We start from the raw sequence: 57,671 nt of genomic DNA on the forward strand, positions 1-57,671 counted from the left end.
GCGACGATAGCCGCAGGTGACATCAGTCAATCGATTGCGCGATTTTAGATTTTAGATTTTAGATTAAAGAATTGAAGGATTGACTTGCGCGAGATAAATTCGGGGGCTCCTTTATCGGATACAGGTTTTTTATTTCTGGACGGAGGAATCACGTGGCGGGTATCCTGAATGCTTTCGGTTATGCCGAATTACTGGTTTAACTTTCTATATTGTGGCAGTTATGGTCGATCGCGACGATAGCCGCAGGTGACATCAGTCAATCGATTGCGCGATTTTAGATTTTAGATTTTAGATTAAAGAATTGAAGAATTGACTTGCGCGAGATAAATTCGGGGGCTTCTCGATCAGATACAGGTTTTTTATTTATGGACGGAGGAATCACGTGGCGGGTATCCTGAATGCTTGATTGTCAGCAATCTCTACAATGCCCGCCCATGTATGCAAAACCGCTACCGAGTATCCACTCTCCGGCAACAAACACCCGCCCAATTGGGATCGCGAAGCTGTAATCCGCTACAATCTGTGTTTGGTAAAGAATTTTTACAAGTTCACAGCCCATTACAGCCTTTGCGGCTTGTACTACCCAACCTGCCTGAAAATATGGATTTTGCTACTCTTGCTGCCCAGCTAAATGCTGGAACTATCTTGCCAGAGGGAATTGTCATCATCACCCTCTTGGTGGTTCTCGTCGGCGATTTAATCGTAGGCCGCAGTTCATCTGGTTGGACTCCCTACGTTGCCGTTGCGGGTTTGCTAGCCGCCGTCGCTGCCTTGTGTTTGCAGTGGGATAACGTTGATACCATCTCGTTTCTAGGCGGTTTTAACAGCGATGCCTTGAGTTTAGTGTTTCGCGGAATTATCGCTTTGACTGCGGCTGTCACTATTTTGATATCCGTTCGCTATGTACTGCAAACTGGTACTGCTTTAGCGGAATTCATCGGCATTTTACTCACCGCTACTTTGGGGGGAATGTTCCTCAGCGGCGCTGATGAATTGGTGATGATTTTTATTTCGTTGGAAACTCTGAGTATCTCGTCTTATTTGCTGACGGGTTACACAAAACGCGACCCGCGTTCCAATGAAGCTGCTTTGAAATATTTGTTAATTGGGGCTTCTTCTTCGGCGGTGTTTCTCTACGGGATTTCGCTGCTGTACGGATTGTCGGGCGGCGAAACTCAGTTAAGTGCGATCGCTGCTAACCTTTCTACTGTGAATGAAGGTCAATCTCTCGGTTTGGTGATTGCTTTAGTTTTTGCGATCGCCGGCATCGCCTTCAAAATCTCTGCGGTTCCCTTCCACCAATGGACTCCAGACGTTTACGAAGGTTCTCCTACACCCGTTGTTGCCTTTCTTTCTGTCGGTTCCAAAGCAGCCGGTTTTGCCCTAGCAATCCGCTTGTTAACAACTGCTTTCCCCGCACTTATCGAACAGTGGCACTTCGTGTTCACGGCCTTAGCCATTCTCAGCATGGTGTTAGGAAATGTGGTTGCCCTCGCCCAGACTAGCATGAAGCGGCTTTTGGCTTATTCGTCGATCGCCCAAGCCGGTTTTGTGATGCTGGGTTTGATTGCAGGAACAGAAGCCGGTTACTCCAGCATGATATTTTATCTGTTGGTTTACCTGTTTATGAACTTGGGCGCTTTCGCTTGCATAATCCTGTTCTCGCTGCGGACTGGAACCGACCAAATTAGCGAATACTCAGGTTTGTACCAAAAAGACCCGCTGTTAACTTTAGCCTTAAGTATTTGCCTGCTTTCTCTCGGTGGAATTCCGCCCCTGGCTGGATTTTTCGGCAAAATCTATCTGTTCTGGGCCGGCTGGCAAGCAGGACTTTACGGTTTAGTTATTCTGGGATTAATTACCAGCGTAGTTTCGATTTACTACTACATCCGCGTGGTCAAGATGATGGTAGTAAAAGAACCTCAAGAAATGTCAGACGCGGTGAAAAATTATCCCGAAGTTCGCTGGAACCTTCAGGGAATGCGGCCTTTGCAAGTCAGCGTTGTACTCACTTTGGTGGCGACAACATTGGCGGGAATTTTGTCGAATCCTTTGTTTAATTTGGCCAATGATGCTATTACCAAAACTCCCATGTTGCAGTCGGCATTGAGTCAGGTGCAACCTGTTGTGGCTGCGAAAATTGACTCGAATTTGGTGTCTAGCCGGGATTAATTTTTCCTGTTTTTGAAATAGTGGAAAACGCCTGACTCTTTGCAGTTGGGCGTTTCTTTTTTGTTGTGATATACTGTTAATTATGATTTTTAACCGCAGATGTAGGCAGATTAACGCAGATTAACGCAGATAAAAGTTAGTACAGAGGCAACAATGTTAGTACAAAGTAAGGCAAAGTTTTATACTCCAGATGAGTACCGGGAGTTAGAGGAAACTGCTGAGTTTAGAAATGAATACCGCGATGGAGAAATTGTACAAATGAGTGGTGGTAGTATTAATCACAGCCGGATTATCCGAAATTTGAGTAGAGTCTTGGGAAATTTGCTTGAGGGGCAGCCCTATGAGCTTTTTCACAACGATTTGCGGTGGTGGATTCCTCGGTATCGACGGGGAACTTACCCGGATGTGATGGTGATTGAAGGGGAGCCAGTTTTTACCGAGGGACGCAGTGATGAGATCCTCAATCCGATGCTCATCGTGGAAGTGCTTTCTAAGTCTACCAAGGATTTCGATCGAGAGGATAAGTTTCGGTTTTATCGATCTATCCCTGAATTCTGTGAATATGTGTTAGTCAATCAATCTGAGTTTTTAGTCGCACAATATATTAAAACCGAACCAAATGAATGGTTATTTCGGGAATATGAGGGAGAGACAGCAACAGTTTCTTTTGCTTCCTTGGGAGTGCAAATGTCGATGAGCGAGATTTATGCAAAAGTGGTATTTGAAAGCCCGGAAACGGAAGTGCAGCAGTAAACTTCATGCTATGGGGTGAAGCAATGTCTAGCTTGGTAACAGTAAAACAATAATAACTTGGTGGGTGGTGAGGACTTTAGTCTTCTAATTTTTATGAGGGAAGATATGGATAACTACCGAATTGTCGAAACTTTGACCGAAAGCCAGGTTTCCGACTTGATGGATTTGTACAAAAACGAGTTTTGGAGCGACAAGCGGACGCGGGAGGATGTTGTGAAAATGCTGGCGGCAACTGATGTTACCATTGGTTTTGTCGATGAGACCGATCGACTAATTGGCATTACCCGCGTCATTACCGATTTTGTCTACAGAGCCATGATTTTTGATGTCATCATCAAGCCGACACACAGAAAAATGGGACTGGGCGCGAAGTTAATGGATGCAGTTTTAAGTCATCCCAAATTGCAATCTGTCGAGCATTTTTATCTTAATTGTTTGCCGAACATGATGCCGTTTTACGAGCGTTGGGGTTTCTCGGATGATGTGGGCGAACTTAAGTTTTTGCGGCGAACAACTGGCTGAACTTAGCCCCTTGAAAGCTCCAATTTTTCTCGAATTACGTCTTCTTTGAAACCTACTAAAACAGCCGTTCCATCTTTAACGAAAAGAGGACGTTTCAGCAGCATCGCATCCTTAGCAAAAGCATCTACCCACTGTTCGCTAGTCCAATTTTTCTTGTCATCGCCCAAAGCGCGGTAAGATTGACCGGAAGTATTTCGCATGGGTTCAAAACCTAAAGCAGCTACCCAGCTTTGAATTGTTTCGCGAGTCGGCGGCTGTTCTTTTGTGTTAATGAACTCGTAATTAACATCGCTATCTTTGAGCCACTGGAAAGCTTTTTTGCAGGTTCCGCAGTTGGGGATTCCGTAAACTTGAATTGACATAATAATGACTACTAACTAATGACTAATGACTAATGACTACTGACTAATCTAGCTTGTTGAACCCATTTTTGCACGCGATCGACTGAAGGAGTCAAGTCATTGCGCTGCATTGTCGCTACGTGCAGCCTTAAAACTTGTTGGTGCAATCTCTCCACGGGCATTTGAGCCAATTGAGCCGGAGAAGCAACGCCGGCGTGCAGTAACAGCCCGCAATACTGACACCCTACACTTGGAATTCCAGCCAAATTTGCCATCGCTACCCATTTATTAACATATTGAATGTTAATCTGTAATTGATTGGCTAGCAACACTTTCGCCGCTTGCGTTTTCGTAAGGCGAATTAGTTGTCCGGTTGTGGTGATACTGCACTCTTCCAGTTGAGATTGGTTTTCCTTGCTCAATCCCGGTAAATGTGCGATCGGCCAGTCGCGTACTTGCACAGAAGTTTGAGGAGCTTTATGAGAAATTTTCATGTTTTTTCAGTGAATTTTACTTATACTTTAAAGTCTAAATTATAAAACAGTCAATAGAGGATATCGCTCACGTCACCCTATCAACAAAAACCAGACCAAGGAATTTGACTCATTGCGGGTGTTGTGATAATTATGCTAATTTCCTACAAAGTAGCACTTTCAGCCGGTTTTCCTGCCTGTGGCTCAGGCTTACTGCTTAACCACATCATCCGGGCGATGACGACAAAGACTATAAAAAAGACAGCCTATAAATGCTAGCAAAAAATAAGTGACAGATGAGAATTTTCTCAAAAATGGCTGCCAAATTGACCGTCAGAATTTTAGGGCTTTAATGCTGAGAATGCAAAAACTTGTGGCTGACTGCAAACCCAACTCAAAATTATAGGTTTTTACCCATGACAATTACACAAGGTGATGATTTGTTAACTAATATTCTACACCAACGGCGGCAAAAACTGGCCAGTTTAATTAATTTTCCGGTAATTTTATGGTCGGGGCGCAGCATTCCTCGCAATTATCCGGCACTTACTTATCCCTTTCGTGCCAGCAGTCACTTTTTATATTTTGCTGGTTTGCCCTTAGAAAATGCTGCCATTCGCTTAGAATCGGGCAAATTAGAATTGTTCTTAGATGACGCACCTGCTAGCAGCACTCTTTGGCACGGAGAAATGCCGAAAAGAGCAGAAATTGCCGCACTAATTGGGGCTGATGCTGCTTTCCCAATGGCCGAATTGAAATCGCGATCTACAAATGCAGCAACGATCGCAATTCAGGATTCTTGGACTCAGTTGCAACAGCGTGAAATTCTCGATCGCCCTCTCGCACCGCCCAAATCGCCAACCGGAATTGACCTAGAATTAACCAAGGCAATTATATCTCTGCGCCTGAGCCACGATGCAGCCAGTTTGGCAGAATTGCGTCAAGCTGCCGCTGTCACCGTAGAAGCTCACAAAGCGGGGATGGCGGCAACCCGAAATGCTCAAATTGAAGCGGGGGTGCGCGCTGCAATGGAAAGTGTCATCATCTCCAAAAACATGACCTATGCCTATCCCAGTATCGTGACTGTGCATGGAGAAGTGCTGCACAGCGAACATTATCACAATCCCCTACAAACCGGAGATTTGTTGTTAGCAGATGTCGGTGCGGAAACATCAACGGGATGGGCGGCTGATGTGACTCGCACTTGGCCGGTTTCTGGCAAGTTTTCTCCGACTCAAAGAGCGATTTATGATGTGGTTTTGGCAGCGCACGATGCTTGTATTGATAAAATTAGTCCGGGGGTGGAATATCAAGACATTCATCTGTTAGCTGCTCGGATTATGGCGGAAGGATTAGTTGATTTAGGTATTTTGCGGGGTAATGTTGAAGATTTGGTAGACATGGATGCTCATGCGCTATTTTTTGTGCACGGTATCGGACATTTAATCGGTTTGGATGTTCACGATATGGAAGATTTAGGCGATTTGGCTGGCTATGAAGAAGGAAGAACCAGAAGCAGTCGGTTTGGGTTGGGGTTTTTGCGGTTGAATCGAGTTTTGCGTCCGGGAATGCTAGTATCGATCGAACCGGGATTTTATCAAGTTCCGGCAATCTTAAATCACCCAGAAAATCGCGCTAAATATGAAGATTTTGTGAACTGGGAGGAGTTGGAAAAATTTGCCGATGTGCGCGGAATACGCATAGAAGATGATATACTTGTCCTCGATGAGGGTAGAGAAGTATTGACAGGGAAATTGCCCACAACAGCTCCAGAGATTGAGGAGTTAGTTGCGGTAAATACGTAAGTTGAGCCGAGTTAGATCGCACATACGCAGTTCCATCAGGTGTGAAAAAAGATAAAGATGAATAAAGGTTGGCAAATAAGTCTTTCGATATTAGCTAAAAAAGTGGTCTCGCAAGTCAGAAAATTCGCTGCACTAATACTTCCACGCATTGTTCGTAAACCTAGATCCTCGCGGCCTCCGATGCAAGCTGCATCTTTGCCCAGCAACGAAGAAGAGAGGCTAGAAGCACTTCACCGCTACAACATTCTCGACACAGAAGCCGAAGCAGCTTTTGATGATCTAACAGCTTTAGCATCTTATATTTGCGGCACTCCGATTGCTTTAGTTAGCTTAATAGATTCTAACAGACAGTGGTTTAAATCCAAAGTTGGTCTGGAAGCGCCAGAAACTCCGAGAGAGTTAGCTTTTTGCGCCCACGCTATTTTAAATCCCAACGAATTGCTAGTTGTACCCAATGCTCTAGATGACGATCGCTTTGTCGGCAATCCGCTAGTAACTTCCGATCCAAATATTCGGTTTTATGCTGGAGCCCCGCTAGTAACTCCTGATGGTTATCCGATCGGCACTTTGTGCGCGATAGATACAGTTCCTCGTAATCTCACCCCAGAACAGCTAGAAGCGCTGCGGACTTTAGGACGGCAAATTATTCACCAGATGGAGTTGCGAATAAATCTGACTAAATTAAAGCGCGCACAGATCAAGAACAAACAAGTAGAAGAAAAACTCCGTTCTACAGACGAGCAAATTGTCAATTTTTTAGAAGGAATGAGCGATGCTTTTTTTGCTTTCGACACCCATTGGCGATTTACTTACGTCAATTACAAAGGCTCGCAATTTTTGAAGCGCTCGCAGGAAGAACTTTATGGTAAAAATTTTTGGGAAGAGTTTCCAGAATTCGTGAATTCTGATTTTTATAAAGAGTATCATGAAGCTGTCGCCAAACAAATTGGGGTGGCTTTTGAAAAATATTATCGTCCCTTAAAACTGTGGCTGGAAGTCCGAGTTTTTCCTTCTCACGACGGCATTTCTGTGTTTTTTCATGACATAACTAAGCGCAGGCAGATGGAGTCTGCACTCATGAAAGAACAGAAAAAAACAGAAAGTTTACTGCTAAATATTTTGCCAGAACCGATTGTCACTCGGTTGAAGCACGAACCGGGGGTAATTGCAGACAAGTTTGAAAAAGCAACAATTCTTTTTGCTGACTTGGTGAATTTCACCCAAATTTCTACTACCATGTCTGCCACTAAATTAGTGTACTTGCTGAATGAAATTTTCTCAGCTTTTGACGGACTGAGTGAGAAGCACGGCTTAGAAAAAATTAAGACGATCGGGGATGCTTACATGGTAGCAGCAGGTATTCCCATTGAACGTCCAGACCACGCAGAGGCGATCGCCGAAATGGCGCTGGATATGCTAGTAGCAATTGAGAAATTAAATGTGAAGCTAGACGCGAAATTTGACCTCCGCATCGGGATTAATAGCGGCCCGGTGGTAGCGGGGGTAATCGGCACTAAAAAATTCATTTACGATTTGTGGGGAAATGCGGTAAATACAGCCAGCCGCATGGAATCTCACGGCATAACAGGCCGCATTCAAGTCAGCCACTATACTTATGACTTACTGCAGGATAAATATGAATTTGAAGATCGTGGCGAGATCGAGATTAAAGGTAAAGGGCAAATGCAAACTTATTTGCTGACGGGTAGAAAAACAGTAAGCGATCTCAAAATTGTAGAGTAAATAAAGCTAAGAGTTGAAAGTACCTGATTGTTGAGGAAACTCTGCAGGCTGCGATCGATCGCCTCTTCGGGGCGATCGCCCGCTCGGCAGAACGGCTGCAGCAGAGCAGCCAAATAAGATTATGCTATAGACAGAGATATCCGAGCAATCCTAGGCGCGGTACTCGACGTTATAAAAATACTAAGTTGAAGTCGTCGGAGCCTTTAATAATGGTTCAATTTCATATTCAAACCGATAGCGATATTCCAGCATCCACCCAACTATTCAATCAAATCAGGTTTGCGATCGCCTCGCGACAATTTCCGCCCGGACACCGCTTGCCCAGCACCAGACAGCTAGCCATGCAGACGGGTTTGCACCGCAACACCATCAGCAAAGTATACCGCCAGCTCGAAAATACCGGACTCGTAGAAGCCCAAGCAGGATCGGGCATTTACGTCCGCGCTCAAGGTAACGAAGTTGTAGGCAACAAACTCAAATCTCCGATCCTCGAAGAATATCCCCTGGCCAATAAAATAGTACAAGGAAGTATCGATCAACTGCTGGAACAGGGCTGTACGCTCAACCAAGCGAGGGAATTATTTTTGACCGAAATTGACTGGCGGCTCAGGTGCAGCGCCCGCGTGGTCGTCACAGCCCCCACAGAAGACATCGGCGTGGGTGAACTGATGGCGAAAGAGCTCGAACAAGCTCTCCGCATTCCCATACAGTTAGTGCCGATGGAACAGCTAGGTACTTTTTTGGATCAAATCTCTTCGGGAACTGTGATCACGAGTCGATATTTTATCGGAGAAGCAGAATCAATTTCGGCACCGCGTTCAGTGCGAGTTATTCCCGTAGACATCTATGACTACAGCCAGGAAATCCAGCTAGTCGGGGGTTTGCCTAAAGACAGTTATTTGGGTCTCGTTAGCCTGAGTCCGGGAATGCTACGATCGACCGAAGTCATCATCCACAGCATCCGGGGAGAGGATTTGCTGGTGATGACGGCCTTGGTGTCAGACGAGTACAAGATTAACTCGATCGTGCGATCGGCCAGAACAATTTTTTGCGACCAACCGAGTTTTGCTACAGTAAAAGCTGCCATCAATGCGGCTAGAGAAGATATTATTCGTCCCCCGCAACTGATATGCTCCGAAAATTACATCGGATCTAAGTCGATTAATTTGCTCAAGCGCGAGTTGGGCTTGGGATGATACCATTTTCGATTTTCGATTTTCGATTTTCGATTAAAAAATTGGGAATGACTGCATAATGGTTGGGATATTCTTTAGAGTTGCATCCTTTTGGGAACTGGTATAATTCCCAATTCCTAATGGGCGTAAGCTGCCCACGGCGCACCCTAAATAATTAGGTTATTCGTCCAGGACTGAACTTGTAACTTTCAACTTCCAGTACCCGATACCGGATACCCAATTCCCAACTACCAATTACCAATTACCAATTACCAATTATCCATGACAATTGAAATCCAACCTTCAATTAATGTTAAAACGGCGATCGAAAGCCGGCGGGCCGCGCGCAGCTTCCAACCCGATCCGATTCCCCCAGCAATATTGGCAGAGATTTTGCGATTGGGAGTGCGATCGCCCTCTGGTTACAACTTGCAGCCTTGGCGGTTTATCGTACTTCAAAACGCAGCCAGCAAAGAAAAATTAAAAACTTGCGCCTTCGATCAGCGCCAAGTGGTAGAAGCCCCAGTAGTATTAATCTGTTGTGGCGATCGGCGCGTCGGCAGCCCCGAAAACACCGAAGCCGTCATCGAATTGGGCAAAACCACAGGCGCAATGAATGACAATTTAGCCGGTTATATGCGACAAGCAATCCCGCAATTGTTCGATAACCGTCCCTGCTTCGACTCCCTAGAAGCTTGGACAAACAGACATACAATGCTCGCAGTAGCCCACTTAATGATTGCAGCTAAAAGTTTTGGGGTAGACAGTTGTCCGATGGAAGGTTTTGTCAGCGCTAAGGTGAAAGAAGCCTTTCAAATCCCCGAAGAAGTAGATGTTTGCTGTTTGCTGCCGCTTGGTTATGCAGCCGCACCTTTCAAACAATATGGCGGACGTTTTGATGTGACTCAAGTTTATTACAGCGAAAGTTATGGACAGGCTTTGCAAGCTGAGATTTGAGAGTTAAGATTTTGTGGCGACTTGAATTTTCAGAGTTAAGATTTGGAATGAATCGGGGTGAAAGTTCAAACAAATCCAAAATCCCGACTGTTCTGCAATCTAAAATCTAAAATTCAAAATCTAAAATCGAAACTTGTGAGATAAGACAGAGGAGAAAATATGACAGCAGCAACGATCCAAAGCAACGCCCAACTTCTAGAAGTAAAATTGCAGCAACACTTGCAAGCAGCCGGATTTAAAAACTTACCGCTTTATATTAGTTGCGATTTTCGAGATGAATCTTTAACGGTTGTGGGAGAACACCCGCGTAGTTTAGTTCTCAAAGCCAAACCGACTTTTGCGGTGCTAGAAGCAGCAATTCTCGAAATAAAACCAGAATCTATTCAACAGATTGGACTTTGCCTAAAAATTACCGGGCAAAAACAGCCTTATGCTTTCCATTCTTTTACCATGCACAACCCTGTTTTGTCAAAACCAAAAACAGTGCTGTTGTTCAAAAAAACCGAGAATCCCCCTGCTGAAGAAACGGGGATAGTCTTAACAGAAAATGTGGTACAGACGGCGGATGTAGAGGAGGAGATACCGTTAGAAACGGATGAGAAAGATGCGTGGGATGAAGAATATTTCCCCAATTTTTCTGAGAGTTCCAGCAATTCCGATCCGATCGCCTTCAGCGTGCAAGCAATCCCGGCAGATATTGCAGACAATCCCTTCAATCCGCTGGATATGGAAGCGGTAACAGTTGCCCAAAAACCCAAGCAGTCACCGTTTGCGATGCTGGCTGCAGTAGGAATCATCAGTGTCGCGGCGCTAGTTTTGGCAGGCGGTTATTATATGCTGAGCCGCCCCTGCGTCATCGGAGAATGTAGTGCTTTAGCTAATGCCAAACAGTTGAGCGAGAATTCGACGAAGACGCTGAAAACCTCAAAAGTTGCCAACAGCCCCCAAGAAGCGCAGAAACAGTTAAAACAGGCGATCGCCCTTTTGGAACCGATTCCCTCCTGGTCAATTCATCGCGGTGAAGCTCAAAGCGCCTTGGAAAGCTATCGTTCGCAAAATCAGAATTTAAACTCTGCGATCGATGCAGCGCGCCTCGCACAGTCAGCAGCCCAGAAAACCCAAAATCCGCCTTATTCTGCCGAGAAGGGGCAGGAAGCGCAAGCTCTGTGGCAAAGTGCGATCGCCGAACTCGGAGAAATCCCCGCAGACAGTCCAGTTTATCCGTTTGCTCAGAAAAAAAAGCAGGAGTACCGGAAGAATGTAGCAACTGGAAATCGGCAGTTAAGCACAGAGAAAACAGCGGAAAAAACGCTGCTCGCCGCCAAAAGTAGAGCCCAAATAGCAGAAGCTCGCGAAGCAGTAGCTCAGACAGCCGAGACTTGGGCTCAAGTGCAATCAGGTTGGGAAGAATCCCTCGACATCCTATCAGAAATTCCCACGAACACGACATCTTACCAACAAGCTAAACTGCTAGTTCCCAAATACGAAACCAAACTTTCCGAAGCTCGCGAGCGCAAAAATGTCGAAGGAATTTCGGAAAATGCCTATACTCAAGCTGTGACTTTAGCAGCGGAAGCTCAAATTTTTGAGGGCAAAAACGCCTGGTTTAAAGCATCAGAATCCTGGCGAAGAGCTTTGAGTTACGCGGAGCAAGTGCCGGCGGCAACTGCCTATTCTCAGAAAGCCCAACCGCTGATCGCTTCCTACACAGCTTCATTGCAGCAAGCAGAAGTAAAGTTGCAGGAAGAAAGGAACCTGCAAAAAGCCCGCACGGATTTAGATAGAACTTGCAAAGGCAACCCCAAGATTTGCGACTATACTGTTAGCAAAGATTTGATTGCGGTGCAGATGACTCCAGGTTACGTGCAGAAACTGCAACAAACTTTCATTCAAGCAAACAACAACAATGCTGTGAAGTCTCGCCAAGCTGTAGAAAACCACGTTCAAACGTTGCAAAAAGCTTTGGAGGCGATCGCCGAAAACGCCAAAATCCCTATGCAGGTGTACGATGGCGAAGGCAAGCGGATTGGGAGTCACGAACCGAAGTAGTTGTTACGGCATTTAATTTTAGTTTTTGGGGCGGGCTAGAAGCAACGCCCCACTGATTGTTTCAAGAAACATGATTGTTACAATTAAATGCGCGCTAACAACTTAGAACATCCGAACACACGCTACAATTTCGGCAATCAAAAAGTATAAAAGGATGTTAGCAATCAAATGCTAGAAAAGGTCAAACTTCATAACTTCAAAAGTCATAAAGATACAGAACTTAGTTTAGATAGTTCAGGCCTACACGCACTGGTAGGACAAAACAGTTCGGGTAAAACATCAGTGTTGCAAGCATTGCATTATCTCAGTCGGCTTGCTAATTCATCATTTGACAATATTTTTAAGCATGAAATAGCGCCTCAATTTATTACAACAATGGGGCAAAATAATATGTCTGTTACTGCAAGTGGTTTTTGGAAAGACCCAGAGCGAAATGATTGGGAAGCTTCCTATGAATGGAGACAAACCGTTACTCAGAAGTGGGTTTTTAGAGCATTATGGAAGGCCGATAAAAACCCAGAATATAGGAAAGTAATCTCTGAAACTTCCTTAATGACTACGGAAGAGCCAATTCAGCAATCTTTGAGAAACGCAGTTCACCTGAAACTCGTAGCCAGTAATCTTGCTAAAGCAGCTTACAGTGATGCAATTACACCGCGAGTTGAGTTCGATGGTTCCGGGTTAGCACCTACCTTAGACTATCTTCGTGACGAAGCTCCAGATAAATTTCAATCTTTACAGGAAATGTTGAAACGGATTGTACCAGGTGTACGCGAGGTAGGGGTAAGGCGAGCTAAAGTTATGGTCAATCGTCAACGCTTAATCGAAGTCGGTGGAAAGTCTATCTCCTACGAAGAAAGTCAGGAAATTGCAGGGCAAGAAGTTGTCCTAGACATGAATACTGGTAAGCGTATTCCAGCCCATGCCATTAGCGAAGGAACAATGCTCACTCTAGGATTATTGACTGTTTTGATGAATACTAATCAACCTAATTTAGTATTACTAGATGATGTTGAACAGGGACTCCATTCAACAGCTCAACGAGAATTAATCGCTGTTTTCAAGGAAATTATTCAAGAAAACAGCAACCTGCAAATTATTTTTTCGACCCATTCTCCTTACATTGTCGATGAACTTATTCCTTCTCAAGTCCACGTATTAAGTAACAACAATTCAGGTGTGACTCGTTGCAAACGATTGGATGAACATCCTGATGTAGAATGGGCAAAACAAACTTTAACCACTGGCGAATTTTGGGATTCGGTGGGGGAAGATTGGGTGGTTGCAGGAGAAAGAAATGATTGAGTTTGTCGTGATTGTAGAAAGTAGCGCAGATGCACGAACCGCTACTAAATTAGCCGATCGCGTTTTAGTAGAAAACATTGATTGGTTAGAACCTGAGATGCTGCAACATCTATTTCACTGGAGTGGTTTAGAAGAAAATACAGAGCATTCTTGCTGGAAAAATATTAATCATATCATTGAGCGTGAAAAAGAATCAGGATTTCAGCCACCCAGATTTTTACGTCGTGATAAGCCTCGCCAGAAAACATTACAACCTGATGGAGCAAATACTATCAAAATTATTAATTTAGTCAGTTATCTTCAAAAAACACGAAACATTAAAGCACTTCTCTTGATTCGAGATTTAGATAATCAACCTGAACGAAGACAAGGAATTGAGCAAGCACGTTCTGAACACATCAATCGACAACCTAAATTAGAAATTATTATTGGTACAGCCGACAGAATGCGGGAAGCCTGGGTCTTAAATGGGTTTATTCCATCTAATCAAGAGGAAAAACAAATTCTTCAAGAGATAACGACCGAATTGACGTTTAATCCTTGCGAGGAGTCACACAGACTACGCTCTAACTCATTGACAGAACCCGATCGCATTAGAAATCCTAAAGTTGTTGTCGAAAAGCTAACAGGTGGCAGAATGGAGCGCGAACAACAGTGCTGGGAAGACACGCCTCTGGAATTTCTACGAAAAAAAGGTGTTCATACAGGCTTAACAGCCTATATTGATGAAATCGAGGAACGATTAATTCCCATCATTTTATCTGACTAAAAAAGTAATTCACGATTTACGCATCACCTCTATATTGCCGGTTTGCACTGCGCGCCTTACCGCTATCAGTAGCGAGTAAAATCACTTATTGCATAAGTCCTGTTCATTCAAAACTAATCGGTATCCCCAGCAATTTCATCCGCAGTCAATCCAGCTTGAAAAACTTGTTTAGCCGTCAAATTCAACTCTGGAAAAGTTGGCGACTCAATCCTATCATTTCCCCGAAACAAACTCACCTCATACTCGCCATCAACCAACTGATAAACCGAAATAGTCGGTTGCTTGGGATTCCCGATAAACCTACGGCCGCCCAAACCGAGATAATCCACAATCCAGTATTCAGGAATCCCGATTAGTTCGTATTCGCCTACTTTTTTGATGTAGTCATCTTGCCAATTCGTGCTAACTACTTCAATAACCAGCGGAATTGATGCGCCTTGAGTCACGGTTGAGAATTTTTTCCACATAGGTTCTGACGCTAAGTTGGGGCGATTTAATATCGGAATATCGGGCGAATAAGCTGATTCGTTTTCCAGTGGCTTAACTAATGCTTGTTTGGGGATGAAGTACGGAAGTTTTACCTTTCTAAACTCAGCAGTTAACTCTGAGGCTAAAAAACCGATAACTTCTTCATGGTCTCCTAATGGCTGTGACATTTCAACAATCTCTCCATTGTGCAGTTCATAACGTGCATTTTCGGGCTTCCATTCCGCAAATTCTTCAAAAGTTAGCGTTTTAGTTGCTATTTGAATCATGGCTAATTCTCCTTAGTGATGACTGGGGCGGGCTAGAAGCCCACCCCACAAGATAACTCACTCTTTGTGGAACAGGCATCTTGCCTGTTCCCCCCACCTCACAATAAAATTTAAGTCTTGTGGAACAGGCATCTTGCCTGTTCTTAAAAATAGTGCCAAATGCAAGTTTCTACCTACATTATCTTACCACTTATCAATTATCAATGCCCAATGCCAAAGGCCCAATGCCCAATGCCCAATCACCAATTCCCAATTACCATTTGATCAATTGTGCATCTTGATTAAAAAACTTCCGAGACAATCCCTCAGTCAACAGCAGAGTGGCGATTACAGTTGCCAGCGCTAACACAAACATAATCAAAATCTGGTAAGATGCTGCATCGAGAGGACTGACACCGCTCAGCATTTGACCTGTCATCATTCCGGGTAAAGTTACGATTCCTACCACCGTCATTGTATTTAAGAGCGGGATTAATCCAGCTTTGATCGCATCTTTGCGGTACTGTTTTACTGCTTGCTGCGGCGTAGAACCTAAACTTAAATGGGTTTCTATTTCTAACTGGCTGCTATTAACTGTACTGACAAGTCTTTCGCCCGCGATCGCCCCGGAGTTCATGGCATTGCCCAAAATCATACCCGCTAAGGGAATCAGGTATTGCGGTTCGTACCAAGGGTCAGGTTGCAAAATTAGCAAGTTTGTATAGGCGAGAGTCAAGGCCGTACTTATCAAAATTGAACCCCAAACTAAAGGCAGTAAGTTCTTGATTTTTTTGCTGATGCGGTTGCTGGCAACCATGCTAGCTGTTGTCAGCATGATTGCTAAAACTGCTAAAACCAGCCAAGGATTTTTCCCCTCCGGGTCAAATATAACTTCGAGCACGTACCCGACTAAGATTAGCTGGATCAGGGTGCGCCCTGCTGCGATCGCGATCGCCCCCTCCAATCCCAATTGCTGCCACGCCGAAAGCCCGATCGCGATCGCCACCATCCCCAAAGCCCAACCCAAATCAGTAAAATCTAGCAGAATTAACACCGGCCCACCCTTTCGATAATGTGATTGTTTGCCTGTCCAAATATAAGATATTTGAATAAAGGTTTCTGAGAAACAGTTTTGCTGCAAGAATTTGCTTTGATAATGCTTGAAATTTGTGGTGTCAAAAGTGAATAATGTTCCCCCCCTCGACTTAACCCGCCAATACGCGCTCCTTGGCGACGAAATAACCGCTGCGGTGCAAAAAGTGCTTGCCTCTGGCGGCTACGTAGGCGGCCCGGCCGTCAAGAGTTTTGAACGAGAGTTCGCCGACTACATCGGCGTTTCCGAGTGCGTTGGCTGCAACTCCGGCACCGATGCCCTGATTTTGGCTTTGCGAGCTCTCAAAATTGGCCCCGGCGATGAAGTGATTACCACTCCTTTTACCTTTTTTGCTTCGGCTGAGACAATTAGCGCCGTCGGTGCGACTCCAGTATTTGTCGATATTGACAGCGATACTTTTAATCTGGATGTCGAGCTCCTCGAAGCGGCAATTACCGACAAAACCAAGGCAATTATGCCAGTGCACATCTTCGGCCAACCGGTAGACATGACTCGGCTGATGGAAATTGCGACTCGGCACAATTTAGCCGTAATTGAAGATTGCGCCCAATCTGTCGGGGCCGAGTGGCAATCTCGAAAAGTCGGCAGCATCGGTCATGTCGGCTGCTTCAGTTTTTATCCGACCAAAAACTTAGGCGCTTGCGGTGATGGTGGCGCGGTGACGACAAACGATCCAGCCCTCGCAGCTTCGATGCGAGTGCTCAAAGAACACGGACAGTCTTCTAGGTATTTCTACGAAGAAATCGGCTACAACAGCCGTTTAGATGCCCTGCAAGCGGTGATTCTCAGCATTAAATTGCGATATCTCGACAGTTGGAACACTCAGCGACAGGAGAAAGCGGCACTTTACAGCGAATTTCTCTCCCGCGTGCCCGGAGTTGCCATCCCCAAAGAATTGCCCGAAGCAAAAGGAGTTTGGAATCAATACACGATCCGGCTGACAAGTCCAGAAGACGCCCAAAATCCCTCTGGCAATTTTCGAGATTGGATGCGGGCTCAGTTGCAGGAAGCTGGCATCGGTTCGATGGTTTACTATCCGTTACCTTTGCACCTGCAACCTGTTTACAAATCTTTGGGTTATCAAGCAGGTCAGTTGTCAAAGGCTGAGCAAGTTTGTCGCGAAGTCTTGTCTTTGCCGATGTTCCCGGAACTGTCGAGGGATCAACAAGAGCGGACGATTTATGGGCTGAAAGATTGCTTGGCAAAGGCCGATCGCATCCGGTAGCTTTGGCGCGATGGCATCAGCGAGGGAAATGCAGGAGGAGAAAAGAATTGCAGGGTTGCAGTGGTGTGAGAATGTGCAGCGTTCAGGGAGAACGGTTAAGTATTTTGACCGATCACTTGTACTTTTATGTACTATATTTAATGAAAAGAAACAAATTTAGGCTAGCAATCCGCCTCGAACGGGTGCATTTTCCGCTCGCCTAAAACTTGCAGTGCGATCGGTCAATGATGAAGAAGGAAGAAGGAAGAGGAAAAAGGGAAGAACGAAGAAGGAAGAACGAAGAACGAAGAATAAATAATATTTGAACTTTCGACTTCCAATCCCCGATGCCCAATGCCTGATGCCTAATGCCCGATGCCCGATGGCCGATGCCCAATTCTCAATTTAACCTGTAATTTTCAGAAGATAAGAGGAAAATAAACGAGTGCCTCAGTATCAATTCACTCAGGCTAGACGCTACGATCCACAAGCGATCGCTCAGTATTACCGCAAACGTCCTTGGAAAGCAATTTGGCGCGCAATTACCGTTATTTGGTCTTTTGCAGGCTTCGTTCTGGGGATGCTGTGGGACAGTTGGCAGCATGAAGTCGCAGCACACCAGCCGGAACGGGCCACCCACCTACGACAAATACTCACTCGCTTGGGCCCCACTTTCATTAAAGTCGGCCAAGCACTTTCTACCAGACCGGATTTGATCCGCAAAGACTTTCTCGAAGAATTGATCAAACTTCAGGATCAATTGCCGCCGTTTGACTCGGTGCGCGCTTTCGAGATTATTGAAGCGGAACTCGATCGCAAAATTAGCGAAACCTACAGCGAAATCTCCCCCGAACCTGTCGCCGCGGCAAGTCTCGGTCAAGTCTACCGAGCTCGCCTCCTCACCGGGGAAGCAGTAGCAGTCAAGGTTCAGCGACCGAATTTGCTGCCCGTATTGAGCCTTGACCTTTACTTAATGCGCTGGGCCGCTGGATGGTTGGGCCCGTTGCTGCCGCTGAATCTCGGTCACGACCTTTGTTTGATCGTCGATGAATTCGGTATCAAATTGTTCGAGGAAATTGATTATATCAATGAAGGCCGCAACGCCGAGAAATTTGCGACAAATTTTGCCGACGACCCGACAGTAAAAGTTCCGAGCATTTACTGGCGCTATACTTCAAATTGCGTTCTGACTCTTGAATGGATTGACGGCATCAAGCTGACAGATATGGAAAGTGTTAAAGCCGCAGGTTTGGATACCGATAGTTTAATTGAAGTCGGAGTCCGCAGCGGTTTGCGGCAGTTGCTGGAACACGGATTTTTTCACGCTGACCCCCATCCGGGAAATCTGTTTGCCTTAGCGGACGGCCGCATGGCTTACATTGATTTTGGGATGATGGATCAGATGGAAGAAACAACTAAAGAAACTTTGGTTGATTCTGTCGTTCATTTGATCAACAAAGATTACTTACAATTAGCGAAGGATTTTGTCAAACTTGGCTTTTTGACTCCAGATACAGATATTATGCCGATCGTCCCGGCGTTGGAATCTGTACTGGGTGATATCGTCGGCGAAAAGGTGTCAGATTTTAACTTCAAGACGATTACAGACCAGTTTTCGGAGTTGATGTACGATTATCCTTTCCGGGTGCCGGCGAAATTTGCCTTAATTATTCGCTCTCTGGTGACAGAAGAAGGTTTGGCCCTGACGCTGAATCCGAATTTCAAGATAGTCGAGGTGGCGTATCCTTATGTAGCGCGACGTTTGTTGAACGGAGAATCTCCGGCTCTGCGGCGGCGTCTGATTGAGGTATTATTCAAAGATGGCAAATTCCAGTGGAACAGGTTAGAGGACATGATCGCGATCGCCCGATCGGATCGCAGTTTCGACTTGCTCCCCACCGCCCAACTAGGCTTGCAATTTTTGCTGTCCGAGGAAGGCTCGTTTTTGAGACGCCAGCTAATGTTAGCTTTGATTGAGGACGATCGAATCCACACCGAAGAAGTTCGCAGCCTGTGGAACTTAGTCAAGGAAGATTTGCAGCCCAGTCGCCTGTTCAACGTTGCTCTAGGCGCTTTGACGGAGTTTTCCACAGCAGGAGCAGCCGCGCTAACTCGATTTTAGTCATTAGTCATTGGTCATTAGTCATTAGTCATTGGTTATTTATTGGTTGTTAGTTGTTGGTTCTAATAACTAACAACCAATACCCAATGCCCAATGCCCAATGCCCAATGCCCCATGCCCAATTCCCCATTTCCTATTACCCAAATTAAGGAATTATTCGTGTATTATTTTCCAGAACCTCCCTATTTTTTAATGTCGGCTGGATTACTAGCAGGTATGGCTTCCGGCGTAGCATTTGAAGCAACTCTCAAACAATCCGTACAACAGTGGTCTAAAAATCGTTCTACTCGCACCTTGGCTAACCTGCCAAGGCTGCAATTGGTCATACCTTTTCTGGGAATGGCGGGCGGTATTTGCGTATTTTTAGCTTCTGGGATGGAGATTTTTGGCTTCCCAAAACTACTTTGTTATGCCCTAGCTTTGCCACTGACGCTACTCACAGGCTGGCTAGTTTGGACTCAGCTAGGTAAGCTTTTGATCGAGTTAGAACGTGGAGGTTCCCAAGCGCTGGATTTAGATTCTTTTGAACAATGAAAGTTAACTATCAACCTCTTTTAATCAGAAGGAAGGGGGTTGATAGTTATCTAGGATTATCCTATTTGATGCTTTTTGAACCGCAGAGAACGCAGAGAACGCAGAGGAAGACAAAGAAGAAGATGACAACTTAGGCAATAATTTGTGTAAAATTTTTAAAATCTAAAATCTAAAATCTAAAATCTAAAATCTAAAATCGAATGAGTATTTTAATTGTTACAGGTGCGGCGGGATTTATTGGCTCTAACTTAGTAGAAACTCTTTTAAATCGAGGGGAGACGGTAATTGGTGTTGATGAGTTCAACGATTATTACGATCCGGCTCTCAAGCGCAAGAATATTGCACGATTTGAAAAGTATCCGGGTTTTGAATTGGTGGAAGGCGATATTTTGTCTCTAAATTGGCGTGGTCTTTTATCTGATGCTAAGGTGATATTTCATCAGGCGGCGCAAGCAGGAGTTCGTGCTAGCTGGGGCGACGGTTTTCGCAGCTATACGGAACGCAATATTAACAGCACTCAAGTATTGTTAGAAGCGGCTAAAGATGCGCCAAGATTGCAAAAGTTTGTCTATGCTTCTTCTTCTTCAATTTACGGCAATGCTGAATCTTTTCCCACGAATGAAAACGCTTGTCCGCAGCCGGTTTCTCCCTACGGAATTACGAAGTTAGCCGGTGAACGTTTGTGCGGACTTTATTACAAAAATTTTGGCGTTCCGACTACTTCCCTGCGCTATTTTACTGTTTACGGGCCGAGACAGCGCCCCGATATGGCTTTTCACAAGTTTTTTAAGTCGATTTTGTTTGATGAGGCGATTTCTATTTTCGGCGACGGATTGCAAACGCGGGATTTTACGTTTATCAGCGATTGCGTTGCTGCGAATTTAGCGGCGGCTGAGGTTCCAGAAGCTGCGGGGGAAGTTTTTAATATTGGTGGAGGAAGTCGGGTAGTTTTGAAGGAAGTTATTGATACAATAGAGAGAATTGTCGATCGACCTATTCGCATAGATTTTACCGAAGCTGCGAGGGGAGACGCGCGGCACACTAGCGCAGATGTGTCTAAAGCCAAGAAAATCTTAGGTTATCAGCCGCAGGTTTCTCTAGAAGAAGGATTGAGGCGCGAATGGGAGTGGATTCAGTCTTTGTACAGTTAGATACTATTTATCCCCAAAATTCCGCAACTTAAATTGAACATTATTAAGTTTTCTCATTCCCCAACTTTTGAGATTTCTCCCCAAGCGAACCAACACATTTGGAGGCGTGAGTTTTGGCTGTGTTTCCGGCGAATTCAAATAACGGTAATGCAGAAATACCTCTCGGTAGGGAATTTCAACATCTTCACCAGCACACAAGCGAGTAAACTTTGCAGCCGAAATACTCATGTAATGCAAATAAGTAAGCCGCCGTCCTTTATCATATAAAACATCATCTATCACATCAAATTGAGAAGACCAATGATTTCCCGTTACCTGTTCGGGTTCAGCATATGCAAAGTTGTAAAAAGATATTTTGCTGCGGGCGACTAAATAGTTAAGTAAAGATTGGTCAGCCCCCCGCAAAGACATAATTTCCGCTTCTCCTGATGTTAATTTTTCTAAAAATTGAGAGCAATTATTTCGATTTAAAACCCCCGCTTTTGACGCAAACCAACCCGCACAAAAAGTATGAGATTGCAGTTCGTCAATATTTAAAATTTGAGGTAATTTGGGGGAGGACAAATCAAATATATAATTGAGGTCGGATTTGTATTGAAAATCGTTTGCTACCCAATCAAAATCATCAAGTTTTTGATAAATATAATCTAGAGAACTCATTAACAGAGTGTCTGCATCAAAATAGATAAATTTATCAAAAGGGCCGTCGAAACAACATAATTTTCGGTGCATTTCCAAACATTGAACTGGTTTCCAACCTTGAGATTTCCATACTTTTTGAGCTTTTGCATGAGTTTTCCAAACTTGAGTCGCAAAGTCTTCCCATAAAATGATGGAATCGGTATTTTCAAACAGGGTGACATGAGGACGAGTTGCAATTTCTACTCGCACTTTTTTCATTCTGTCATCATAGGGAATGATGCAAACAGGAATATTTTTTGCCCCATTGACTTCGAGACTGTTCAATAAAGCGACTAAGTGGTCAAAAACAACATCGTTTGCTAGAATATAAATGCCATCAGTCATCGGATTTTAGATTTTAGATTTTAGATTTTAGATTGAATAATTATACTCATTCAAAACTTGTTTGGTGTCAAAAACACAACAAAATTTATGAATTGTGGAACAGGCATCTTGCCTGTTCTTCCAAGCTTGTTTGGTCTCAAAAATACAACAAAATTTATGAATTGTGGAACAGGCATCTTGCCTGTTCTTCCAAGCTTGTTTGGTCTCAAAAACACAACAAAATTTATGAATTGTGGAACAGGCATCTTGCCTGTTCTTCCAAGCTTGTTGATAATGATACAACATATGAGTTTATCCTCACCTACTCAAAGCAAGAAATATTTTTTGCACTAAGTTTGGTTTTTCCTCATTGAGATAACGATAATGTTTCCAAACTTTCCAATAAGGACTACCCGATTTAATTGGTATCCCAGCCCAGTGAAGATATTTTAACCTTTTGCCTTTGTCATAAAGAACATAATCTATTTCTTGAAAATGTTTAGAACCCGCCCAGCTTCCCGGTTCGCTTGGTGAATCTTTAACAAGATTGCAGCGTTTGGGAATCAGTTTAAGAATGATATAATTTAGTATAGGTTGGTCTGTGACATTTTGAGTAAAGTCAAAATATTCTCGATGCTGCGAACATTCTTGCAAAATTTCATACATTTGCGATTCTGTAATCGTTCCTTTTCGGGAAGCCCAAAAACCGCTGTTGAATACATCTTGAAGCTGTGAGTCTGTAAAGATATTCTGTTCTTTTACAAGTGGTGAAAATACATTTCGCAGTTTTTCGCTGAGGTGGTGATAGTCGCAGCAAAAAAAGTCTACTTCTGATAGTTTGTTAAGGTTGGCTGCGATGTCTTCAAAGACGATGATATCGGTATCGATGTACAGAAATTCGTCAAGGGGGCCAAACCAAACGGCGAGTTTTCGCATTTTGTTAGGGAGGGCTAAAAAGTTGCGATCGAACATTTGGCCAATTTCTCTGGTAAACTGTTCGACAAACTCCAGATTTGGGAACAATTGTACCCCGTGGAGACTGCTGAGTGCGGCTGCGACTTGCTGATAATTGTCGTCGAAGGGAATCAGAAAAACAGGTACTTGACAATTGTACAGACGTATGCTGTTTAGAAGGGCGATCGCACTTTCGATCACTTTATCATTCGCAACAATATAAATACCGCTACTCATACATTTATCCTCAACCTTCTCAATAGCCTTTTTAACAAATTCGGCGCAGAAACCTCAGTATAAGACTTTGGCGCTTGGGCAAAAATCGGACGCTTGGAGGGTTCCCGGAGATAGCGGTAATGCAGGAACAAATCGCGATAGGGAAACTCAATATTTTCGCCCGCACAAACTCTCCGAATTAAATCCGGCGGCACACCAATATAATGAATGTAAGTAAGTCGGTTTCCCTTGTCGTACAAAATCCGATCTTGCTCTTCAAAATGTTTAGAAGTGACGCTACACCCAGTTTTTTCGCCATCCGGGAGGCTATAAGCAAAATTATAGCTATTCATCCCCGTTTTCATCACCATATAATTGAGCAGCGGCTGTTCTCCCGCACCTTCATAGAGAATTTCCGCGTCGCCCGATTGCAGTTGAGCTAACAGCCATTCCCTAGTATTTTGCTCAAACAATCCTTGCTTGCTGGCGTAAAATCCCGAACAAAATATTTCCGAGTCGATCCGATTTTGCTCAAAAACTTCGAGCAGTTTTGGTGACTGAATATTGTATACTTTAGTTGCGTCGCGAAATTGAAAATCATAAACCACAAAATCCGATCCCTCTAATTTCTGAAACACGGCATCAAGGGAATTCATCACCAAAGTATCCGCATCCATATAGATAAACTTTTCAAACGGGCCGTCGAAAGCGCAAAAGCGCCGGTGTGCGCCGTAAAGCCGGAATTTTTGGCGATTCAAACGCTCTGGTGCGGCTGCTTCCATGAATTTATCCCATCGCTGGATTGATGCGCTATTTTCATAAATAAAGACGTTGGGACGGTTAATAATTTCTGCTTGGATTTGCTCTATTTGGTCGTCGAAAGGATAAATACAGACAGGAGTATTTGAGCCTAAGATAATTTCAATACTGTTGAGCAAGGCAATTAGTTGGTCGTAAACTGTATCGTTGGCTAGCGTGCAAATTCCATTCATATCTATAGTCTCGCGAAGGCGGAATTTGTTTATATAGTTGCGGTTTCAACCGCCGAATCATTTAGTAAAATAATAGAGGAGGGCGATCGGGGGAAAACTAGGATAAAGGCTATACCGACGCTACCGCTACGCGAAAACCTATGCCCCAGTATCTGTTGCTCAGCAAGTTCCTGTTGCGGTTGGCACTGCGGCAATTGGCCGCATTGCTGTTCCACGAACCTCCACGTCGCACTCGGTAATCATGTGAGCCAGTTTCCCAAGAACTTCCGTCATTAGGTGCGCCGCTATAGTTATAGTGCCAGCGATCGCTGCACCATTCCCAAACCTGACCGTGCATATCGTACAGTCCAAAGGCATTGGCAGGAAAAATCCCCATAGTCGTTGTTTCTTCACGGTAAAGTCCTTTGGATACCGAAGCGTAGGGGTAGTTTCCGTTATAGTTGACTAAATCCGGGGTAATGGTTTCCCCAAAATGAAATGGCCCTGTCGTACCCGCACGACAAGCATATTCCCATTCTGCCTCGCTCAGGAGGCGATATTTTTTCCCGGTTTTCTGCGAGAGTTGAGTACAGAACTCGACTGCATTTTGCCACGATACATTTTCTACAGGACGTTTTTCACATTGAAACCACGATGGATTATTTCCCATCACTGCTTCCCATACCTCCTGAGTGATGGGGTATTTGCCTGCATAAAAAAAAGGTACTGTTACTCGATGCTGCGGACTTTCGCTCTGATCTCGATCTTTCTCTATTGCCGGGGAACCCATCATAAATGTGCCGCCGGGAATATAAACCATTTCCAGCCAAACTCCATTCCCTAAGTCTTCGGAGAAGAAGCCAGCAAAGGACTGATGGCGACTGTTTTCTCTTCCTTTAGCATCAACTGCAATCACATCAAAGTCAAAAGTAGGAAAATATTTTGGTAACTGCTGTTTTATATTTAATTCATCTCTATTCCTCAGCAGCGAATAGGCTGCAAACTTCATCGGCATCGATTCATCTTGCAGTGCCGCAATTATTAAATCTAAGCCAGCTTCTCCATATTTGATCGCTTCAGATAGTGCAGCAATTTTTACCTCAAGAATCGGTGAAGCCAAACGGCTCTTAACGCCGGGAATCCCCCCTAAAACAGCCGCCGCTATTGGCACTTGAGATTCACCGCCCTTGACGGCATCATATTCTCTGGGTTGACTTTGATTTTCTGTCATTGCGCTATTTCCTAAGATACAAACTTAGACAGCCAATTGAGCAAGTTTAATTCATGGAGAATGATTTGTCTAGCTTCGGCAATTTTATCCCTCGCTTCATGCCAATAATCCGCATTAGCCACAACCTCTTTAATAAATTCTACTCCTTTCTCATCCAGACTCGGCAGCCGCAGAAAACTCCCCGTCGGCAACAACTTATCCGCCGCCGAACCGCCGTAATAAATTGGCAAACACCAAGCTAACAAAGCATCCCAAAGCTTCTCGCTGACATACCAATCGTTTTCGGCATAATTTTCTATAGCTAAGTTGTAATAGTATGGTGCGACGGCGTGCCATTTATTGTTCACAGTCCCGTTCCCGCGCGCCCAAGTTGGCAAGTTTCGCCCGTAAAGGTCAAAATCCAATTCTTGTTCTTGCAGCAATTTTATAAGGTCTAATCTCTGGCGGTGATTGGCGCTGCGGCTAACACCTGAAGTAATCCAAGAACAGGATTTAGTTTTCGGCGGCGCAGGCATTTCATCTAGTTCTCGAAACGAGTTAGAGTGATACCAAATCGCGGGCATATAATCGGGTTTTGGTGCGAAGTCGTCGGGGCCGGAAACGTAACCGCAATAAAGTTTGGCTTGTTCGTAGTTGGCTTTGGTAATCTCAATAACTTCTGGTAAGGGTGGCTCCCGGATCAGGTAAATTATGCGTTCCTTGGGGACACCGCGCAATTTGTCTCGAATGTCGTTTTCTTGGTTTTGATGCCTGTAGCGACGTATTTTATCGACCCACGATTGCTTTTTGGGCGGTTTGGGAAAGTCGAATTGATACATGAGTAAAAAATCGGGTTCTGGGTGATTCGCTAGCATTTGAATGTTGCCCCATTTGCCGAAGTTGTGGGGGGTTTGTTGCCACAGCCAGTCGCTGTAGTTCATGCCTGGGTAAGTGGTGATTGTGCCGATGATTTTTTGGTTCATATCTAATAATAAATCGGGTTTTTGCGTGTGGGCGGGGCGGGTTTATGAGATTATTAATTTTAGGCGATGATTGTTGGTAAAACCCGCCTCTACTGATAATAAATGTGGTTTTTGCGTTGGGCAGGGCGGGTTTATGAGATTGTTTATTTTAGGCGATGATTGTTGGTAAAACCCGCCCCTACGGAATTTTGAATGATGGGATATCGCACTTGCTCATCTACATAGCCCATAATTTTCTGTATCCTATTTTCCCAGGAAAATTGCTTGACAAAATTCATTGTTTCTGCATAACCTTCGATTTTCCTGGGATATTTTGTTAAACTATCTCGAATGCTTTGCGCGAACTGGTGCGGGTTATCCGGTTCGCACCAAGTGGCTGCTATATTTCCCGATTTAAATTCCATTAAAGATGCAATCTCCGTCGCTACAATCGGGGTTCCCGATGCCATGTAATCAAAGAATTTTAAAGGAGATGTGAATGTCGCGGCTTCTGTCAAACAGTGCGGGTGAGTCAAAACATCGGCTGCTTGCAGCAAGCTAGCTAGTTGATTTTGAGGGAGGTAGCCGAGAAATTTAATGTTGTTAACTTGTTTGTCTTTTGCTAACTGCTGGTAGGCTGTTACTTGGGATGAATCACCGCCCGCGATCGCAAATTGAACCAGTGGCAATTCCTTAGCCACATCCACCAACATATCAACACCTTTAAACGGGTAAAGTCCCCCTGCATAAACTGCTAAATGCTGTCTGTCATCTTCTAATAATTGCTGTCGCCAATTCTGGGCAGCTTCTGTTTGTCTCGCGAGAAAAAGATGGTTAAAACCGTTGTGCAGCGTAATTACTTTTTCCGGTGGCATTCCATTCTTAATCATGCTGTCTCGGACAGTATGGGCAACAGTTACGGAAATTTGAAACAGAGGATTGCGGACAATTTCTGATTCAAATTGCTTGTTTTCATGGTGATGCTGTTCATAGATAGCGGGAATTCCGTTTTTAATTGCTGCTTTGACAAAGTTCCAGTCGCGGGTGTGGACAATTTTAGTGGATTTAAGCAGGTGAATCGGTAAGTAGTATTTTGATACTATTGTACTGGAACTCGTCCACTTGCTGTCCCAAAGGTCGATCGGCCACGGCATCGGTAAATCTGCTACTTTTAATTTATCTTGAATATTGTAAATATTGGCAAGTTTGTCATCTGGTTTCCTGGGTTGAAAAGGAAAAAGCAAATCAACCGGATTCAAAGCACTCCAGCCTTTGCGGAGGTATACCAAAACTGCTGGATAACCGAGGTTTGCTGCGGCATTGGCAGAGTGGGCAACTTGAACTAAGCTCGCTACATTGGGTTGTGGCAAGGTATTTCTGGTAAAAAATACATAATATTTGGACATGGTAATTGGTAGTTAGTAAGTGGTAATTAGTAATTGTTGACTGTTGACTAATGACTAATGACTAATGACTACTTTTTAACAGCCTGACGCTTAATAGTATTTTCTATAAATTCTAAAGTAGTGAAAATATTAGCAGCAGAGTGAAATGATTCTCTGATTAACTCGTCTCTTTCTTCGGGAGAGTCTACCATTTCATCTACTAGCATTTTGAGGTAAGCTATCATGGGAGTCAGGCGAGTGCGAATTTCGTAAGAACCTCTAATTAGAGCTTCATCGCGAGCGGTTTCTTCGGCAAATTGCACTGAATACAAGCGAGTGTAGTATCCTCCTTTTGCTAGCAATTCTTCGTGGGAACCCATTTCTACTACTTGTCCGCGATCGATCACGGCGATTTTGTTGGCTTTTTGGACTGTGGAGAGGCGGTGGGCGATGACTAAGGTGGTGCGATCGCAACTCAATTTCTCGATCGCCGCTTGCACGTACCTTTCCGAAACCGTATCCAGCGAACTCGTTGCCTCATCTAAAATTAAGATTTCCGGGTTTTGCAGCAGGGCTCTAGCAATTGAAATTCTCTGACGCTGCCCTCCCGATAAAATCACGCCCCGATCGCCAATTTGAGTATCCAACCCCTCCGGCAACAGTTGGATAAACTCATAAGCATTCGCTCCCTTCGCTGCTTCCACAATTTCTTCCTCAGTCGCTTGAGGCCTAGCGTAAGCAATATTTTCGCGCACTGAAGCATTAAACAAAAACGTATCTTGGCTAACAATACCCATCGCTTGTCTGAGACTTTTCAGCTCAAATTCGCGCAAATCCCTGCCATCGATCGAGATATGACCTTCAGTAGGATCGTAAAATCTCGGCAGTAAATCTGCCAAAGTTGACTTGCCAGAACCCGAAGTTCCTACCAAAGCCAAAGTAGTGCCGTGAGGTAGAAATAAATCAATTCCTTGCAAAACTAAATTTTTGTGGTTAGGATAACTAAAAGATATTTTATTAAAATGAATTCCCGATCGCAAATGAGTGTAAGGCACAGAACCGTTCAGCATAAATGGCTTGTCCTCGCAGCTCAAAAAATCATTAACCACCTCTACACTAGCCGACGTATTAGCAAATTGACTGCGCCCGCTATTCAACTGTGAAATTAAAGGAATTAACCTAAAAAGTACCAATAAGTAGGTTAATAAAATTGTAGCAATAGACTCTATCTCATTCGCAAATATGGTGCGACCTATAAATACAATCAAAATTATAACTATCAAATTAACAACTTCGTTAATTGGGGCGATCGCCGCATAATTTACCTGAGCCTGAAAATCCGCTTGTTCTCGCCTTTGAATTAAATACTTGATCCGCTGATACTCCCTTTCCTCGTTCCCAGTTGACTTGACCAGCCGAATCCCCGTAATGGTTTCCAGCACCCTAACCGAATAATCTTTCGACATTTCAGAAAGCAGGTGGCCAAAATGCTTGGAACGGTTAATAATATATTGATTTGCCCAAGCAACTAACGCCAGCAAAACTGTAGCTGTCACCGTCAGTTTCCACGAGATCGAAAGTAGCAGACCCACAAAAACCAAAACCGTGATTGAGGTAGTAAACATTCCGATGGCCGTACCAACGGCACTAGCAGTCCGACCAATCTCTCCGCCCAATCTATTAATTAAATCGCCGACTTTAGTTTTAGAGTAAAAATCTAAATCTACTTCTAACAACAACCGCAAACCTGCTTCTCGCAAATCAAAAGTCAAAGATCGCGTCAAAGAAGTAGCTACTAAAGTATTGATATAACTCGCAACATTTTTAAAAAAAATTGCCAGCACAACCGCCCCGGTCATCAACATTAAACGCTGATTTTCGGGCATTCCCTCAAAGGGATACATCAAAGTTTTAATTAGAGATGGAGCGCCGCGCAGCTCGATAGCGTGATCTAAAAAACTTAAAAGCACTGGTACAATCAGAGTAGTGCTGATACCGTTGAATAAAGCGCCAGAAAAGCCCAGCATCACAGTTAAGAGAATCCTGCCGGGATATCGTCTGGCAAATTTTAGGAGTAGCTTATTGGCAGACATGAAGCATTCCCAGCTAAACAGTACGGCATCTCAAAATATTCTTTAATAACAGCCAGTTTTTCTTCCTCCCGTGAGTCGGTTTAAAATAACATTTACATACCTGCGATTATATCTGAAAGTATCGGTTTCATTGCTTGAATACTATATTTTTTCACACATCTTTCCCGAGCTTTCATTCCTTGTAAATTAGCCGCTGTCAAATGTTGAAATATCCATTGAATTTTTTGTGAAATTTGAGCGGGAGAACTCGGATCGACTAAATAACCCGTTCCTCCTAAAATTGCTGGAATATCCCCCACTCGCGTAGATAAAACAGGCTTAGCCATTGCCATACCATCTGTCAGCTTGAGCGGAAACTGAGCCACGGCTGTGAGAGTTTCTCGCTGAGGAACAACGACAACATGAGCCGCCGCTACAACCGACGGCATTGTCTCCACCGGAAACCTTGGCAGTTTAATAATCCAACGCCCCCATTGTTTCACAAGTTTATCATCATAATCATCATAAGGACTCCCACCGACGATCGCTAATTTTAAATCGGGCTCATTTAACTGTTCGAGGGCCATCAAAACATCCTCAACACCTTTGTGAGGTCGCGGTGCCCCCGGAAACATCAGAACTCTATACCCGGACAAGCCGTAACGCTGTCTGCTCAATTCAGGATTGTATTTAGCAGGGTCGAACATTGCAGTATCCTTACCATTAGGCAAATATACACCACCAAAACGCTGTTTTAAAAACTCAGTATCAACGGTGACTGCATCCGCACGGTGAATGAGACCTTCCATCCACTTGAGATAGAGGGGATGATCTGGTTCTCTCAATTGACCGTTATGTTTAAAAATATCTCGATAAAGTTGTTTGAAAGAGGGACGGTATTGCCATTCATCTCCCCCGTACCAGCTCAGTTCCCAGTCGTCTATATCTAAAATTATAGAGTGGCGAGTCGCCAGTTTTTTTAGCAGTGATAATCCAAAGCTTGTAGGTTTAGGTTTAACTGCATAAATAATATCCCCATCTATTTTTTTCCAAAGTTTTTGAGCATCCATTAAAAACCCCGGATAATTTTTCCCCGGTATCGCACATACCGGGATGTCTCTGGGAGGAGTAGCGTACAATTCCTTGCCAAACTGAAATCCAACAACTTCTACATCACATTTAAGCTCTATCAAGACTTGAGCTAATAAAAAAGCACGAATTGCACCTCCTCCTGACAAATCGCTCACTACTAATGAAACTTTCACTGAGTATTTTGTTTAAAACATTTGTTTAATTTTCCTGCTTAACCGAGCTTTTGTCAAGGCGATGGGGACTCACGCACTCCCGACCAAAGCAACCAGGTTTTTAACCACGGGAAAGGGCAGCAACGCGTCTTTTGGTAAAAAAACACAATAATGAACCCAAGACTGTTATTCAAGCCAGCAATAATTCTTCTAGGTAAATTTTCGGATATGTTGAGGCTAATTTTTTTGTGTTTGGGCAAAACTTTGTTGCTTTTGATGCAGTTTGCCAACAAACTTTAATTATTTTAAACGCCAGGGATTGTTAAGTTGATTTGGTAAAAATATTTTAGCCGTGCGATCGACTATTCTAGTAAAGAGCGATCGCGTCACGTTCTTCGCGTACTGAGGGCGGTAAGGATAAGTGCAGTGCATTACTTTAATCGGTTTGTCGATCGTATAAACATCTTTCCACTTATCCAAGTAGTTGTAAACCGGGGACAAAGTTGTCATTTTCGGTTTCACTGATTCAACAGCCGCCGCAAAAGCTCCCTGGTCTTTCAACAGTAGCACATTTTGATGCGCCACTACCATCTCGAAATATTTCTTAAAGTTTATAAACAATTCCTGAGTTTTACTGCTTTTCGTAAAACCGATAAATCCGCCATTGTATTGAACGCTATTTTCATTTAGCGGCAACCCGACAGACTGCAAAGTTGACAGAATATCCTGCTTGACTCTTAATAAATTTGCAGCTTTAGCAATCGCAGGCTGCACATCTTCTGTTATCAGCAAATCTACTTCATCAAGATAGTCAAAAACTTCATATATTGGCGATAGCAAACAAATATCGCAGTCCAGATAAATAGTTTTCTCAAAAGGAGATTGTTGATACAAAGCCAGCTTAGCTAGCCGCGACGCTAAAACAGGATTTTCGTGAGACGGTGCAGGTTTCAATATGACATTTCCAAACACCTGAAGTAAAGGATATAAAATTAGAGGGACTCTATCTATTAAAATAATAATTGGTTCGCGGTGAAACTTCCTGACTGAAGCTAGAAAATGTATGCAGTCTTGAAATGAGTACAATCCAATTAAAATGGTGATAAATCCTCTATACATCTCTTTTCTCTAGCGATAGTAAAAATTGAAATTTAATAAGGCAATTAACTGTGTTTTTAATAACCTATAGAGATATTGCCAATGCTCAAACTGCAATTTATCCCAAACTTTATCCCAAAAGGTTCTTACTTGATTTTTTTGCCAGTCCCAATGAGCAAAAGAATGCTCCATACTTTGAGCGAGTTCCTGCCACCCGTCATTACGAATATTCCACCCAACTTTAGCAGTTGCTAACCCAATGGGATTACCGTCTTTTGTTTTGACTTTTTGCACTTCAAAAAATCTTCCAATCTTTCCCCATTCTTGAATAAACTGAATTTCTTTCCCATTGTCTCTCGCAATTACGAACAAATTTTCTTGAACAAAACTTACAGGTTCCAATGGTATTTCTAGCTTTTTTGCTAATTTATCAATTGCCTCTTTTCTACCTGGCAAAGATTGATTAGGTGGATGTTCTAGAATGGGAATAAACCCTTTACAAGTAATTCCTGACATCCATTCTCTCTCCGGCACTTTTCCTATGATTCTTGTATCTGCATCCACAAAGATTGCCACTCGGAATAATTCTAAGGCTTTTTTTAGTGCAAATCGTTTATCATTATAACAATAATCTACACCTTCGCGACTTTTTTTAAAAGCAAAAACATTCGTCAAATTCTGAAAGTCATTTGGGTAGTCAGTACAAACAACTAGCATCGTCCCTAGAGAATGAGTTTCTAAGTCTGCTGCTAGTTGTTTGGCTAATTCGCAATACTTTTTCCCAAAAGCTAAGGTGCAAAAACAAAAATCTTTGTGACTGTTTAACATTATTTTAGACTCAATTTTTGCACTTTTTTTATTTGAGTTTATGCTAAGTGTGACGCTTTTGATGCCACTGCCAAGCATGGGAGATAATATCCTTAATGTCGGGATATTCTGGAGACCAACCCAAGATTTCGATCGCCTTTTTGCTGCTGCCAACTAAAGCAGGCGGGTCTCCTGGACGCCGATCGCACTCAACAGCCTTAATCTCTTTTCCAGTCACTTGGCGAGCCGTTTCTATCACCTCTTTCACCGAAAACCCGCCCCCATTGCCCAAATTAAAAAAATCTGATTTGCCACCATTTAGCAAATATTCTAATCCCAAAATGTGAGCAGATGCCAAATCGTTAACGTGAATGTAATCCCGAATGCAAGTACCGTCAGGAGTATCGTAATCCGTGCCAAAAATCGCGATCGAATCTCGTTTACCCAAAGCCGCGAACAACACCAGCGGGATCAGGTGAGTTTCTGGATTGTGATCCTCTCCTAACAACCCGTTCGGGTCAGCCCCAGCCGCGTTAAAATAGCGGAAACAAACAGACTTGAAATCATACGCAGCGTCAAAATCCGACAAAATCCGTTCTACCATTAACTTAGTAGCACCGTAGGGATTGATCGGGTTTTGCGGGTGGTCTTCTGTGAGCGGGATTTTCTGCGGTACACCGTAAGTCGCGCAAGTAGAAGAAAACACAAATTTCTTCACGTCAGCAGCGATCATTGCTTCCAAAAGCGTAATAGTGCCGATGACATTGTTGCGATAATATTTAGCTGGGTCGGTAACAGATTCGCCCACGTAAGCGTAAGCCGAAAAGTGCATTACCGCATCAATCTTGTGCGTAGCAAACAAGTTATCGAGAAGAGTGCGATCGTTCGTGTCGCCAACTACCAACTCCACCTGCAAAGCCCGATCTACTAAATCTCTGTGACCGTAAACTAAATTATCCAAAATCACCACACCGTAACCGGCGTTTTTCAGCGCTAATACTGCGTGAGAGCCAATATATCCAGCTCCGCCCGTCACCAAAATAGTTGGTTTGTCTGCACTCATTTTATTCTGCCTGTTTTTGTAGCTGGGATTGCTAAGAGCCTTGTTAATTTGAGACTGCCACAACTGACGCCTTCACACTCCGCGTGAGCCGGAGAATTCAAGCGAAATATATAGGCTTTGCTGTGCCCGACGGGACGATCGCACTCCTAAAAAACGCTTTTTATACTCCAGATAGATGCTGACTGTGCAAGTCTTTGTTTTCAATCGATAAACTTGAGGCGACCAATTTGGATATAATCAAATATCCGATTGATTTGATGTCGATCCTCTTCTGAAATTTTATCATCTGACAGGATAGCCGAAGTCAAAACTAAGTGTTCCCTGCGAGTTATCTTACCAGACGCTACAATCCGATCGACTTTTTGAGAAATTGTTAAGTTTGATTTGTTGTGAGATGTTCGCATTTATTCGATCGCTTTTATGCCAAAATAGTTAAAGCCGATTGTAGTTATTGACTCAAAAATGGTGCGTACTCGACCGCAAATCAATTTGCTGGCACAGCAGAAATAACGTATCCGAGTTTTACATCCCAAGTTTTACATCCCAAGTTTTACATCCCAAGATAGATATGCGGACTTAATAAATCTGCAATCAGCCTTCGGATAGCGTTCAGAGTAACTTAATTATATAATATTTTTCCGAGAGAGGCACTTTTCTATGCAGGTTTATCGGCTTCCGGTACTGTCCGACAATTACATTTTTTTACTGCACGACCCCGATCGCCACACCGCAGCAGTCGTCGATCCAGCACGATCGCAGCCAGTATTAGAGCAACTGCGATCGCTCGGAGCCGAATTAACCGCAATTTTCATTACCCACCACCACAGCGACCACGTAGGCGGCAATCAGGAACTGATCGATCGCTTTCCCCAAATTAAAGTTTATGGTGGCGCAGAAGATAGAGGCAGAATACCCGGACAGCAAGTGTTTTTACAAGCGGGCGATCGAGTTTCTTTCGCCAACAGAACCGCCGAAGTCTTCTTCCTACCCGGCCACACAAAAGCTCACATCGCCTACTATTTCCCCCCCAGCAACCCCAGCGAAACCGGCGAATTGTTTTGCGGCGACACCTTATTTGCCGGCGGCTGCGGCAGGCTCAAAGAAGGCACTCCCGCCCAAATGTTAGCCTCTCTGCGGCAACTCCGAAACCTGCCCGATAGTACGAGAGTCTGGTGCGCCCACGAATACACGCTGAACAACCTGCAATTTGCCTTGAGTGTGGATGGCGACAATCCCGATTTACAGCAGCGCTTCGCCGAAGTCAAGGAAGCGCGCAGTCGATCGCAACCTACAATACCATCATCGATCGGCATCGAAAAAAGCACAAACCCATTTTTGCGCTGGGATTTTCCCAACCTCCAATCAGCCACCAACACCTCCGATCCAGTGCAAACCTTCGCTCGATTGCGCGGCATGAAAGACCAATTTTGACCCCCTCGCATCCAGGATACCCGCCACGTGATTCATCTCGCGCAAGTCAATGCTTCAATTCTAAAATCTAAAATCTAAAATCTAAAATTGATTGACCTTAACGTTTTTGTTTCTTCAGGTAACTCTTAAACTTGGTTGTCGGTTCCCTCAACCACTGGCCAAATGCTCTGTATTTTATCTTAAATCTCGACAACCAATTAAAATTCTTGGGAATTTTTTCCACTTCGTCCTTAAACGGTGTCTGAGACAACATATCGAGCCATAATTGATTGGGGGTTGAGCTTTCCCACGGTTTCGGTCTTGACATAAAGTGCATCACTTTACTTGACATATCATCAGTCTTGTGGTTGTTCCAGATTTGGTCTAATTGCTTCCACCTTCCCGCTAAAACAGAATTTAATGCACCCTGATCGTGATCCCCCCAAAGGTTTAATCGAGCGTTTTCCATCAACTTTTCGGACAGTTGCTCTTCCTCCCAAAGCTTCATGTTGTAAACTAAAACACCCGTATTGAAATAAGGGTTTCGATCTTGAGAATTGTTCGTATTTCCCCAGACATTGGGTGCGGCTGCTATCGGCATTGTTTGAAGATCGAGGTTCCACAGTGGATCTAAACTTCCCAGAACGATCGTGTCGCTGTCGAGCCAAATCAGCCTTTCTGTTTCCTTGGTATATTTTTCAGGCTGCAATTTAACGTAAGCAAGTTTAGAACCTGACAGAGAAAGAAGTTGGTCGTAACTAGATTGCAATTCTTGCCATTCAATCTGGTATTTGCAGCAATTCTGTAACTGTTCCTTTTGCTGTGGAGCTATGCCGGTAGATACAATGGTAATTTTTACCTGCTCCTGTCCCGATTTACTAACATTCAAATCTATAGACTTAAGAAGTGCTGCCAACCCCAGAATATAGTTGCGATCGCCGGCGGTGAATATGTGCATAGGATTAAGTTTGTGAAATTAACAAAGGTAAAAGGCGCGCGGTCAAACTTGACACAAACGTCGGCACGGGAGGAAGCAGGCTGCCCTGTATTGGGTAAATACGATCGCCCGTTTACCGTTGAGACGAACAGAACCTTGCCTAAATTTACCATCTGGTTTACGCAAAGAAACCGGGTTTTTAAGTAGGTAGGCGCAAATAAAGTTTACCACAATGTAACAGAAGGTAACGCGGGCGTAACCAGAGCGATTGCTTCGTTTCACTCGCTGCAAGAGAGGGCTTATTTATTTTCCAGCTTAATCTACTTATTTATCTGTGTGCAAGTGCCATCTGTTCGCGCGAAAACCAGCAACAGCAATGGGTAATATGCAGCAACACGGAAAACTGATGAGACGGACTAACCTGGCATTTGAAACAGCCAGAAAATTCCCCGTCGCCTCTGCCGAATCCCGCAAATGGTTCAGACGTGGGACTCTACGATAAAATAAATTGTCTAGATATCGATATTATTACCGCAGAACGATCGACATCCATCTTAGGTTTGAAGTGTCACCCTGCTCAAGTCAAAAGTTCCTCTGGTTATTTCCCTATTATTGAGCGCGATTTGCTTTTCCAAAAGTAAAATGATCGTTGTTAGAAACCGATGCAAAACCCACGCAATACTGAACCCCAAGCAAAAATCGACCCCTCTGTTTCAACGGATTCTAACAAAGCGTTTTACCCAGCCCCGCCTTTGCCAACTGATGTAGGGATGGTTCTGCAATTGGCAGATGGTAGCATTCAGGGGTGCAATTCTCACGCCCAGGAGCTATTGGGGATGACAGCAGAACAGATGCTCTTATGCACTTCAATCAACAGTCGCTGGCAGACTCTGCGTGAAGATGGCTCGGATTTTCCCGGCGAGACGCATCCGGCGATGGTGGCGCTGCAAACCGGGCAACCATCCTCAAATGTCATCATGGGCTTTGAGCGGCCACAGGGAGAATTGATTTGGTTGACGCTCAATTCTCAACCTTTATTTCAGGGAGATCGATCGACTCCCTATGCGGTAGTAACAACCTTCACTCCTATCGCTCAGCCTCAACCCGAACCAGTCTGTAACGCGCCCGCGGCCCAACTGTCAGACACCCTCGAAAGTATTTCGGACGGGTTCTTTGCTTTGGATCGAGACTGGCGATTTACCTACCTCAATTCGCAAGCGGCGCGGTGGCTGAATCGACCCTCGAAAGATTTGATTGGCAACAGCATTTGGGAAGAGTTTCCCGAATCAGTGGGCAGTTTGTTTGAGATCGCATCTTGCACCATTCTCAAGAACGGGCAAGATGCCCGTTTCACAAAAGATGAATTTTCTTCTTGTGGAACAGGCATCTTGCCTGTTCGGGAACAAATTACGGTGAGTTTTGAATTTTTTGATCCGCCACTCAATGCTTGGTATGCGGTACGAGCTTATCTCATCCCATCGGGACTTGCCGTTTATTTTCAAGATGTCACCGAGCAGAAAGCGGATCGGGCTGATTCAATTAAACAAGCACAAACTTCGCAGCAACAACTAACAGAAATCGAGGCGATTTATGCTAGTGCGCCGATCGGACTTTGCTTCCTCGATACCGAGTTGCGGTTTGTCCGCATCAACGATCGGCTAGCAGAAATAAACGGAGTTCCAGCCGCCGCCCACATCGGCAAAACATTGCGCGAAATCTTGCCAGAAATGGCAGATGATTTAGAGCCACTTTACCGACAAGTTATTGAAACTAAAGTTCCACTTCAACAGCTCGAACTTAGCAGGACGAACTCAGCACAGCCGGGAGTCGATCGCGATTGGCTGTTGAGTGTCTATCCACTCAGGGCCGAGGACGATCGCGTCCTGGGAGTGAATGTGACGGTGCTAGAAATTACCGATCGCAAAGCTACCAAAAAAGAAATTGAACGGCTCAACCAAGAACTAGAGCGACGAGTCAATGAACTGGAATCGATACTTGATGCTGTACCCGTTGGCATTACGATCGCCCGCGACCCACAGTGTAAAGTAATTCGCGCTAACCGATTTGCCCAGTCGATGTTGAAAGTGCCGCCGGATACCAATGTTTCTGGAACCGGAGAGCAAGCCGCAACCCTTCCCTTTAGACGATTCCGCAACGGAGAAGAAATTCCAGGAGAACAACTCCCAATGCAACTAGCTGCGGCTTCCGGCGTCCAAGTGCGAGATGTGGAAATTCAAATGGTGCGCGAGGACGGGGTAGCCTTTGATTGGTTGGTGAATGCGGTGCCGTTATTTGACGAAGAGGGCGCAGTTCGCGGCTGTGTGGCGGCGTTTATGGATATTAGCGATCGCAAACAAGCTCTTGCTGCTTTGGGTCGTTCCGAGGAACGCTATCGCACTTTGTTTGAGTCCCTAGACGAAGGTTTTTGCGTCATCGAAATGCTGTTTGACGCCAACGAAAAGCCGATCGATTACCGCTTTTTGGAAGTCAATCCTGCTTTTGTGAAACAAACCGGACTCGAACAAGCTACAGGTAAAACGGTGCGACAGCTCCTTCCAAATCACGAAAATTATTGGTTTGAGATGTACGGCAAAGTCGCGCTCACGGGGGAACCATTGCGCTTTGAACACGGCTCGGAAGCCATGAACCGCTGGTTTGAGGTTTCGGCGTTCCGCACTCCTGAGCCGGACAGCCGCAAAGTTGCCATACTTTTCAAAGACATCAGCGATCGCAAACAATCGGAGAATCTGCTGCAGCAACAGTCCGAGCAACTGCGACTGTTCGTCAAACATTCGCCTGCGGGGGTGGCGATGTTTGACTGCCAGATGCGGTATATGCTGGTGAGCGACCGCTGGCTGGCAAGTTACGGGCTCGGCACTCAAAACATTGTGGGCCGATCGCACTACGACATCTTTCCCAATTTGCCCGATCATTTCAAACAAATCCACCAGCGCTGTCTGGCGGGAGCAGTCGAAACCTGCCCTGAAGAGCAGTTTCCCCGCCCTGATGGCTCGATCGACTGGGTGCGCTGGGAAATTCACCCTTGGCGAACCAACACTAATGAGATTGGCGGCATCATGATTTTTTGCGAAATCATCACCGAACGCAAAAACGCTGAACTCGCGCTCTCTGGGGCCAACCAACAAGTCAGCAATATTATAGAAAGTATTACCGATGCCTTTATCGCGATCGATTCACAATGGCGCTTTACCTACGTTAATGCCACAGCAGAAAAACTGCTTTCTCGATCGAGAAACGACTTGCTAGGTCGATCTATCTGGGAGGTATTCCCCGCCGAAAAAGAATCCTATTCAAGGGCATATCAAGAATTTCATCGAGTCGTTAACGAGCAAGTTTCTGTCAAGTTTGAAGAGTTCTCGCCCTCGCTCCAAATGTATATAGAAGTGAGCGCCTATCCTGCGGCCGCAGGACTTACGGCTTATTGGAGCGATATTAGCGATCGCAAACGCACGGAAGAAGAACTGCGACAAAAAAATGCGATTTTGAACGTAATTAACGAGTCAGCACCCACGCCCATTTTTGTCAAAGATCGAGAAGGACGGATTATTTATGCCAATCCAGCCACGCTGGAAATAATGGGCAAATCTGCTTCTGAAGTAATTGGTGGTCGCGATATCGATTTATACCCAGTAACAGAACTTGCAGTCGCAGTCACGGAAAACGATCGGCGGATTATGGAGTCGGGACAAACAGAAGTCCTCGAAGAATCTCACGATGGCATTCGGACATTTCTGGTAATGAAAGCTCCCTACCGCAATCAGGCGGGAGAAGTCATCGGCCTGATTGGCATCTCCAGCGACATCACAAATCGCAAACGAGCAGAAGTCGCCCTGCAAGAACAAACTAAGTTACTGCAAGTAATTATTGACAGCATTGGTGATGGTTTGATTTTGGCCAACCAACAAGGCGAGTTTGTGTTGTTTAACCGAGCCGCCGTAGGAATATTCGGTCAGCTATCGAATGAAAAATCTTGTGAGGAATGGTCGAGGACTTACGGACTATTTTTGGCAGACCAAAAAACCCTTTTCCCCGCCGCTGAACTACCTCTAGCCAGAGCAATAAAAGGTGAATATGTCAATGATGTAGAGGTATTTGTCCGTCGCCAAGATACCGAAGGTCGCTGGATCAGTATCAGCGGTTATCCGGTAGTTGATATTAGCAACGAAATCAAAGGCGGAGTGATTGTCTGTCGGGATATCACAGAACGCAAACAAGCTTTATCAGCGCTCCAAGAAAGCGAAGAACGATTCCGCACTATGGCTAACAATGCTCCTTTTATGGTATGGGTAACAGACTCCACAGGCTATTGCACTTTCTTGAGCGAAACCTGGTATGAATTCACAGGTCAAACTGAGGAAACAGGTTTAGGATTTGGTTGGATAAACGCGCTGCATCCAGAAGACCGCGAACAGGTCAAGAACGCATTTTTTACCGCCAAGGAACGCCAGGAACGGTACAGCGTTGAATATCGCGTCGGGCGCAAGGATGGCGGATATTCTTGGGCGATCGATGCGGCGGCTCCCAGATTTTCCGAAAGCGGACAATTTGAGGGTTATATCGGCTCTGTAATCGACATTACAGAACGCAAACAAGTGGAAACCGACCGTGATATAGTTCTCCAATTAGAACAAACTGCCCGCACGGAAGCCGAGCGAGCTAACCGCATTAAAGATGAGTTTCTGGCTGTGCTTTCTCACGAGTTGCGATCGCCCCTGAATCCGATTTTAGGCTGGTCGCAACTGCTCGTCGGCGGCAAGCTGAACGCCAGTCAAAGTGCCAAAGCTTTTGAGACGATCGAGCGCAACGCCCGACTGCAATCTCAATTAATCGAAGACTTGCTTGACGTGTCTCGGATTCTGCAAGGAAAACTCAGATTGAATGTGGCTCCGATGAATCTGGCAACCATTATCCCGTCTGCTTTGGAAACCGTGCAATTAGCCGCCGAAGCTAAAAAAATTCAAATCCAAACAATCTTAAATCCCGATGTCGGGCAAGTTCTCGGCGATACAAGTCGCTTGCAACAAATTGTGTGGAATTTGTTATCAAATGCAGTGAAATTCACGCCCGAAGGCGGTAGAGTAGAAGTTCGATTAGGGCAAATCGAACACCAAGCTCAAATTCAAGTCACGGACACAGGTAAAGGTATTGTTCCCGATTTCTTGCCTTATGTTTTTGACCATTTCCGACAAGAAGATGGCGCTACAACGCGCAAATTTGGAGGCTTGGGACTGGGATTGGCGATCGTTCGCCAACTGATCGAACTTCACGGCGGAACGGTGTTTGCAGAAAGCGCAGGAGAAGGTCAAGGAGCGACGTTTACGGTGAGATTACCGCTATTAAATGATGATTCTAGAAGGCAGGAGGATGAAGCCCTCAATTGGTCTGCTTGTCCCGCTCTCTCATCCTTGCCCCTAGCTGGATTGAGAATTTTGGTGGTAGATGATGAACTCGACTCGCGAGATTTTGTGGCTTTCGTGCTTGAGGAAGCGGGTGCAGAGGTGATTTCCCTGTCATCTGCTGCTGAGGCGCTAGAGTCGATCGAACAAACTGCACCGGATTTGCTCGTCAGCGACATCGGAATGCCCCAGATGGACGGATATATGTTGATCCATCGCATCCGCACTCAGCTTGCGCCTGAGTATCGGCAGTTGTTGGCGATCGCCTTAACGGCCTATGCTGGAGAAGCCAACGAGCGCCAAATTTTGCAAGCCGGATTTGACAAACACTTAGCCAAGCCGATCAATTCGACCCAGTTAGTTGCTACTGTAGCGCGATCGCTCGCCCGTGAGCGCCTTGAAAATAAAGCCTGAGCGATCGGTAAGACATGGCACTGTAGTTGATTTAGCTCATTACAGCACCCGCGTTTTGCGTAATTTCAAACTGAATTTGCCCCTTAAAAATATTATCCCTGTTTCTTCCCTCGAACGTCGAATCTCGAACCTCGAATCTCAACATCCATCCATTAAATCCGTTAAATCCCTTACATCCGCTACATAATCCGTTGCCGAACTCCCTTGCGATCGCCCCTAAAACTTCGCTATTATAAAAAGTTGCAGTTAAAACCCCACAACCCACGATCATGGCCAAGCGCGTTCAATTAGTTTTAAATAAAGATGTCAGCAAACTCGGCAAAGCTGGCGACGTAGTAGAAGTAGCCCCAGGCTACGCCCGCAACTACCTAGTACCCCAAGGCATGGGATTTAAAGCCACTCCAGGCATTCTCAAGCAAGCAGAGCGCCGCCGTGAAGAAGAAAGACTGCGCCAGCTAGAGCTCAAGCAGCAAGCTGAAGTCCGCAAAACCGCCCTCGAATCGGCTGGGCCTTTCATCATTTCCAAGCAAGTTGGCGAAGCTGACGCGATTTTTGGTACTGTTACCAACCAAGAAGTAGCAGAACTAATTTTCAACTCTACCAGTCAAGAAGTCGATCGGCGGGGCATCACCCTACCCGAAATTCGCCAAACTGGTACATACAAAGCTGAAATCAAACTTCACGCCGAAGTTACCGCCGAAGTTGATATTCAAGTGGTTCCAATGTAATTAAGAGTTATCAGTCATTAGTTGTTAGTCATTAGTCATTAGCTAACAACTAAGCACTGCTAAGTAAGGACTCAGTAACGCTAACTTGCAGATTGAGAACCGGAGCATCTCTGCAGAGAGTAAGAAGCATTTTTTCAGGAGTGCGAGATCGAGAGAGCGTGAGTCTGGTATAAACGCGAGCTCGCGACAGATCGCACTCCTACAAAACCTTACACTGATAATAACTAATGACCCCGCCGGAAAAACGGACACAAGCCCCGACGCTCCTGATGGTCGAACCTACAATTTTAGGATATTGTTCAAGCTCCCAGATTCATCTGTAGAGTAAATCTAAAATCGAAAATCTAAAATCGAAAATCTACAACCTAAAACCTAAAATCGAAAATCTACAACCTAAAACCTAAAACAGAAAATCTAAAACCTAAAACCTAAAACAGAAAATCTAAAATCTAAAATCTAAAATCTAAAATCGACTGACTGAGGACTATTGACTAATGAGCGATTTGATGCCGACAAATATAGAGGCAGAAGAAGCAATTTTGGGGGGAATTTTAATTGACCCCGAAGCTATTTCCCGAATTGCCGAACTGCTACGACCGGAGTTTTTTGCCATCACCGCTCATCAAGTCATTTATCGATCGGCATTAGGGCTATTTTTACAGGGTCAACCTACCGATTTAATGACGGTAACAACTGCGCTAACCGACCGCAACCAGTTAGAGCAAGTAGGAGGACTAACTAAATTAGCACAATTAGTCGATCGCACAGTTTCCGCAGTCAACATCGACCAATATGCAGTTTTAGTTGAAGACAAATATCAGCGCCGCAAATTAATCGAAGCTGGCAACAACATAGTACAATTAGGTTACGAGACAGCAGTACCGCTAGAAACTGTCTTAGACCGCGCCGAACAAGAAATTTTCAGCATCACTCAAGAACGCCCGCAACAGGATTTAGTGTCGATCGGCGAAACACTAAACCAAACATTTCAAGACCTAGAAAATCGCAATGAAGGCCTGACACTTCCCGGCATTCCCTGCGGTTTCTATGACTTAGATGCTATGACAGGAGGCTTTCAGCGATCGGATTTAATCATCGTTGCAGCTAGGCCGGCGATGGGTAAGTGCCAAGCAGCCTCTACCGTAATAGTAGAAAGTGATGGAACTGTTTCTAGTATAGAACAAATCTATCAAAAACGTCAAGCTGAATTACTAACATTAGGAGAAGATTGGCAATTTCACCTAACTAGACCATCAGCTTTTATAGATGATGGAATTAAGCCTGTATTTCGGGTTACAACAAGACTGGGACGATTTATAGAAACTACAATTACACACCCATTTTTAACAATTAAGGGCTGGCGGCAGTTGAGGGAAATACAAGTAGGCGATAAGATTGCTGTTCCCCGCAGGATGAATGTTTTTGGTAAAGAAACCATCCGAGACTGTGAAGTTAAATTATTGGCTTATCTAATTGGCGATGGGTGTTTGACACGCAGCGCGCCACACTTCACCAATGGAAATACTGCTATACTACAAGATTTTGCTGAAGCTGCTACTAGCTTCGGAGGTCTTAAGCTGCGATTTAACGATAAAGGGAGACGCGCACCAGAATATTATGTCATGGGCGATCGAGAAAGTTACACAGATAGTATAAAAAACTTTGGTTATAATTTAGAACTAATCCTTTTAAAACGAAATTTTGACTCTAAAAAATTAGCGCTAGAATTGAAAGTTCCACCGCGATTAGTCCGGTCTTGGGTGGAAGGAATAGCATTTCCCAATCAAGAATTATTTAGTGGCATTTGCAGAGTTTTAAGAGTAGATCCAGAACACCTAGCCGATGAGGGAATGGATGTTATTAATACAAGTCATAAAAATCCCCTGAGAAATTGGTTAGAAAAGTTAGGTCTGATGGGAAAAAATGCTCATGAGAAAACCGTACCGGACATAGTGTTTAGATTGCGGCGATCGCAAGTTGCCCTTTTCCTCAACCGCCTCTTTTCAACTGACGGCTGGGCAACCCTACTTACCAGCGGTCAATCTCAACTAGGCTACTGTTCTGTCAGCGAAGGACTAGCCAGACACGTACAGCATCTACTGCTGAGATTTGGCATCATTGCAGCCCTCAAAAAGCGTTCTGTCAAATACAAAAATACTCGTAGACCAGCTTGGCAAATCGATATTACTGATGCAAAATCAATCAAAACATTCATATCAGAAATTGGCATTTTTGGCAAAGAGGTAGCCTTATTCAAAGTAAAAGAAGCATTAGAAAATAAAGAATCTCACAATAACCGCGATTTGATTCCTGTAGAGGCGTGGGAATACCTAGCATTAGCAAAAGGCAACGAATCTTGGGCATCCTTAGCAAAACGCGCTGGTATCAAAGGTCACTCAAATATTCACGTTTGTAAACGTGCGCTGTCCAGGGAAAGATTTTTAGTTTTAGCAACGGCTTTAGATAATTTGTGGCTGAAACAACTGGCAGATAGCGAGGTTTACTGGGATGAAATAGTTTCTATCGAACCGATGGGAAACAAGCAAGTTTACGACTTAACTATCCCGGAGACGCACAATTTTGTGGCTAACGATATCTGCGTTCACAATACTGCTTTCTGTACCAACATCGCCCACCACATCGCCGCCGGACAGCAGAAATTGCCGGTTGCCGTTTTCAGCTTAGAAATGTCGAAAGAACAGCTAGTGCAGCGCATCCTGTCCAGCGAAGCCAAAATAGAAAGCAACAGGTTGCGATCGGGTAGAATCAGTCAAAACGAATGGGAACCAATCAGTACAGCCATTGGCAACTTATCAGAACTACCGCTGTTTATTGACGATACTCCCAATATTACCGTCACAGAAATACGATCGAAAGTCCGCCGCCTCCAAGCAGAACAAGGCGGAACCCTAGGATTAGTCTTGCTAGATTACCTGCAATTAATGGAAGGTAGCAGCGACAACCGCGTGCAAGAACTATCTCGAATTACCAGAAGTCTTAAAGGTTTAGCCCGCGAACTCAACGTGCCGATTATTGCCTTATCTCAGTTGAGTCGGGGTGTGGAAGCCAGGACAAACAAGCGACCCATGATGTCTGATTTACGCGAAAGCGGATCGATCGAGCAAGACGCCGACTTAGTAATTATGCTCTACCGCGATGAATATTACAACCCTGATTCGCCCGATCGCGGAATTGCAGAAGTAATTATTACCAAACACAGAAACGGGCCCACAGGAATCATCAAACTATTATTTGACGCCCAATATACCTGCTTTCGCAATCTGGCATCTCCGAAGCGATCGTAAATCAACCAGAACATACACAGAAACCCGGTTTCTCAAAAAAAACCGGGTTTCTAAACACCGTAAAAGTTTTACGTTGAATTAGATTGAGCTACCTAGCCACCGATTCTCAACAATTCCACATCAAAAATCAGCGTAGCATTAGGAGGAATCACCCCGCCCGCACCGCGAGCGCCGTAACCGAGTTCAGGGGGAATAATCAACTTGCGCCGGTCTCCAACTTTCATCGTACCGACACCTTCATCCCAACCCTTAATTACTTGACCCACGCCAATTTTGAACTGAAAAGGTGAATTGCGATCGCGCGAACTGTCAAACTTCGTGCCATCCTCCAAAGTTCCAGTGTAGTGTACGACAACCGTCTGCCCGGTTTTTGGAGTCGCCCCCTTACCCTCTGTCAATTCAACATATTTCAGACCTGAATCTGTGGTGACAGTTTTCTCAGTATTAACAGTTTTCTCAGTATTATCAGTCATGTTATTGCCAGCGATAGTAGCTGGTACCTTCGGTAAAGTAGCATCAGCTACTAGCAAGCTATTTTCATTCAAAGACTGCGCTGACAACTTCTCAATAGCAGTCTCTGGTAAAAGATTGTTCAATTCGGCTGCAACTGCTTGGGACCCAGAACCGCCCATTTGAGCGACTATCAAAAACAAAAAGCAAACCAGCATTACTCCCAAGCTGACTAGAACTCCTCGCAAAATTAATCCTCCTAATACTTTTAACCGCGATATCTCAGATATCTAAGACATCTAGTACAACAAGAACTACCAAATTTTATCTGATCTTTTCCACCAAAAAAGGGCAGGTGCCAGATAATTTTCAAGACAAAAGTATGAAGTCAAAATGTTTGTAATTCTACATAAATGGCTTCTACATAAGTGCCTTTTTTAGCCTTCTGCCTTCGGGTGACAATCTTATCACAAGATAGCAGCAAACTTCTCGCGGGCGTTAGCGAAGCTTGCAGAAGAGGATCGAACTCAGCGCCAGTTACGGTTTTCTAAATCCCGCATCTGACGTTCCAAACGATCGAGCCTTCCCCGCAACTCATCCATTTCGGACTGTCGGGGGACTCCCATATCTTGCAGCATATTCCGTAGTTGCCGCTGCAACTGCGTCTCCCAATTCCCCTGTTCAGACTTGATGTGCTCCGTCATGTCATCGACAAAGGTTTTGGCTTGCTCAGGATTGATTTTGCCATCTTTGACCCATTGCTCGCTGACTTCCTGCAATTTCTCTGCCACCAGAGAGGTAGTACCAATGCCCAGCATTACCAGTTGTTTGAGTAAGTTGCTATTGTTATCCATAGATTTTTCCTAATGTTTGCCCTTTCATACCCGATCGGCTCAGGTCGCCTGCTGTCGCTGCGAAACCATCTGTAAACTTAAAGTTACATCAGCGCACAACTACCTTTCTATTTTGGAGCATCCAGCCGCCTGATGGCGAGGCGATCGCCCATTCTCGGCGTTCGGAAAACCCGCTAATGAGCCTACCCACCACATTACCCCATCACCCTGCTGTCTATGCCTGATTGCCCCCGCTGTCACCAACCTGTAGACGCCCAAGCCCTGGCCTGTCCACACTGCAAAATCCCCCTCAAAGCTTTCGGTCATCCGGGTATCCCCCTTTATCGATCGAAACCCGAAGAATTTCTGTGTACTACCTGTATTTATCACGCAGACGATACTTGCAACTACCCGCAGCGTCCTTTTGCCAAAGAATGCACGCTTTATCACAATCAAGCTGAGCCACTTGTGCCACAGACGATTCCTTACAGCAGCGGCGACGGGCTGCAATCAATCAAAAATTGGTGTCAGCGCCATCTGGTTTGGTTAGCATTATTAGGTTTAATTATTATTAGCATTGCTCTGTCGATTTAATCTCACATCTTGCACCATTCTGAAGAACAGGCTTTCCGGTCTGTTCCACAGGAGATTAATTTTCTTGTGGAACAGGCCGGAAAGCCTGTTCATAAAAGGCTTATTGACAATGGTACAACATCTCAGTTTAATCTGATTGTACAAAGCGTAGAATAGAGAGATATCTGTTAATCTGGGTTGCTCTATTATTCTCTAAATTATTCATGAGCTACGTATTCGGCATCGACGGCGGCGGCACTAAAACTATCTGCCTTTTAATGGATGACAACCACCTTGTTTTAGGACGGGGTGAAGCAGGGCCGTCAAATTATCAAACCCTGGGAATTGAGACAGCCAAACAATCCATTCAATTGGCGATCGAACGAGCAGTTCTGTCCGCTAAAATCGAGACGAATAGCAATCTCAACATAGAAGCAATTGGTCTGGGACTAGCAGGAGTCGGGCGTCCAAAAGATCGTGAAATAGTGCAATTTGTAGTGCAGAACTTGCAGTTGACGAATACTTTACCAGTAACCCGATCGTTCCTGCCCAGGAATATAGTAATTAGCAGCGACTGCGCGATCGCACTTGCTGGCGGTACAGGTTATCCAGTAGGTATCGCCGTTATTTCAGGAACAGGTTCGATTGTTTTTGGGCAAAACCGTCAAGGAAAAACTAAACGAGTCGGCGGTTGGGGATATATTTTAGGCGATGAAGGCAGCGGATATAACATCGCCCTTCAGGGTTTGCAAGCTGCTTTGAAGTTCTATGACGGACGCGAAGATTTTACCGTGCTTGCGGAAAAATTTCAAACGCATTTAGGCCTCAATAACCTAGAAGAATTGGTAGAAGTCGTTTACGGGCGCGGTTGGGGAGTCAAAGAAATTGCTGCTTTAGCGCCGATTGTCCAACAAGCCGCAGCAGACGGCGATCGCGTCGCTGACTGCATTATCAATAATGCTGTAGCAGAATTAACCTATTCAACCAAAATAGCCATTTCAGCGCTATTTAACCAAACAGAAGAATTTGAAATTGTGATCGTAGGAGGTGTGTGGGGTGGAGAGGCAAATTGCCGAGGTCGGTTTGAAGCAGCCATAAGTGCGATCGCCCCAAAAGCTCAGGTTATTTCGCCCCGATACGAACCAGCTTTCGGTGCTGGATTGCTAGCCTTAAACGCTCTCAACAATTAATTGTTGACTGTTGACTGTTGACAAGCGAAATATTTTACACCTACTTTCCAGCTTCCAGATTCATCTGTGGAGTCAAGTCTAAAATCTAAAATCTAAAATCTAAAATCTAAAATCGACTGGCTGTTGACTATCTTCCTTATCTTCCCGATCGCCCCTGTATTGGGGATTTTCTCGATTTTTCCAAATTTTCAACTTCTTGATTATCAACCTTATCTTCCCAACTGGTAGAATTCCAGCCTGCCATAATCAAAACATCAGATGAATGCGAAACCAGAAACAAATTTAGCAGTAGTGCGTTCCTAAGTAAACAAAAACCGAAGCAAGGAGACAATTTATATGATTACTTCTCAAAAATGGCGTTCAGCAACAGCAGCAATCCTCGCACTGGGCATTACAGTGGGAACCAGCGCGCCGCTGGTGGTAGCTACTCCCGCAGAAGCCCAACAAAGAATTTCCCAATTTGATAGCATCCGAATTCCGTCGGGCAGTGTAATTCCAGTTAGGTATGAAAAAGACAAAATAGTTGTCACCCGCGAAGAAACTTCACCTTTAACTTTAACAGTAGCGCAAGACATCCGCACACCTCAAGGCAGAGTGTTAATCCCCGGAGGCAGCCAGATAGTCGGGGCACTGCAACCTGTCAGAAGAGGCAATCAAATCGGTACTCAATTTGTTGCCAGAGAGTTAATTATCAGCCGCCGCCAACGCTATCGGATTGATGGCTATTCGGGAATTATTACCCGAACCGAAAGAGTCCAAAAAGGTGCTGGCACAGGTTCAGTAGCGCAAGGTGCAGCCTTGGGTGCTGCTGCTGCGGCTGCACTCGCAGGCATTACCGGCGACAAAGCGATCGCGACTGAAGAAGTATTGGGAGGCGTTGGGATCGGCGCTTTAGCTGGAGTATTGTTGGGGCGGCGCAGCGTTGACGTGCTGGTGATTCGCCCGGAACAAGATTTGGCAGTGAGATTGCGATCGGACATCGTGCTCCGCTAATATTGGTATCTTCCGAATCAATTATTTGCAGTAAAACATTGTCGATCGCTAACTTGTGGTCTCCCGATAATTGGCTAGGCATACTTTTAAGGTTGTGCCTAGCCATGTTTGTTGGCGGAATTATTGGATGGGAGCGCCAACTCAGAAATAAACCAGCGGGATTGAGAACTCATATGCTAGTTAGTATGGGTTGTGCGCTGTTTGTTTTAATGCCGCTGGCAATGGGGAAAAATGAAAACGGAGGAGATGCTGTAGCGCGCGTAATTCAAGGCGTTGCTGCCGGGATTGGGTTTTTGGGAGGCGGAGAAATCCTGCGGCAAAATCGACATGAAATAGGCAAAGTTGAAGTTCACGGGCTCACATCTGCCGCCGCTATTTGGGTGTCAGCAGCTTTAGGAACTGCTGCAGGATGCGGGTTGTGGCAACTGGCCTTAATTGGCGCTTTAATGTCGCTGTTTGTTCTGAGAGTAATTAAAGAGTTAGAGCGTCGAAGTCGTAGGAAATAGTCTCAGTGATGATATAAAATCTGGTATTATAACCGTTATAACGTTTGTAGTGACGACGGAAGTACGAGCTAGTTTTATGACGGTTAAATTACTCACTACGAACTAACTTTATTACGGTCGATGGAGGGAAAATAATATTAGCTGTTTCATACCAACCCCAGTTAATCATTGATCGTAAATTGTTTGCCATTATCCCAGCCATATCTGTCAATAAGGTGAAAAAGGAGCGTTACACAATTTGAGGATGATTATTGTGGGCATTGGTGTTAACTTAACGTTAAACCCTTATTCCAGCACGGGTTTCAACAAGAGTCTCCATCAAAGCGAAAGTCCTCGCTATGAGGACTAATGAGTTCTTCAGTCCTCTTTGAGAGGACTTTCGCTATGAGACAGGGAATTCATTCCCTGGCGGACTGCCGGGTGAGCGGGAGGGCTGGCGGACTAAAAACTTAAGTTGACACTAATATATTGTGGGGTGTTTCGCCTGCTGTGAAAATACACGCCTTCGGGCTACGAGAGCCCATTCCACAAAAAAACAATCAAAATTATCCCGCAATTATGCAATGCCTACAAAGTGGCTCAAACGCTTGAAATCTCTGCTTAGGGCGATCGATAAATCTTCTCCATTTTATAGATAATTAATCATAAATAACATCTCAATAATAATGCTCAACTTGTACTAAGCAAACACTTTGACTACGCCTTGACAGGTCTGGTCATCCAGCCTGACCTTTGATGAGTGAAGTCCTCACTATCCACTTAAATCTTCATTTTAATATTTATTTCAATTTTAGTGAATTTGCTTAACACCCATTGAAGCAAAATACCAATATTTTTTAAATTAATTAGTATATAAATCAGCCAATAATTATATGCTTTCACCCTTTATTTTAAATAAAGCTTAATATTTATATCCCCAGATGATTGAATAACAAATTAATTCCTATCATGGAAATTTGGCATTTTTATCAATTCCAAAGACTCTTGCCTCACCCGACCCGCCATCGCAGCTAACTGCAAGCTCATAAAAGCATTCAAATCTTCCAAATCACACTTGGCTGAGGAAAAAATCTTCTGCATTTCATTTTCTGCTTCCAAACTCAGATATCCAGCGGCAATAGCTTGTTTTACAACTTCACGAACCTGCACGGTAAAAATGTCCCTTACTAAATTTTAACTAATCAAAAGCCAACTAATTACTAACAGGAAGTTTCGGAAGCCGTCTCGCCAAAGATTTCAAACTTTTTTAGCTCGCGAGACTCTTGTTTCACTCCTCCAGACATAGCTGCTAGTTGCAAAGCCATAAAAGCATTTAAGTCTTCCAAGTCATACTGGGTGGTAGTTAACATCCGCCGCAGTTGATTTTCGGCTTCAAGGGTTAGATAGCCCAGAGCCAGAGCTTGCTGGGCGAGGTCGCGAATTAGTACCATAACACTTCGGGATTTTATTGGTTCAAGCCTAAGTATCGAATGTTTTCACAGAATCAGCAGTGACGGCTATTGCTCAATAGGTGTGACATTGTGACGGGCCACTCGTGACAGCCGGAGTCGCAGAGTGTGACTAAGTATTTGCACTGTTGTGACGGAGATCACGCGGGGGATACCAGAGGAGGAGTCGGAGAGTGGGGAGTCGGAGAGTGTCCGGGTGTCTGGGTGGGGGAGTCGGAGAGTATCCGAGTGGAGGAGTCGGAGAGGGGGAGCATTTTTCTTCTTCCCTGGGACTAATGACTAAGGGTGAGAATTAAATAAAATCCACTTTTCATGACTGTTGTGGGATGGGCGTCCCGCCCGTCCAAAACGGAGGGGCGGGACGCCCATCCCACAAGAAAAAAGGGAAATTATTTAATTGACGATCCTAATGACCGAAAGCATCTAGGATACAAGCCCCCGGGTTCATCCGTCCAGAAATAAAAAACCTGTATCCGATAAAGGAGCCCCCGAATTTATCCGTGCGGTCAAGGCTTCAATCTAAAATCTCAAATCTAAAATCTAAAATCCATTGACTACTGCCTTCTACCTTCAGAAGACGCTCAACGTCTATAATCAGCAAGTTAAATATTTACTGCAAGACATATGGAAGCACCACATAAAGATTTGCTACAACAAATAGCCCGACTATCGGAAACTTATGCTAATTTGGCCGATCGCCTATCAATGGCAGCAAAACAACTCCAAGACTCCGGCCTTCCTCCCTCTGACAGCTTGCTGCAAGAAGTAGCCACCTACAGCCGCAACTTTGCCGCAGTCCAAAAACAAGCTCTCGATCTCAACAAATCCGGTATCGCACCAGGGGAAATTACTTCCCTCAAAGAGATTCAAAACTTAGTCGAGACTGCCTCCGCTTCTGAAGGAAAAGCAGAAATTCGCGATGCAGCATTGAAAGTGATCGATCGAGTATTGGCGATCGCCCACCGCGAACAAAGCGACTTCGCGCCCTTACAATCAGTTCATGCCAGAGCCCGCGAACTGCAGCGCGCGATTTCCGAATCAACCCCAACTCAACTGCATTCCGACGCAGAATCCTTAGTCAGCGGCAAACACCCAGTTTCAGCAGTCCTCGCCCTGGTGGAACAGCAAGACAAATTAGACGACGAACAGTGGGTCATTCTCGAAGAAACAGTCAGCGCCGCTTTTGGCAAACAAATAGCCGTAGCCATTTCCAGAGGCAAATTAACCATTGCTGAGATGGTAAAAGCAGCACCTGCAAAAGTCGAACCCGCATTTAAACCAGCGCCAGAACAAAAAATCAGCGCCGAACCTTTGCCAGAAGTGATTGTCATCCCGTCAGGAAATGTGGCACCGAAACAAGTTACAGTTGCGCCACAGATCCAGATTTTGGAATCCCCCGCGCCTTCTGTCCCCATGCACGAGGTAATTATTGTTCCCAGCGTGGAAGTACCTAAGTCTCTTCAGACAACCGGTTCGGGGAACATTGTTTTTGGGGCACCTAGGGACATTCAACAACCGGTGGCAGTAGAGGGCGGTTTGGGAATCAAAGTTTTGGTGCACATTCAGGGAATTGGCGATCGAACTTTCGGTTCTCAAGAATACGCGGGTACTAAAGCTCAAGGGCGTCGTGTCGAAGGATTTGCGATTAAGATCGACCCGCTAATTCCCGGCTTAAATGTCGAGTACATGGCTCACGTCGAAGGTGTTGGCGACACTCCTTGGCTCAGCCAGGGAGAATTGGCGGGTTTTCGGGGTCAAGCGAAACGAATTGAAGGATTTGCCGCCCGCCTGACAGGGCCGCAAGCTGATAAGTACGACGTATTTTATAACGCTCACATTCAGAATATCGGCGACACCGACGTGTCCTCCAACGGCGAATATTGCGGTACTCGCGGCAAAGCTTTGAGAATAGAGGGTATCAAAGTTTGGCTCGCGCCGTCTGCGAGTTCCCAAACAGTGGCGCCTGTGGGTTTAAAAGTGTTGGCGCATATTCAAGGAATTGGCGATCGAACTTTTAGCGATCGAGAATATGCGGGTACTAAAGCTCAAGGCCGCCGCGTCGAAGGATTTCAAATTAAAATAGAGCCTCCCGTTGCCGATTTAAATTTGCAGTACATGGCTCACGTTGAAGGAGTTGGCGATACTGCTTGGTTCTCGGAAGGAGAGTTAGCTGGATTCCGGGGCAAAGCGAAGCGCATTGAGGGATTTGCCGCCCGCCTGACAGGGCCGCAAGCTGATAAGTATGACGTATTTTATACGGCTCACATTCAGAATGTGGGCGATACTCCTGTTACTGCTAACGGTCAATATTGCGGCACTCGCGGCAAAGGTTTGAGGGTTGAGGGGATGACTGTTTGGGTCGAGCCGAAAGCGTAAAAAGTGAGAATGAATGGAAAATTTGCATGGGATTTTCCATTCATTTTGTAGGGTGCTTCAGTTCGCATTATTTTTGCCAAAAACTAACAATTTCCAAGCTGACGCACCAGCCAATAAATGGTGCGTTAGAACGATTATTTATACTTTCTGTGCTTATTCTGAATCCCAAAATTGACAGCAATATGTCTCTTTGACCATTTCAGCTTGAATTTTTTGGTTGATTTCGGAGCGATTGAGTTCCCAGTTGCTGATGGTATGCACGATATCGATACCGGCCCAAATTAACATTCCCAGGACGATCGCAGCAATAAAGTATCCCATAGCTTTCTTAAAAGTTGAGGTTTGCTGTGTCTAATGTAGCGTGGCAATTGAAGGCAGACAGGATAGAAAATATCAAAGTCGAGTTCCGATTTCCACCTCGCTTGTCTGCGGAGGTAGACTTCGTTTTTGTAGTAGCGATTTCAATCGCCGAATTATCTTCACCCTTCCAAAGCTGCCAAAAGACACAGCAATAAAGCCTCCGTCCACTCGACTACGGCACCGTAAGTATCGCCCGTGTGGCCGCCCAAACGGTGGTTAAACCAGGCTCCGGCAAAAATTCCGATCGCACTTCCCCCCAAAGCCATCCCCACCGCCAACAGCCACCGATCGCCCTCCAAGACAACTTGCACCACGCTCAAACTCAGCAGCAACAACACTCCCGGTATAAAATCAAAAGGAGAATAAATCGATTCCTTGTGAAAAGCTCCCTTACCCTCGGCCCGGAGATAGGGATAGCGGGCGATCGCCACCAGTTGGGCCCACCTCCCCCAACCGGCGACGCCCATCAAAGCCAGCCACCGATAGTTATTCAAGTCCGAGAGAGCGGCAGTTTTCAGCAGCACGATCGCGATCGCAGCCATCGCCCCAAAGGCTCCTGTAACGCTGTCCCGCATGACTTCCAGCCGACGCACGGGGTCTGGTACAGCCAGCCCGTCCGCCGCGTCCATTGCGCCGTCTAGGTGCAGCCCGCCAGTCACGGCGATGCCCAAGACTACCACCAAGGCCGATCGAGTCAGAGCAGGCATTCCCAACAACTGCAACCCAACATCCGCCAGTCCCACCATCCCCCCAATCAAAAGCCCGATCGCCGGTGCCAAGCGGGCAATGCCCCGAAACTCCAAAGTCCAAGACACCGGTACCGGCAAACAAGTATAAAAAGCGACTGCGGCTGCGATGGCAGCGCCTTGATTCCGGAAAAAGTCGATCGTAGACCGAACCAATTTATCATCCACCATAAGATAGAAAATTTTTCATCTGGTATGCAGTTGTCAATCGATTAGCGTGTGCCAGAATTGGACTGTAACACCCTAGTTTTTTGGATCGAGCATTCCTCCTGTCGCCGGCTCTTTTCCCCGGAAAACCTCTGTCGGCAGCGATCCCCAAGCTCCCTATCTAAAAAGACTAAACTCAAGATCCGCGTTTCCCGTACCAAGAATTCTAGCTAACTCCCTGATTTTCAAGACGGGAAAATACTACAACAGAGGCTTTTACTCCATGAGTCACGATCAATTGAATAACAGGGTAGTTGCTCCTTGCATCATCGATACAGGGATCGTCGTCAACAAACGCGATATCAAAAGATTGCTGTTTGATTTAGGACGTGTCCGCTACCTTCACATACAAGATGGCCAGATTTATAGCGAAGGGGAAGGTTATGTACTCGAAGTCTTCGCCAACCCCCACCGTTCTACCCTGATTGCCAACCATGCGCTTTATTTGAACGTGTATAGTTTTGATTACCTGGAACTGAAACAGTCGCCTGAAGATGGTGCTTATTTTGACCTGATTCAAGATGGACGGCTGTTGCGGTTAATTCCCCTCTCCAATCCTTTGCAAGAGCAATTCGCCCGGAATTTAAATGCTGCGGCTTTGGATGCGGTTGTCGATCAGGTACTCTCAGGCAACTGGGATCTGCAATTGGACGAAGATGATTCCCCCTTTTAATGGTCAGTCACTCGATTTTAGATTTTAGATTTTAGATTTTAGATTTACTCGCAGCGCCGTGAATCTGGGAGTTAGAACTAAGGTCTAAAATTTTTTGCCCTCCACGACGATTGTCGGAAACTTGTCTCCGTTTTTGGGCGGGGTCATTCGATTTTAGATTTTCGATTGTCGATTTTGGATTGACTTGCGCGAGATAAATTCGGGGGACGCAAGGATTTTCGATTGTCGGTTTTGGATTGATTCCACGGATAAATCACGTGGCGGGTACCATCTAGAAATTCTCGGTCATGAGTTTTTTGTCGCGATGTCATCAACAATAGATTAAATAACACTCACATCTTGCACCATTCTCGGTTAACAGGCTTTTCGGCCTGTTCCACAAAGAGTGAATTTTCTTGTGGAACAGGCCGAAAAGCCTGTTCCTAAACAAGTAATTGAGAATGGTGCAACATCTCAAATAACACGGACGGCCGAGTAGCGGTTAACGAGCATCGAGGACTAATGACTGAGGACAAGGCGAAATTTTCTTTTAAATGTCAGGCTAATTGCAGCCATACCCAAGCGCGTGCAGGGGTTTTTGCGACTCCCCACGGTGTGGTGGAAACGCCTAAATTTATGCCAGTGGGGACGCTAGCTAATGTCAAAACTTTGACCCCGGCACATCTTGAGGCGGCGGGTTCTCAAATGGTTTTGGCAAATACTTATCACTTGCACTTGCAGCCGGGGGAAGCAATTGTCGCAGGCGCGGGCGGATTGCATAAATTTATGGCTTGGCCAGGCCCGATGCTGACGGATTCGGGCGGCTTTCAGGTGTTTAGCTTGAGCCAAATGCGGACTATTTCTGAGAATGGGGTGACTTTTCGCTCTCCCCGCGATGGCCGCATGATTAATTTGACGCCGGAACGATCGATCGAAATTCAGAATGAGTTGGGCGCTGATGTGATTATGGCCTTTGACGAGTGTCCCCCTTACCCCGCTACGCGGGAGGAGGTGGAGGCTGCCACAAATCGCACTTACCGCTGGCTGCAACGCTGCATTCAAGCTCACTCGCGCCCGGATCAAGCTTTGTTTGGCATCGTCCAGGGGGGCGTTTTCCCCGATTTGCGATCGCGCGCGGCGAACCAGTTGGTAGATTTGGATTTACCAGGCTATGCCATCGGCGGGGTTAGTGTGGGGGAATCGGGGGATTTGATCG

50 protein-coding genes (1 of these 50 only partly in view) are annotated in these 57,671 nt (G+C 45.0%); 26 read left to right on the plus strand and 24 right to left on the minus strand.

Annotated elements, in window-relative coordinates; translation table 11 throughout:
- Window positions 1-600 precede the first annotated feature (600 nt).
- The 3 genes from QUB20_RS06175 to QUB20_RS06185 all read left to right on the plus strand — a co-directional run bounded on the left by QUB20_RS06175 (window position 601) and on the right by QUB20_RS06185 (window position 3,447).
- The gene (locus tag QUB20_RS06175; protein WP_333244856.1) at window positions 601-2,172 is read left to right on the plus strand and encodes an NAD(P)H-quinone oxidoreductase subunit N; all 1,572 of its coding nucleotides are present in this window, start codon (window positions 601-603) and stop codon (window positions 2,170-2,172) included.
- A 153-nt stretch (window positions 2,173-2,325) separates the two neighbouring features.
- A complete protein-coding gene (locus tag QUB20_RS06180) occupies window positions 2,326-2,925 on the plus strand; it encodes a Uma2 family endonuclease (RefSeq protein ID WP_333244841.1) in 600 nt (199 codons plus the stop codon).
- Window positions 2,926-3,030: 105 nt separating this feature from the next.
- Window positions 3,031-3,447 (plus strand): GNAT family N-acetyltransferase, encoded by a 417-nt coding sequence (locus QUB20_RS06185; protein ID WP_333244838.1) that lies wholly within the window; start codon window positions 3,031-3,033, stop codon window positions 3,445-3,447.
- Between the two features lie 2 nt (window positions 3,448-3,449).
- Here the strand turns inward: QUB20_RS06185 and QUB20_RS06190 are convergent, their stop codons facing one another.
- Together QUB20_RS06190 and QUB20_RS06195 are read right to left on the minus strand one after the other, a co-directional pair.
- Window positions 3,450-3,809 (minus strand): Spx/MgsR family RNA polymerase-binding regulatory protein, encoded by a 360-nt coding sequence (locus tag QUB20_RS06190; RefSeq protein WP_333053803.1) that lies wholly within the window; start codon window positions 3,807-3,809, stop codon window positions 3,450-3,452.
- Between the two features lie 29 nt (window positions 3,810-3,838).
- Window positions 3,839-4,282 (minus strand): DUF4332 domain-containing protein, encoded by a 444-nt coding sequence (locus tag QUB20_RS06195; RefSeq protein ID WP_333053804.1) that lies wholly within the window; start codon window positions 4,280-4,282, stop codon window positions 3,839-3,841.
- Window positions 4,283-4,677: 395 nt separating this feature from the next.
- Between QUB20_RS06195 and QUB20_RS06200 the strand changes: the two genes are divergently transcribed.
- The 7 genes from QUB20_RS06200 (at window position 4,678) to QUB20_RS06230 (ending at window position 14,064) form a co-directional block, all read left to right on the plus strand.
- Window positions 4,678-6,066 carry an aminopeptidase P family protein gene (locus QUB20_RS06200; RefSeq protein ID WP_333233070.1) on the plus strand — a complete coding sequence of 463 codons (1,389 nt, stop codon included), beginning with the start codon at window positions 4,678-4,680 and terminating at the stop codon, window positions 6,064-6,066.
- A gap of 180 nt (window positions 6,067-6,246) precedes the next feature.
- Window positions 6,247-7,809, plus strand: coding sequence for an adenylate/guanylate cyclase domain-containing protein (locus QUB20_RS06205; protein ID WP_333244833.1), 1,563 nt, complete (start codon window positions 6,247-6,249; stop codon window positions 7,807-7,809).
- A 209-nt stretch (window positions 7,810-8,018) separates the two neighbouring features.
- A complete protein-coding gene (locus QUB20_RS06210; RefSeq protein WP_333053807.1) occupies window positions 8,019-9,005 on the plus strand; it encodes a GntR family transcriptional regulator in 987 nt (328 codons plus the stop codon).
- 261 nt (window positions 9,006-9,266) lie between these two features.
- Window positions 9,267-9,941: a nitroreductase family protein gene (locus QUB20_RS06215; protein WP_333244830.1), complete on the plus strand. Its 675-nt coding sequence runs from the start codon at window positions 9,267-9,269 to the stop codon at window positions 9,939-9,941.
- Window positions 9,942-10,100: 159 nt separating this feature from the next.
- A complete protein-coding gene (locus QUB20_RS06220) occupies window positions 10,101-11,990 on the plus strand; it encodes a hypothetical protein (protein ID WP_333244826.1) in 1,890 nt (629 codons plus the stop codon).
- Window positions 11,991-12,158: 168 nt separating this feature from the next.
- Entirely contained in the window at window positions 12,159-13,295 is a 1,137-nt protein-coding gene (locus tag QUB20_RS06225) for an AAA family ATPase (protein ID WP_333244823.1), read from the plus strand.
- Window positions 13,288-14,064, plus strand: a complete 777-nt coding sequence (locus tag QUB20_RS06230; protein ID WP_333244820.1) for a hypothetical protein — start codon at window positions 13,288-13,290, stop codon at window positions 14,062-14,064. The genes QUB20_RS06225 and QUB20_RS06230 overlap by 8 nt, the downstream gene beginning before the upstream one ends.
- A 113-nt stretch (window positions 14,065-14,177) precedes the next feature.
- Here the strand turns inward: QUB20_RS06230 and QUB20_RS06235 are convergent, their stop codons facing one another.
- The gene (locus QUB20_RS06235; RefSeq protein ID WP_333244817.1) at window positions 14,178-14,819 is read right to left on the minus strand and encodes a Uma2 family endonuclease; all 642 of its coding nucleotides are present in this window, start codon (window positions 14,817-14,819) and stop codon (window positions 14,178-14,180) included.
- A gap of 253 nt (window positions 14,820-15,072) precedes the next feature.
- Entirely contained in the window at window positions 15,073-15,852 is a 780-nt protein-coding gene (locus tag QUB20_RS06240; RefSeq protein WP_333053811.1) for an ABC transporter permease, read from the minus strand.
- Window positions 15,853-15,979: 127 nt separating this feature from the next.
- On the opposite strand from QUB20_RS06240, the gene QUB20_RS06245 reads away from it, so the two are divergent.
- The 4 genes from QUB20_RS06245 to QUB20_RS06260 all read left to right on the plus strand — a co-directional run bounded on the left by QUB20_RS06245 (window position 15,980) and on the right by QUB20_RS06260 (window position 20,923).
- A complete protein-coding gene (locus QUB20_RS06245; RefSeq protein ID WP_333244814.1) occupies window positions 15,980-17,137 on the plus strand; it encodes a DegT/DnrJ/EryC1/StrS family aminotransferase in 1,158 nt (385 codons plus the stop codon).
- 424 nt (window positions 17,138-17,561) lie between these two features.
- Window positions 17,562-19,238 (plus strand): AarF/ABC1/UbiB kinase family protein, encoded by a 1,677-nt coding sequence (locus tag QUB20_RS06250; RefSeq protein ID WP_333210330.1) that lies wholly within the window; start codon window positions 17,562-17,564, stop codon window positions 19,236-19,238.
- Between the two features lie 114 nt (window positions 19,239-19,352).
- Complete coding sequence (locus tag QUB20_RS06255; protein ID WP_445243168.1) at window positions 19,353-19,772, plus strand: hypothetical protein; 420 nt, start codon at window positions 19,353-19,355, stop codon at window positions 19,770-19,772.
- Between the two features lie 200 nt (window positions 19,773-19,972).
- Window positions 19,973-20,923 (plus strand): NAD-dependent epimerase/dehydratase family protein, encoded by a 951-nt coding sequence (locus tag QUB20_RS06260; RefSeq protein WP_333244810.1) that lies wholly within the window; start codon window positions 19,973-19,975, stop codon window positions 20,921-20,923.
- 3 nt (window positions 20,924-20,926) lie between these two features.
- On the opposite strand, the gene QUB20_RS06265 is transcribed toward QUB20_RS06260, so the two are convergent.
- From QUB20_RS06265 to QUB20_RS06325, 13 genes are all read right to left on the minus strand, one after another.
- Window positions 20,927-21,949 (minus strand): Npun_R2821/Npun_R2822 family protein, encoded by a 1,023-nt coding sequence (locus QUB20_RS06265; protein WP_333244807.1) that lies wholly within the window; start codon window positions 21,947-21,949, stop codon window positions 20,927-20,929.
- Between the two features lie 50 nt (window positions 21,950-21,999).
- Window positions 22,000-22,194 carry a hypothetical protein gene (locus tag QUB20_RS06270; protein ID WP_333291246.1) on the minus strand — a complete coding sequence of 65 codons (195 nt, stop codon included), beginning with the start codon at window positions 22,192-22,194 and terminating at the stop codon, window positions 22,000-22,002.
- A gap of 52 nt (window positions 22,195-22,246) precedes the next feature.
- Window positions 22,247-23,119 (minus strand): Npun_R2821/Npun_R2822 family protein, encoded by an 873-nt coding sequence (locus tag QUB20_RS06275; protein WP_333244802.1) that lies wholly within the window; start codon window positions 23,117-23,119, stop codon window positions 22,247-22,249.
- Window positions 23,116-24,090, minus strand: a complete 975-nt coding sequence (locus tag QUB20_RS06280) for an Npun_R2821/Npun_R2822 family protein (protein WP_333244799.1) — start codon at window positions 24,088-24,090, stop codon at window positions 23,116-23,118. Before QUB20_RS06280 ends, QUB20_RS06275 begins: the two co-directional genes overlap by 4 nt.
- A gap of 109 nt (window positions 24,091-24,199) precedes the next feature.
- Window positions 24,200-25,300: a formylglycine-generating enzyme family protein gene (locus QUB20_RS06285; RefSeq protein ID WP_333244795.1), complete on the minus strand. Its 1,101-nt coding sequence runs from the start codon at window positions 25,298-25,300 to the stop codon at window positions 24,200-24,202.
- An 11-nt stretch (window positions 25,301-25,311) separates the two neighbouring features.
- Window positions 25,312-26,262: a glycosyltransferase family 10 domain-containing protein gene (locus QUB20_RS06290; RefSeq protein ID WP_333244792.1), complete on the minus strand. Its 951-nt coding sequence runs from the start codon at window positions 26,260-26,262 to the stop codon at window positions 25,312-25,314.
- A 143-nt stretch (window positions 26,263-26,405) separates the two neighbouring features.
- The gene (locus tag QUB20_RS06295; RefSeq protein WP_333244789.1) at window positions 26,406-27,647 is read right to left on the minus strand and encodes a glycosyltransferase family 4 protein; all 1,242 of its coding nucleotides are present in this window, start codon (window positions 27,645-27,647) and stop codon (window positions 26,406-26,408) included.
- 68 nt (window positions 27,648-27,715) lie between these two features.
- Entirely contained in the window at window positions 27,716-29,719 is a 2,004-nt protein-coding gene (locus tag QUB20_RS06300) for an ABC transporter ATP-binding protein (protein WP_333240036.1), read from the minus strand.
- A 92-nt stretch (window positions 29,720-29,811) separates the two neighbouring features.
- The gene (locus QUB20_RS06305) at window positions 29,812-30,963 is read right to left on the minus strand and encodes a glycosyltransferase family 4 protein (protein ID WP_333244786.1); all 1,152 of its coding nucleotides are present in this window, start codon (window positions 30,961-30,963) and stop codon (window positions 29,812-29,814) included.
- Window positions 30,964-31,242: 279 nt separating this feature from the next.
- Window positions 31,243-32,061, minus strand: a complete 819-nt coding sequence (locus QUB20_RS06310; RefSeq protein WP_333053825.1) for a hypothetical protein — start codon at window positions 32,059-32,061, stop codon at window positions 31,243-31,245.
- Between the two features lie 9 nt (window positions 32,062-32,070).
- Window positions 32,071-32,946 (minus strand): hypothetical protein, encoded by an 876-nt coding sequence (locus QUB20_RS06315; RefSeq protein ID WP_333053826.1) that lies wholly within the window; start codon window positions 32,944-32,946, stop codon window positions 32,071-32,073.
- Window positions 32,912-33,910: a UDP-glucose 4-epimerase GalE gene (galE, locus tag QUB20_RS06320; protein WP_333053827.1), complete on the minus strand. Its 999-nt coding sequence runs from the start codon at window positions 33,908-33,910 to the stop codon at window positions 32,912-32,914. Before galE ends, QUB20_RS06315 begins: the two co-directional genes overlap by 35 nt.
- 200 nt (window positions 33,911-34,110) lie before the next feature.
- Window positions 34,111-34,314 (minus strand): hypothetical protein, encoded by a 204-nt coding sequence (locus QUB20_RS06325; RefSeq protein WP_190659093.1) that lies wholly within the window; start codon window positions 34,312-34,314, stop codon window positions 34,111-34,113.
- Window positions 34,315-34,567: 253 nt separating this feature from the next.
- Between QUB20_RS06325 and gloB the strand changes: the two genes are divergently transcribed.
- On the plus strand, window positions 34,568-35,341 hold the full coding sequence (gloB, locus tag QUB20_RS06330; RefSeq protein WP_333053828.1) for a hydroxyacylglutathione hydrolase: 774 nt from the start codon (window positions 34,568-34,570) through the stop codon (window positions 35,339-35,341).
- Window positions 35,342-35,438: 97 nt separating this feature from the next.
- Here the strand turns inward: gloB and QUB20_RS06335 are convergent, their stop codons facing one another.
- Window positions 35,439-36,278: a glycosyltransferase gene (locus QUB20_RS06335; protein ID WP_333053829.1), complete on the minus strand. Its 840-nt coding sequence runs from the start codon at window positions 36,276-36,278 to the stop codon at window positions 35,439-35,441.
- 407 nt (window positions 36,279-36,685) lie between these two features.
- Here QUB20_RS06335 and QUB20_RS06340 point away from each other — a divergent pair, with 407 nt between their 5' ends.
- The 4 genes from QUB20_RS06340 (at window position 36,686) to dnaB (ending at window position 46,121) form a co-directional block, all read left to right on the plus strand.
- Window positions 36,686-36,898, plus strand: coding sequence for a hypothetical protein (locus QUB20_RS06340; protein ID WP_333210308.1), 213 nt, complete (start codon window positions 36,686-36,688; stop codon window positions 36,896-36,898).
- Window positions 36,899-36,919: 21 nt separating this feature from the next.
- Window positions 36,920-42,088 (plus strand): PAS domain S-box protein, encoded by a 5,169-nt coding sequence (locus QUB20_RS06345; RefSeq protein ID WP_333244783.1) that lies wholly within the window; start codon window positions 36,920-36,922, stop codon window positions 42,086-42,088.
- A gap of 269 nt (window positions 42,089-42,357) precedes the next feature.
- Entirely contained in the window at window positions 42,358-42,816 is a 459-nt protein-coding gene (gene rplI / locus QUB20_RS06350; protein ID WP_333053831.1) for a 50S ribosomal protein L9, read from the plus strand.
- Between the two features lie 494 nt (window positions 42,817-43,310).
- On the plus strand, window positions 43,311-46,121 hold the full coding sequence (gene dnaB, locus QUB20_RS06355) for a replicative DNA helicase (protein ID WP_333244780.1): 2,811 nt from the start codon (window positions 43,311-43,313) through the stop codon (window positions 46,119-46,121).
- Window positions 46,122-46,213: 92 nt separating this feature from the next.
- Here dnaB and QUB20_RS06360 read toward each other — a convergent pair whose 3' ends face one another.
- Together QUB20_RS06360 and QUB20_RS06365 are read right to left on the minus strand one after the other, a co-directional pair.
- Window positions 46,214-46,819, minus strand: coding sequence for an FKBP-type peptidyl-prolyl cis-trans isomerase (locus QUB20_RS06360; RefSeq protein ID WP_333053834.1), 606 nt, complete (start codon window positions 46,817-46,819; stop codon window positions 46,214-46,216).
- A 279-nt stretch (window positions 46,820-47,098) separates the two neighbouring features.
- The gene (locus tag QUB20_RS06365) at window positions 47,099-47,425 is read right to left on the minus strand and encodes a phasin family protein (protein ID WP_333053835.1); all 327 of its coding nucleotides are present in this window, start codon (window positions 47,423-47,425) and stop codon (window positions 47,099-47,101) included.
- 216 nt (window positions 47,426-47,641) lie between these two features.
- Here QUB20_RS06365 and QUB20_RS06370 point away from each other — a divergent pair, with 216 nt between their 5' ends.
- From QUB20_RS06370 to QUB20_RS06385, 4 genes are all read left to right on the plus strand, one after another.
- Window positions 47,642-47,998, plus strand: coding sequence for a zinc ribbon domain-containing protein (locus tag QUB20_RS06370; protein ID WP_333240054.1), 357 nt, complete (start codon window positions 47,642-47,644; stop codon window positions 47,996-47,998).
- A 203-nt stretch (window positions 47,999-48,201) separates the two neighbouring features.
- On the plus strand, window positions 48,202-49,167 hold the full coding sequence (locus QUB20_RS06375; protein WP_333244777.1) for a BadF/BadG/BcrA/BcrD ATPase family protein: 966 nt from the start codon (window positions 48,202-48,204) through the stop codon (window positions 49,165-49,167).
- A gap of 336 nt (window positions 49,168-49,503) precedes the next feature.
- Complete coding sequence (locus QUB20_RS06380) at window positions 49,504-50,160, plus strand: hypothetical protein (protein ID WP_333053838.1); 657 nt, start codon at window positions 49,504-49,506, stop codon at window positions 50,158-50,160.
- Window positions 50,161-50,264: 104 nt separating this feature from the next.
- The gene (locus tag QUB20_RS06385) at window positions 50,265-50,666 is read left to right on the plus strand and encodes an MgtC/SapB family protein (RefSeq protein WP_333240058.1); all 402 of its coding nucleotides are present in this window, start codon (window positions 50,265-50,267) and stop codon (window positions 50,664-50,666) included.
- 936 nt (window positions 50,667-51,602) lie between these two features.
- Here the strand turns inward: QUB20_RS06385 and QUB20_RS06390 are convergent.
- Both QUB20_RS06390 and QUB20_RS06395 read right to left on the minus strand, forming a co-directional pair.
- On the minus strand, window positions 51,603-51,815 hold the full coding sequence (locus QUB20_RS06390; protein ID WP_333240060.1) for a hypothetical protein: 213 nt from the start codon (window positions 51,813-51,815) through the stop codon (window positions 51,603-51,605).
- 50 nt (window positions 51,816-51,865) lie between these two features.
- Complete coding sequence (locus QUB20_RS06395) at window positions 51,866-52,096, minus strand: hypothetical protein (protein WP_242723336.1); 231 nt, start codon at window positions 52,094-52,096, stop codon at window positions 51,866-51,868.
- 642 nt (window positions 52,097-52,738) lie between these two features.
- Here QUB20_RS06395 and QUB20_RS06400 point away from each other — a divergent pair.
- Window positions 52,739-54,490, plus strand: a complete 1,752-nt coding sequence (locus tag QUB20_RS06400) for a hypothetical protein (RefSeq protein WP_333244774.1) — start codon at window positions 52,739-52,741, stop codon at window positions 54,488-54,490.
- Between the two features lie 153 nt (window positions 54,491-54,643).
- Here the strand turns inward: QUB20_RS06400 and QUB20_RS06405 are convergent, their stop codons facing one another.
- Both QUB20_RS06405 and cobS read right to left on the minus strand, forming a co-directional pair.
- Entirely contained in the window at window positions 54,644-54,811 is a 168-nt protein-coding gene (locus QUB20_RS06405) for a hypothetical protein (RefSeq protein ID WP_333244771.1), read from the minus strand.
- A 158-nt stretch (window positions 54,812-54,969) separates the two neighbouring features.
- On the minus strand, window positions 54,970-55,767 hold the full coding sequence (gene cobS / locus QUB20_RS06410; RefSeq protein WP_333244768.1) for an adenosylcobinamide-GDP ribazoletransferase: 798 nt from the start codon (window positions 55,765-55,767) through the stop codon (window positions 54,970-54,972).
- Between the two features lie 259 nt (window positions 55,768-56,026).
- Here cobS and QUB20_RS06415 point away from each other — a divergent pair, with 259 nt between their 5' ends.
- Window positions 56,027-56,476 carry a hypothetical protein gene (locus QUB20_RS06415; RefSeq protein ID WP_333244765.1) on the plus strand — a complete coding sequence of 150 codons (450 nt, stop codon included), beginning with the start codon at window positions 56,027-56,029 and terminating at the stop codon, window positions 56,474-56,476.
- Between the two features lie 501 nt (window positions 56,477-56,977).
- Window positions 56,978-57,671 carry the 5' portion of a tRNA guanosine(34) transglycosylase Tgt gene (gene tgt / locus QUB20_RS06420; RefSeq protein ID WP_333244762.1) on the plus strand. The gene runs 437 nt beyond the window's last position, so 694 of the gene's 1,131 nt are visible here — the first part of the coding sequence; the start codon lies at window positions 56,978-56,980; its stop codon lies off the right edge, out of view.

It is taken from the genome of Microcoleus sp. B4-C2, assembly GCF_036705265.1.
GTDB lineage: Bacteria > Cyanobacteriota > Cyanobacteriia > Cyanobacteriales > Microcoleaceae > Microcoleus.

Coding starts and splice junctions, on each gene's coding strand:
- QUB20_RS06175 (WP_333244856.1), top strand. CDS start 601: ATGGATTTTGCTACTCTTGCTGCCCAGCTAAATGCTGGAACTATCTTG.
- QUB20_RS06180 (WP_333244841.1), top strand. CDS start 2,326: ATGTTAGTACAAAGTAAGGCAAAGTTTTATACTCCAGATGAGTACCGG.
- QUB20_RS06185 (WP_333244838.1), top strand. CDS start 3,031: ATGGATAACTACCGAATTGTCGAAACTTTGACCGAAAGCCAGGTTTCC.
- QUB20_RS06190 (WP_333053803.1), bottom strand. CDS start 3,809: ATGTCAATTCAAGTTTACGGAATCCCCAACTGCGGAACCTGCAAAAAA.
- QUB20_RS06195 (WP_333053804.1), bottom strand. CDS start 4,282: ATGAAAATTTCTCATAAAGCTCCTCAAACTTCTGTGCAAGTACGCGAC.
- QUB20_RS06200 (WP_333233070.1), top strand. CDS start 4,678: ATGACAATTACACAAGGTGATGATTTGTTAACTAATATTCTACACCAA.
- QUB20_RS06205 (WP_333244833.1), top strand. CDS start 6,247: ATGCAAGCTGCATCTTTGCCCAGCAACGAAGAAGAGAGGCTAGAAGCA.
- QUB20_RS06210 (WP_333053807.1), top strand. CDS start 8,019: ATGGTTCAATTTCATATTCAAACCGATAGCGATATTCCAGCATCCACC.
- QUB20_RS06215 (WP_333244830.1), top strand. CDS start 9,267: ATGACAATTGAAATCCAACCTTCAATTAATGTTAAAACGGCGATCGAA.
- QUB20_RS06220 (WP_333244826.1), top strand. CDS start 10,101: ATGACAGCAGCAACGATCCAAAGCAACGCCCAACTTCTAGAAGTAAAA.
- QUB20_RS06225 (WP_333244823.1), top strand. CDS start 12,159: ATGCTAGAAAAGGTCAAACTTCATAACTTCAAAAGTCATAAAGATACA.
- QUB20_RS06230 (WP_333244820.1), top strand. CDS start 13,288: ATGATTGAGTTTGTCGTGATTGTAGAAAGTAGCGCAGATGCACGAACC.
- QUB20_RS06235 (WP_333244817.1), bottom strand. CDS start 14,819: ATGATTCAAATAGCAACTAAAACGCTAACTTTTGAAGAATTTGCGGAA.
- QUB20_RS06255 (WP_445243168.1), top strand. CDS start 19,353: ATGCCCAATTCCCCATTTCCTATTACCCAAATTAAGGAATTATTCGTG.
- QUB20_RS06260 (WP_333244810.1), top strand. CDS start 19,973: ATGAGTATTTTAATTGTTACAGGTGCGGCGGGATTTATTGGCTCTAAC.
- QUB20_RS06265 (WP_333244807.1), bottom strand. CDS start 21,949: ATGACTGATGGCATTTATATTCTAGCAAACGATGTTGTTTTTGACCAC.
- QUB20_RS06270 (WP_333291246.1), bottom strand. CDS start 22,194: ATGCCTGTTCCACAATTCATAAATTTTGTTGTGTTTTTGAGACCAAAC.
- QUB20_RS06275 (WP_333244802.1), bottom strand. CDS start 23,119: ATGAGTAGCGGTATTTATATTGTTGCGAATGATAAAGTGATCGAAAGT.
- QUB20_RS06280 (WP_333244799.1), bottom strand. CDS start 24,090: ATGAATGGAATTTGCACGCTAGCCAACGATACAGTTTACGACCAACTA.
- QUB20_RS06285 (WP_333244795.1), bottom strand. CDS start 25,300: ATGACAGAAAATCAAAGTCAACCCAGAGAATATGATGCCGTCAAGGGC.
- QUB20_RS06290 (WP_333244792.1), bottom strand. CDS start 26,262: ATGAACCAAAAAATCATCGGCACAATCACCACTTACCCAGGCATGAAC.
- QUB20_RS06295 (WP_333244789.1), bottom strand. CDS start 27,647: ATGTCCAAATATTATGTATTTTTTACCAGAAATACCTTGCCACAACCC.
- QUB20_RS06300 (WP_333240036.1), bottom strand. CDS start 29,719: ATGTCTGCCAATAAGCTACTCCTAAAATTTGCCAGACGATATCCCGGC.
- QUB20_RS06310 (WP_333053825.1), bottom strand. CDS start 32,061: ATGTATAGAGGATTTATCACCATTTTAATTGGATTGTACTCATTTCAA.
- QUB20_RS06315 (WP_333053826.1), bottom strand. CDS start 32,946: ATGCTTGGCAGTGGCATCAAAAGCGTCACACTTAGCATAAACTCAAAT.
- galE (WP_333053827.1), bottom strand. CDS start 33,910: ATGAGTGCAGACAAACCAACTATTTTGGTGACGGGCGGAGCTGGATAT.
- QUB20_RS06325 (WP_190659093.1), bottom strand. CDS start 34,314: ATGCGAACATCTCACAACAAATCAAACTTAACAATTTCTCAAAAAGTC.
- gloB (WP_333053828.1), top strand. CDS start 34,568: ATGCAGGTTTATCGGCTTCCGGTACTGTCCGACAATTACATTTTTTTA.
- QUB20_RS06335 (WP_333053829.1), bottom strand. CDS start 36,278: ATGCACATATTCACCGCCGGCGATCGCAACTATATTCTGGGGTTGGCA.
- QUB20_RS06345 (WP_333244783.1), top strand. CDS start 36,920: ATGCAAAACCCACGCAATACTGAACCCCAAGCAAAAATCGACCCCTCT.
- rplI (WP_333053831.1), top strand. CDS start 42,358: ATGGCCAAGCGCGTTCAATTAGTTTTAAATAAAGATGTCAGCAAACTC.
- dnaB (WP_333244780.1), top strand. CDS start 43,311: ATGAGCGATTTGATGCCGACAAATATAGAGGCAGAAGAAGCAATTTTG.
- QUB20_RS06365 (WP_333053835.1), bottom strand. CDS start 47,425: ATGGATAACAATAGCAACTTACTCAAACAACTGGTAATGCTGGGCATT.
- QUB20_RS06370 (WP_333240054.1), top strand. CDS start 47,642: ATGCCTGATTGCCCCCGCTGTCACCAACCTGTAGACGCCCAAGCCCTG.
- QUB20_RS06375 (WP_333244777.1), top strand. CDS start 48,202: ATGAGCTACGTATTCGGCATCGACGGCGGCGGCACTAAAACTATCTGC.
- QUB20_RS06380 (WP_333053838.1), top strand. CDS start 49,504: ATGATTACTTCTCAAAAATGGCGTTCAGCAACAGCAGCAATCCTCGCA.
- QUB20_RS06385 (WP_333240058.1), top strand. CDS start 50,265: ATGTTTGTTGGCGGAATTATTGGATGGGAGCGCCAACTCAGAAATAAA.
- QUB20_RS06395 (WP_242723336.1), bottom strand. CDS start 52,096: ATGGTACTAATTCGCGACCTCGCCCAGCAAGCTCTGGCTCTGGGCTAT.
- QUB20_RS06400 (WP_333244774.1), top strand. CDS start 52,739: ATGGAAGCACCACATAAAGATTTGCTACAACAAATAGCCCGACTATCG.
- QUB20_RS06405 (WP_333244771.1), bottom strand. CDS start 54,811: ATGGGATACTTTATTGCTGCGATCGTCCTGGGAATGTTAATTTGGGCC.
- cobS (WP_333244768.1), bottom strand. CDS start 55,767: ATGGTGGATGATAAATTGGTTCGGTCTACGATCGACTTTTTCCGGAAT.
- QUB20_RS06415 (WP_333244765.1), top strand. CDS start 56,027: ATGAGTCACGATCAATTGAATAACAGGGTAGTTGCTCCTTGCATCATC.